Source organism: Rhodococcus sp. CH91, from assembly GCF_022554085.1.
GTDB lineage: Bacteria > Actinomycetota > Actinomycetes > Mycobacteriales > Mycobacteriaceae > Rhodococcus.
Map to the genome: position 1 here is coordinate 1 of NZ_JAKFYR010000008.1, position 57,671 is coordinate 57,671.

The 57,671-nt window shown below is 68.1% G+C and carries 43 protein-coding genes and 1 pseudogene; 12 read left to right on the top strand and 32 right to left on the bottom strand.

Features of this window, described 5'->3' with window-relative positions:
* From MOM01_RS15740 to mftE, 13 genes are all read right to left on the bottom strand, one after another.
* A partial coding sequence (locus MOM01_RS15740; protein ID WP_241386375.1) for a non-ribosomal peptide synthetase occupies positions 1-13,897 on the bottom strand: 13,897 nt, incomplete at its 3' end.
* A 298-nt stretch (positions 13,898-14,195) separates the two neighbouring features.
* The gene (locus MOM01_RS15745; protein ID WP_241386376.1) at positions 14,196-14,546 is read right to left on the bottom strand and encodes a hypothetical protein; all 351 of its coding nucleotides are present in this window, start codon (positions 14,544-14,546) and stop codon (positions 14,196-14,198) included.
* A gap of 65 nt (positions 14,547-14,611) precedes the next feature.
* The gene (locus MOM01_RS15750; protein ID WP_241386377.1) at positions 14,612-16,558 is read right to left on the bottom strand and encodes an acetoacetate--CoA ligase; all 1,947 of its coding nucleotides are present in this window, start codon (positions 16,556-16,558) and stop codon (positions 14,612-14,614) included.
* A 90-nt stretch (positions 16,559-16,648) separates the two neighbouring features.
* Positions 16,649-16,918 (bottom strand): GlsB/YeaQ/YmgE family stress response membrane protein, encoded by a 270-nt coding sequence (locus MOM01_RS15755; protein ID WP_241386378.1) that lies wholly within the window; start codon positions 16,916-16,918, stop codon positions 16,649-16,651.
* Positions 16,919-17,093: 175 nt separating this feature from the next.
* Positions 17,094-18,758 carry an AMP-binding protein gene (locus MOM01_RS15760; protein ID WP_241386379.1) on the bottom strand — a complete coding sequence of 555 codons (1,665 nt, stop codon included), beginning with the start codon at positions 18,756-18,758 and terminating at the stop codon, positions 17,094-17,096.
* 78 nt (positions 18,759-18,836) lie between these two features.
* Complete coding sequence (locus MOM01_RS15765; protein WP_374112314.1) at positions 18,837-20,279, bottom strand: MFS transporter; 1,443 nt, start codon at positions 20,277-20,279, stop codon at positions 18,837-18,839.
* 145 nt (positions 20,280-20,424) lie between these two features.
* Positions 20,425-20,973: a hypothetical protein gene (locus MOM01_RS15770; RefSeq protein WP_241386380.1), complete on the bottom strand. Its 549-nt coding sequence runs from the start codon at positions 20,971-20,973 to the stop codon at positions 20,425-20,427.
* Between the two features lie 100 nt (positions 20,974-21,073).
* A complete protein-coding gene (locus tag MOM01_RS15775) occupies positions 21,074-21,625 on the bottom strand; it encodes a DUF779 domain-containing protein (protein WP_241386381.1) in 552 nt (183 codons plus the stop codon).
* Positions 21,626-21,704: 79 nt separating this feature from the next.
* Entirely contained in the window at positions 21,705-23,228 is a 1,524-nt protein-coding gene (gene adh, locus MOM01_RS15780) for an aldehyde dehydrogenase (RefSeq protein WP_241386382.1), read from the bottom strand.
* A 66-nt stretch (positions 23,229-23,294) separates the two neighbouring features.
* Complete coding sequence (locus MOM01_RS15785; RefSeq protein WP_241386383.1) at positions 23,295-24,593, bottom strand: transcriptional regulator; 1,299 nt, start codon at positions 24,591-24,593, stop codon at positions 23,295-23,297.
* Between the two features lie 56 nt (positions 24,594-24,649).
* Entirely contained in the window at positions 24,650-26,095 is a 1,446-nt protein-coding gene (gene mftG, locus MOM01_RS15790) for a mycofactocin dehydrogenase MftG (protein WP_241386384.1), read from the bottom strand.
* 1 nt (position 26,096) lies between these two features.
* Positions 26,097-27,530 (bottom strand): mycofactocin biosynthesis glycosyltransferase MftF, encoded by a 1,434-nt coding sequence (mftF, locus tag MOM01_RS15795; protein WP_241386385.1) that lies wholly within the window; start codon positions 27,528-27,530, stop codon positions 26,097-26,099.
* Complete coding sequence (gene mftE / locus MOM01_RS15800; protein WP_241386583.1) at positions 27,527-28,210, bottom strand: mycofactocin biosynthesis peptidyl-dipeptidase MftE; 684 nt, start codon at positions 28,208-28,210, stop codon at positions 27,527-27,529. The genes mftF and mftE overlap by 4 nt, the downstream gene beginning before the upstream one ends.
* Positions 28,211-28,220: 10 nt before the next feature.
* On the opposite strand from mftE, the pseudogene MOM01_RS15805 reads away from it, so the two are divergent.
* Positions 28,221-29,123 (top strand): annotated as a pseudogene (locus tag MOM01_RS15805) (GNAT family N-acetyltransferase); the annotation flags it as partial.
* Between the two features lie 32 nt (positions 29,124-29,155).
* On the opposite strand, the gene MOM01_RS15810 reads toward MOM01_RS15805, so the two are convergent.
* The 7 genes from MOM01_RS15810 to mftA form a co-directional block, all read right to left on the bottom strand.
* Positions 29,156-31,273, bottom strand: a complete 2,118-nt coding sequence (locus MOM01_RS15810) for a mycofactocin system FadH/OYE family oxidoreductase 2 (RefSeq protein WP_241386386.1) — start codon at positions 31,271-31,273, stop codon at positions 29,156-29,158.
* 2 nt (positions 31,274-31,275) lie between these two features.
* On the bottom strand, positions 31,276-32,088 hold the full coding sequence (locus tag MOM01_RS15815) for a mycofactocin-coupled SDR family oxidoreductase (RefSeq protein ID WP_241386387.1): 813 nt from the start codon (positions 32,086-32,088) through the stop codon (positions 31,276-31,278).
* A 64-nt stretch (positions 32,089-32,152) separates the two neighbouring features.
* The gene (locus tag MOM01_RS15820) at positions 32,153-34,048 is read right to left on the bottom strand and encodes a mycofactocin system FadH/OYE family oxidoreductase 1 (RefSeq protein ID WP_241386388.1); all 1,896 of its coding nucleotides are present in this window, start codon (positions 34,046-34,048) and stop codon (positions 32,153-32,155) included.
* A 16-nt stretch (positions 34,049-34,064) separates the two neighbouring features.
* Positions 34,065-35,273, bottom strand: coding sequence for a pre-mycofactocin synthase MftD (mftD, locus tag MOM01_RS15825; protein ID WP_241386389.1), 1,209 nt, complete (start codon positions 35,271-35,273; stop codon positions 34,065-34,067).
* Between the two features lie 22 nt (positions 35,274-35,295).
* Complete coding sequence (gene mftC, locus MOM01_RS15830; protein ID WP_241386390.1) at positions 35,296-36,537, bottom strand: mycofactocin radical SAM maturase; 1,242 nt, start codon at positions 36,535-36,537, stop codon at positions 35,296-35,298.
* A gap of 17 nt (positions 36,538-36,554) precedes the next feature.
* A complete protein-coding gene (gene mftB / locus MOM01_RS15835; RefSeq protein WP_241386391.1) occupies positions 36,555-36,854 on the bottom strand; it encodes a mycofactocin biosynthesis chaperone MftB in 300 nt (99 codons plus the stop codon).
* A 1-nt stretch (position 36,855) separates the two neighbouring features.
* A complete protein-coding gene (gene mftA, locus MOM01_RS15840) occupies positions 36,856-36,951 on the bottom strand; it encodes a mycofactocin precursor MftA (protein ID WP_006553546.1) in 96 nt (31 codons plus the stop codon).
* Positions 36,952-37,070: 119 nt separating this feature from the next.
* On the opposite strand from mftA, the gene mftR reads away from it, so the two are divergent.
* The 3 genes from mftR (at position 37,071) to MOM01_RS15855 (ending at position 39,043) form a co-directional block, all read left to right on the top strand.
* Entirely contained in the window at positions 37,071-37,721 is a 651-nt protein-coding gene (gene mftR, locus MOM01_RS15845) for a mycofactocin system transcriptional regulator (protein ID WP_241386392.1), read from the top strand.
* Complete coding sequence (mftM, locus tag MOM01_RS15850; RefSeq protein WP_241386393.1) at positions 37,718-38,521, top strand: mycofactocin oligosaccharide methyltransferase MftM; 804 nt, start codon at positions 37,718-37,720, stop codon at positions 38,519-38,521. Before mftR ends, mftM begins: the two co-directional genes overlap by 4 nt.
* A gap of 75 nt (positions 38,522-38,596) precedes the next feature.
* Positions 38,597-39,043, top strand: a complete 447-nt coding sequence (locus tag MOM01_RS15855) for a hypothetical protein (RefSeq protein WP_241386394.1) — start codon at positions 38,597-38,599, stop codon at positions 39,041-39,043.
* On the opposite strand, the gene MOM01_RS15860 is transcribed toward MOM01_RS15855, so the two are convergent.
* A complete protein-coding gene (locus MOM01_RS15860; RefSeq protein WP_241386395.1) occupies positions 38,966-39,850 on the bottom strand; it encodes an NAD(P)H-dependent oxidoreductase in 885 nt (294 codons plus the stop codon). The genes MOM01_RS15855 and MOM01_RS15860 overlap by 78 nt on opposite strands.
* A gap of 98 nt (positions 39,851-39,948) precedes the next feature.
* On the opposite strand from MOM01_RS15860, the gene MOM01_RS15865 reads away from it, so the two are divergent.
* Positions 39,949-40,293: a winged helix-turn-helix transcriptional regulator gene (locus MOM01_RS15865; RefSeq protein WP_241386396.1), complete on the top strand. Its 345-nt coding sequence runs from the start codon at positions 39,949-39,951 to the stop codon at positions 40,291-40,293.
* Positions 40,294-40,363: 70 nt separating this feature from the next.
* On the opposite strand, the gene ggt is transcribed toward MOM01_RS15865, so the two are convergent.
* The gene (gene ggt / locus MOM01_RS15870; protein WP_241386397.1) at positions 40,364-42,343 is read right to left on the bottom strand and encodes a gamma-glutamyltransferase; all 1,980 of its coding nucleotides are present in this window, start codon (positions 42,341-42,343) and stop codon (positions 40,364-40,366) included.
* Between the two features lie 258 nt (positions 42,344-42,601).
* Between ggt and MOM01_RS15875 the strand changes: the two genes are divergently transcribed.
* Positions 42,602-43,657, top strand: a complete 1,056-nt coding sequence (locus tag MOM01_RS15875) for a ferredoxin--NADP reductase (RefSeq protein WP_241386398.1) — start codon at positions 42,602-42,604, stop codon at positions 43,655-43,657.
* 37 nt (positions 43,658-43,694) lie between these two features.
* Here the strand turns inward: MOM01_RS15875 and MOM01_RS15880 are convergent, their stop codons facing one another.
* The 3 genes from MOM01_RS15880 to MOM01_RS15890 form a co-directional block, all read right to left on the bottom strand.
* The gene (locus tag MOM01_RS15880; protein ID WP_241386399.1) at positions 43,695-44,945 is read right to left on the bottom strand and encodes an MFS transporter; all 1,251 of its coding nucleotides are present in this window, start codon (positions 44,943-44,945) and stop codon (positions 43,695-43,697) included.
* Positions 44,946-45,111: 166 nt separating this feature from the next.
* Entirely contained in the window at positions 45,112-45,915 is an 804-nt protein-coding gene (locus MOM01_RS15885) for a glutamate racemase (RefSeq protein ID WP_241386400.1), read from the bottom strand.
* A 68-nt stretch (positions 45,916-45,983) separates the two neighbouring features.
* Positions 45,984-47,189, bottom strand: coding sequence for an NAD(P)/FAD-dependent oxidoreductase (locus MOM01_RS15890; RefSeq protein WP_241386401.1), 1,206 nt, complete (start codon positions 47,187-47,189; stop codon positions 45,984-45,986).
* Between the two features lie 198 nt (positions 47,190-47,387).
* On the opposite strand from MOM01_RS15890, the gene MOM01_RS15895 reads away from it, so the two are divergent.
* Genes MOM01_RS15895 through MOM01_RS15915 form a run of 5 tightly spaced genes read left to right on the top strand, consistent with a single transcriptional unit; the run spans position 47,388 to position 49,896 of the window.
* Positions 47,388-47,849, top strand: a complete 462-nt coding sequence (locus MOM01_RS15895) for an Asp23/Gls24 family envelope stress response protein (protein WP_241386402.1) — start codon at positions 47,388-47,390, stop codon at positions 47,847-47,849.
* Positions 47,846-48,157: a hypothetical protein gene (locus MOM01_RS15900; RefSeq protein ID WP_241386403.1), complete on the top strand. Its 312-nt coding sequence runs from the start codon at positions 47,846-47,848 to the stop codon at positions 48,155-48,157. The genes MOM01_RS15895 and MOM01_RS15900 overlap by 4 nt, the downstream gene beginning before the upstream one ends.
* Complete coding sequence (locus tag MOM01_RS15905; RefSeq protein WP_241386404.1) at positions 48,154-48,348, top strand: DUF2273 domain-containing protein; 195 nt, start codon at positions 48,154-48,156, stop codon at positions 48,346-48,348. The genes MOM01_RS15900 and MOM01_RS15905 overlap by 4 nt, the downstream gene beginning before the upstream one ends.
* Positions 48,341-49,336: a DUF6286 domain-containing protein gene (locus MOM01_RS15910; RefSeq protein ID WP_241386405.1), complete on the top strand. Its 996-nt coding sequence runs from the start codon at positions 48,341-48,343 to the stop codon at positions 49,334-49,336. Before MOM01_RS15905 ends, MOM01_RS15910 begins: the two co-directional genes overlap by 8 nt.
* Entirely contained in the window at positions 49,333-49,896 is a 564-nt protein-coding gene (locus MOM01_RS15915; RefSeq protein ID WP_241386406.1) for an alkaline shock response membrane anchor protein AmaP, read from the top strand. Before MOM01_RS15910 ends, MOM01_RS15915 begins: the two co-directional genes overlap by 4 nt.
* 29 nt (positions 49,897-49,925) lie before the next feature.
* Here MOM01_RS15915 and MOM01_RS15920 read toward each other — a convergent pair whose 3' ends face one another.
* A complete protein-coding gene (locus MOM01_RS15920; RefSeq protein ID WP_241386407.1) occupies positions 49,926-51,101 on the bottom strand; it encodes an oxygenase MpaB family protein in 1,176 nt (391 codons plus the stop codon).
* A 45-nt stretch (positions 51,102-51,146) separates the two neighbouring features.
* Between MOM01_RS15920 and MOM01_RS15925 the strand changes: the two genes are divergently transcribed.
* Complete coding sequence (locus MOM01_RS15925) at positions 51,147-51,779, top strand: TetR/AcrR family transcriptional regulator (RefSeq protein ID WP_241386408.1); 633 nt, start codon at positions 51,147-51,149, stop codon at positions 51,777-51,779.
* A 92-nt stretch (positions 51,780-51,871) separates the two neighbouring features.
* On the opposite strand, the gene tuf is transcribed toward MOM01_RS15925, so the two are convergent.
* The 6 genes from tuf to MOM01_RS15955 form a co-directional block, all read right to left on the bottom strand.
* Positions 51,872-53,062 (bottom strand): elongation factor Tu, encoded by a 1,191-nt coding sequence (gene tuf / locus MOM01_RS15930; protein WP_064062558.1) that lies wholly within the window; start codon positions 53,060-53,062, stop codon positions 51,872-51,874.
* A gap of 92 nt (positions 53,063-53,154) precedes the next feature.
* Positions 53,155-55,257, bottom strand: coding sequence for an elongation factor G (gene fusA / locus MOM01_RS15935; RefSeq protein ID WP_241386409.1), 2,103 nt, complete (start codon positions 55,255-55,257; stop codon positions 53,155-53,157).
* A 143-nt stretch (positions 55,258-55,400) separates the two neighbouring features.
* Entirely contained in the window at positions 55,401-55,871 is a 471-nt protein-coding gene (gene rpsG, locus MOM01_RS15940; protein ID WP_241386410.1) for a 30S ribosomal protein S7, read from the bottom strand.
* Entirely contained in the window at positions 55,871-56,245 is a 375-nt protein-coding gene (gene rpsL, locus MOM01_RS15945) for a 30S ribosomal protein S12 (RefSeq protein ID WP_241386411.1), read from the bottom strand. The genes rpsG and rpsL overlap by 1 nt, the downstream gene beginning before the upstream one ends.
* A gap of 323 nt (positions 56,246-56,568) precedes the next feature.
* Positions 56,569-57,066, bottom strand: a complete 498-nt coding sequence (locus MOM01_RS15950) for a DUF3558 domain-containing protein (RefSeq protein ID WP_241386584.1) — start codon at positions 57,064-57,066, stop codon at positions 56,569-56,571.
* Between the two features lie 47 nt (positions 57,067-57,113).
* Complete coding sequence (locus MOM01_RS15955; protein ID WP_374112315.1) at positions 57,114-57,665, bottom strand: DUF3558 domain-containing protein; 552 nt, start codon at positions 57,663-57,665, stop codon at positions 57,114-57,116.
* Between the last annotated feature and the right edge of the window lie 6 nt (positions 57,666-57,671).

A 57,671-nucleotide genomic window follows, 5' to 3' on the forward strand; every position in this document is an offset into this window, starting at 1 on the left:
GGTTCTGGAAGGCGAGCATCACCTGGAACAGCGGATGCCGCGCCTGCGACCGCACCGGATCGAGGACCTCCACCAGCCGCTCGAAGGGCACATCCGAATGCCCGAACGCCGCCAGATCCTTCTCCGCGATCTGCCCCAGCAACTCCGTGAAGCCCACCCCCGGATCCACCTCGGTCCGCAACACCAACGTGTTGACGAACATGCCGATCAGATCGTCGAGAGCCTGCTCACCACGACCGGCGATCGGGGTACCGATCGCGATGTCCTCACTACCGGACAACCGCGACAACAACACCGCCAACGCCGCATGCATCACCATGAACGGCGTCGCACCCTCACGACGCGCCAACGCATCGACCCCCGCATGCAGACCCGCATCCACCTCGAAGGTGATGCGTCCGCCGGCGTACGACGACACCGCAGGCCTCGGCCGGTCGGTGGGGAGCCCGATCTCCTCCGGGAGATCGGCCAGAGCCTCCCGCCAGTACGCGAGTTGCCGGGAGATCAGCGAGTCCGGATCGTCCTCCGCACCGAGCACACGCCGCTGCCACAGGGCGTAATCGGCGTACTGCACCGGCAACGGCACCCACGAGGGCGCTTCCCATTCGGAGCGGGAGGCATACGCGATCATCACGTCCCGGGCGAGCGGTCCCATGGACCATCCGTCGGCGCTGATGTGGTGCACCACCATCACGAGCACGAACTCGGTGTCGGACAGCGCGAAAAGGCGTGCGTGAACGGGCACCTCGGTGGTGACGTCGAAGCCGGTGGACACCAGCTCGACGAAGGCCTCGTGCAGTTCGGTCTCGTTCACCCGGCGGGGACGCAGGTCCGGGACGACCGGAGCTGCCTCGCGCACGACCTGAACGGGCCCTGCGGGCGTGTCGGGGAAGACCGTCCGCAACGACTCGTGACGTTCGATGACATCCATGACGGCGACCTGCAGCGCAGCGACGTCCAGGCGTCCCGAGAGCCGGATGGCGACCGGAATGTTGTTGACACCCGATTCGTTGTCGAACCGGTTCAGGAACCACATGCGCTGCTGCGCCAGCGAGAGCGGGACACGGCTCGGACGCGGGCCCGCGGTGAGCGGTTCGCGTCCGCCGGCACCGGCGTACGACTCGACGCACGCCGCCAGCGCGCCCACCGTCGAGTTGTCGAAGACCGCCCGGACGGGGACGGACGCGTCGAGAGCAGCGCCGATGCGGGAGGCGACCTGGGTGGCGCTGAGCGAGTTGCCACCGAGTTCGAAGAAGTCGTCGTCGACACCGATGCGATCGATTCCGAGGATCTCCGCGAAGACACCGGCCACGATCTCCTCGAGAACCGACGCCGGAGCGCGGAACGCCCGCGTCTCGAAGACCGGTTCCGGCAGCGCACCGCGGTCGAGTTTGCCGGCCGGAGTCAACGGCACCTCGTCGATCACGACGACGGCACTCGGCATCATGTAGCGCGGCAGGAAGCCGGCCGCTGCTTCGCGCAGTTCCTCCGCCTCGGCGGTCGAGCCTTCGGCCAGCGTCACGTAGGTCACCAGTGCCGGGGCACCGCCGATTCCCTCCCGCCCGAGCGTCGCGACGAAATCGACATCGTCCATCGAGGAGAACACGGCATCGATCTCACCGAGCTCGATCCGGTGGCCGCGGATCTTGACCTGGAAGTCGGCACGGCCCACGAACTCGAGTGCGCGCGATCCGCCCGGCGCGGCGATCCAGCGGACGACATCGCCCGTGCGGTAGAGACGTCCACCCGTCGCGGAGTAGGGATCCGCCACGAATCGTTCTGCCGTGAGAGCGGGACGATTGCGGTACCCGCGGGCTACCGTCGCACCCCCGACGTACAGCTCACCGGCGACGCCCTGCGGCACCGGATGCAGTCGCTGATCCAGCACGTACAAGGGTGCGCCGGGCAGGGAGTCCCCGATCGGGACGATCGCCTCGGTCCCCGTCAGGGATCGGCTCGCGGCGGCGACGATGGTGGTCTCGGTCGGACCGTACAGATTGAAGAACCGGCGCCCGGGTGCCCACCGCGCGACGAGATCGCGTGTGCAGGCCTCGCCACCGACCATCACCGTCTCGAGATCGTCGAGGCCGGTGGGATCGATCGATGCGAGCGCGGCAGGCGTGACGAACGCGTGGTTCACGCGTTCCGTGCGGAGCAGATGGGCCAGTTCGTGACCACCCACGACGGTCGTCGGGGCCACCACCATGGTCGCGCTCGCACCCACGGCGAGCAGGAACTCGAGGATCGACGCATCGAAACTCGGCGACGCGAAGTGCAGAACACGGCTTCCCGGTTCGATCCCGAATCGCTCACGCTGGTCGGTGATCTCGGTCGCGAGCCCGCGGTGGGTGACGACCACGCCCTTCGGAAGCCCGGTCGATCCCGAGGTGTAGATGACGTAGGCCGGGTCGGCGAACCGGATCGGACGGACGAGGTCGCGCTCGGTGAGCGATTCCGGCGACCGTGCCTCGATCTCCTCGGTCACCGATGGTGCGTCGAGCGCCAGCCAATCGATACCGGCCGGCAGGTCCGCGGCGACCGCAGTGACGGTGACGCCCAGGACCGCACCGGAGTCGGTCACCATGTGCTCGACACGCTGGATCGGGTAGGAGGGGTCGACCGGCACGAAGGCCGCACCCGTCCGCGCGACCGCCCAGACGGCGGCCACGGATTCGATCGACCGAGGTATCGCGACGGCGACGATGTCGCCGGGGCCGACCCCGTAGTCGACGAGCAGACGTGCTGTCCGGTTCGAGAGCCGGTCGAGTTCGGCGTAGGTGAGGGCGCGTCCCGCACAGGTCACGGCCGGAGCGTCAGGAGCCCTCTGCACTGCTTCCGCCAGGAGGCCGGACAGGGAGATCGGGGCAGGCACAGACGAGTCGCTCTGCACGAGCGCGCGGCGCTCGTGCTCGTCGAGAATGCCGATGTCCCCGACCGCGATGTCGGGCGAGTCGACGACGGCCTCGAGCAGCCTGACGAGACGGTCGGCGAACGTCTTCACAGTGGAGGCCTCGAACAGATCCTCCGCGTAGACGAACTCGGCCGACAGCGGTCGGTGCGAGTCCTCACCTGCCGGTTCGACGACCGTCAGTTGCAGGTCGAACTTCGCGACGTCGACGACGACCTCTTCGGCGCGCACCGTCAGACCCGGCAACTCCACCGCAGTCGATCCCTCGGTCTGGAACGACAGGATGACCTGGAACAACGGGTGCCGCGACTGCGACCGCGCCGGGTTGAGCACCTCGACGAGGCGTTCGAACGGGATGTCGGCGTGGCCCATCGCCTGGAGATCGACGTCGCGGACCTCGTCGAGCAGTTGCGAGAACGACGAGGCTGCGTCCACCTCGGTCCGCAGGACCAAGGTGTTGACGAACATGCCGATCAGCCCGTCGATCTCGGATTCACCTCGCCCCGAGATCGGGGTTCCCACCGCGATGTCGCCGGTTCCCGACAAGCGGGCGAGCAGCACCGCGAAGGCGGCGTGCATCGCCATGAACGGGGTCATGTTGTGGACACGGGCGAGGTCCACGAGACGGCGGTACGACTCGGCCGGAATTTCGAAGGGCACGCGACCGCCGCGGAACGACTGCGTCGCAGGCCGAGGCCGGTCGGCAGGCAGGTCGAGCTGATCGGGCACTCCGGACAGCTTCGACTTCCAGTACGCGATCTGCTGGGCAGCAGTCGAATCGGCGTCCGATTCGACGCCGAGGACACTGCGCTGCCAGATGCTGTAGTCGGCGTACTGGACGGGCAGTTCCTCCCAGCGCGGCCGGTCGCCGGCCTTGCGGGCGGTGTAGGCGGAGATGACGTCCGAGGAGAGCGGCCCGAACGAGTAACCGTCCGCCGCGATGTGGTGCACGACGACCGCGACCGCGATGTCGTCGACGGCCTGCCGGAAGATCCGGGCACGGATCGGCACGTCCTTGGTGACGTCGAATCCGTTCTCCGCGAACTCGCGGAGCCGAGCCGGGAGGACGCTCTCGTCGACGTCTTCGACCCGCGCCTCGAATCCGAGGGAGTCCACCGGCAGAACGACCTGGTGAGGGATCCCCTGCGCACCCTCGGGGAAGACGGTCCGCAGCGCTTCGTGACGCTCGATGACGTCGATGAGGGCCTGTTCGACGACGTCGGTGTCGATCTCCCCCGTCATCCGGACCACGAACGGAAGGTTGTAGGTAGCGGCAGCGGGATCGAACTGGTTGAGGAACCACATCCGCTGCTGCGCCCAGGACAACGGGATCGGGCCGTTGCGCTTCTGCCGGACCAACGGCGTGCGCCCGGTTCCGGCGGACGACTCGACGACGCCGGCGAGACGCTCCACCGAGGATGCCTCGAAGAGTGTCCGCACCGGCACGGACGTGTCCAGGGCCGCACCGATCCGCGCCGCGACCTGCGTCGCCGACAGCGAATTACCACCCAATGCGAAGAAGTCGTCGTCCAATCCGACGCGTTCGACACCGAGAACCTCGGCGAACACCTGCGCGACCGTCTGCTCCCCCGGCGTGCGCGGAGCACGGAACTCGACCGCCTCGAAGACCGGTTCCGGCAGCGCCCGCCGGTCGAGCTTGCCCGAAGCGTTGAGCGGGAACTCGTCGAGCACGAGGATCTGCGAGGGCACCATGTACGACGGCAGCACCGACCGCACCGCGTCGCGGGTCGCCTCCGGGTCGGGCACCGCGTCGCCTGCCGCGACGACGTATCCGATGAGATGTTCGCCGGACTCGCCCTCGTGTACCGCGGCCGCGGCCTGCGCCACTCCGCCGGCGCCGAGCAACGCCGCTTCGATCTCGCCGAGTTCGATGCGCTGCCCCCGGAACTTCACCTGGAAGTCCGTGCGCCCGAGGTATTCGAGTCGACCCTCACGCGTCCACCGCACCAGGTCGCCCGTGCGGTACACCCGCTCGCCCGAACCGAACGGATCCGCGACGAACCGCTCGGTCGTCAGATCCGCCCGCCCGTGATAGCCCCGGGCCAGCTGGACACCCGACAGATACAGCTCGCCGGCGACACCGACCGGCACGAGGTTCAACCGCTCGTCGAGGACGACCGCCCGCGTGCCCCATACCGGGGACCCGATCGGTACCGCGTGACCCCGCATGGAAGCCGTGCAGGTGAACGAGGTGGCCTGGATCGTCGTCTCTGTCGGCCCGTAGAGATTGTGCACCCGGGCCGCACACCGCTGCCCCACCCGCGACACCGTTCGCGTCGACAGCGCTTCACCACCGGTGAACACCGCCGACAGCGACGCCCACATCCCCGCCGACACGTGATCGAGCACCGCTTCGAGGACCGACGGCACGAACTGCACCATGGTGACCTGCTGCTCGTCGATCACCCGCGCCAGATACTCCGGATCCCGATGCCCGTCCGCAGCCGCGACGACCAATCGCGCACCGGTCTGCAAGGGCAGCAACAACTCCCACACCGAAGCATCGAAAGTGAACGGAGTCTTGAACAGCACGACATCGTCCGCGCCCGGACCGAACCGCTCCTGCATCCACAGCAACTGGTTGACCACCGAACGATGCTCGACCGCCACACCCTTCGGCCGGCCCGTCGAGCCCGACGTGTAGATGACATAGGCGGTGTTCTCCGGGCGAAGCGCCGCACGGCGATCGGAACCGGACACCGGAGCATCCGACACCGTCGACAGATCCAGCTCGTCGACGACGACCACCGGCACCGAACCCGCATCGGAGAACGCATCCCGCGACGTCGTGAGCACCAGCACCGGCTGCGACGACGCGAGCACATATCCCGTCCGCTCGGCCGGATGATCCGGATCCACCGGAACGTAGGCACCACCGGCAGTGAGCACCGCATAGATCGCGGCGAGCATCTCCGGGCTACGGCGAATCGCCACCGCCACTCGCGACTCCGGACCCACACCCAACGAGATCAGATGACGGGCAAGACAGTTCACCCGCGACGCGAACTCGCCGTAGGTCCACACCAGATCGTCCGCGACGACCGCGACGGCATCGCGGTCGCGCGCGACCTGCTCGACGAAGCCGTCGAGCACCAGAGCGCCGCACGCGGCGGGTTCCGTCGACGTCGACACCTCGAGTACGCGCATCCGCTCGTCGGCATCGAGCAGATCCACATCACCGACCGGCACCGACGCCTCGGCCGTGACGGCCTCGACCAACCGCACGAACCGTTCCGCGAACGACGCCACCGTCGCCTCGTCGAACAGATCCGTCGCGTACGTCCACGCCACCGACATCCCCGCCGGCGCGCCCGCCTCGTCGAACTGCTCGGCCACCGTGACATCGAGATCGAACTTGGCCGAGACCGCATCGAGTTCGACCGGGGCCACCGACAGGCCCGCCAACTCCAAGCCGGCCCGCTCGAAGTTCTGGAACGACAACAGCACCTGGAACAGCGGGTGCCGAGCCTGCGAACGCTCCGGGTTCAACACCTCGACCAACCGCTCGAACGGCACATCCGCATGTCCGAACGCCGCCACATCGACCTCGCGTGCCTGCTCGAGCACCTGCTCGAACGACACGGACGGATCGATCCGCGTGCGCAACACCAACGTGTTGACGAACATGCCCACCAGATCGTCGAGCGCACGGTCACCACGACCGGCGATCGGCGTACCGATCGCAACATCGCCGGCGCCCGACAAGCGGGACAGCAGCACCGCCAAGGCGGCGTGCACCACCATGAAGACGGTCACCCCACGCTCGCGCGCCGCTCCCACCACTGCCGCATGCACCCGCGCGTCCACCGGGTGGACGAGCATCGCACCGCGATTCGACGCCACCGCCGGACGCGGACGATCCGTCGGCAACGTCAATTCGTCCGGTAGCCCCGCCAGGGCATCCGACCAGAACCCGACCTGACGTGCGATCAGCGAATCCGGATCGTCCTCGGAACCCAGAACCTGCCGCTGCCACAACGCGAAATCCGCATACTGCACCGGCAACGGAGCCCAGTCCGGCGCCTCACCACGGCACCGCGACTCGTAGGCCACCATCACGTCCCGCGCCAGCGGCCCCATCGACACGCCGTCACCGGCGATGTGATGCACCACGAACACCAACACGAACTCGTCCACCGCGTCGGCAACCTGCAGCAACCGCACCCGTACCGGCACCTCGACCGTCACGTCGAACCCGGAAGTGATCGATTCCGTTGCCAGTTCGGCGATTTCGGCGCTCGACACAGAGATCGGAGTCAGGTCGAATTCGATCTCCGGCGACGGCCGGACGTCCTGGTATCCGACACCGTCGATCTCGGGGTAGACGGTCCGCAACGACTCGTGCCGCTCGAGCACGTCCGAGATCGCGGCGGCCAGCGCCGCAGTGTCGAGATCGCCCGACATCCGCAGCGCGATGCCGACGTTGTTGGTACCCGAGGACGTATCGAACCTGTTCAGGAACCACATGCGGGTCTGGGCCAACGACAGCGGCACCCGATCCGGACGTTCCTGCGCCACCAACGGCACGCGTCCGGAGCCCACATGTGATTGCACACGTTCCGCGACGCCCTCCACCGAGGACGCCTCGAACAGCACACGCACCGGGACGTCTGTATCGAGCGCAGCGCCGATCCTCGAGACCACTCGCGTCGCCACCAGGGAGTTGCCGCCGAGGGCGAAGAAGTCGTCGTCGAGACCGACTCGCTGCACGCCGAGCACCTCGGCGAAGACGGACGCCACGGTCTGCTGCACCGGCGTCTCCGGCGCCCGGAACTCACCGGCTTCGAAGACCGGCGCAGGCAGCGCCCGGCGGTCCAGCTTGCCGTTGACCGTCAGCGGCAGCCTGTCGAGAACCACGAAGGCCGACGGCACCATGTAGTCGGGAACGAGATCATCGACACCCGAACGGAGTCGGGCGATGTCGAGCGAATCCGTCTCCTCCCCCACGACGTAGGCGACGATCCGAGAATCGCCAGGGGTGTCCTCGCGCACCACGACGGCGGCGTGGGAGACGCCGGGCTGCGCCGTCACCGCGGCTTCGATCTCTCCGAGTTCGATACGGAAACCACGGATCTTGACCTGGTCGTCGGCGCGGCCGAGATATTCGAGCTCGCCCGCGGAACTCCAGCGGGCCACGTCACCCGTCCGGTACAGCCGTCCACCCGTACACGAGAACGGATCGGCGACGAACCTCGACGACGTCAGTTCTCGTCGCCCGAGATAACCGCGCGCGAGCTGCCCACCGGCGACGTAGATCTCACCGGGCACACCGACAGGGACCGGGCGGAGCCGGTCGTCGAGAACGAAGACACTCAGGCCGGCGATGGGGCTTCCCACCACGCTCGGCGCACCGGAGACCGCCAGCTCCGGCCCGATCGGCCGGTACGAGACGTGCACGGTGGTCTCGGTGATCCCGTACATGTTGACGAGCCGGACCTTGTCGGCGTCGTGCCGGGAGAACCAGCCACCGAGGCGGCGCGGCTCGAGAGCCTCGCCACCGAAGACGACGTAGCGCAGAGCGAGCCCGTCACCGCCGGCGCGCCTGTCGGCCTCGTCGAGCTGGTAGAAGGCGGACGGCGTCTGGTTGAGGACGGTGACGCCCTCCCGCACGAGCAGTTCGCGGAACTGGTCGGGCGAACGCGAGGTGAGGTAGTCGACGACGACGAGAGTGCCGCCGTACAGGAGCGGGCCCCACAGTTCCCACACCGAGAAGTCGAAAGCGTAGGAGTGGAACATCGTCCACACGTCCGAGGATCCGAACCCGTAGAGATCCTCGGTGTTGACCATCAGACGAACCACGTTGCGGTGCGGGACGAGGACGCCCTTGGGGCGGCCGGTCGAACCGGACGTGTAGATGACGTAAGCGGTGTTCGCCGGCGACAGCCGTCCCCGTCGCTCGTCCGCGCCGATCGGGGACTCGTCGACGTCCGACAGGTCGTCCACGTCGAGGAGGATCGTCGCGATGCCGGGGGTCTCCGGCAGGCCGGAACCGCTGCGGGTGACGAGCACCGCGGGCGATGCGTCCTCGAGCAGGAAGGCGATGCGCTCGTCCGGATAGTTCGGATCCACCGGCACATATGCGCCCCCGGCCTCGACGACGGCCACCAGGGCGACGACGAGATCGAGGGACCGTGGCAGCGCCACGGCCACCAGGGACTCGGGGCCCACCCCGAGTTCGATCAGCCGGCGCGCGAGCCGGCGCGACTTCGAGGCGAGTTCGGCGTAGGTCAGCGAGTCGTCGCCGAATCGGACGGCCACGCCACCGGGCGTCGAGGCAACCGCACGATCGAACAGGTCGGCGAGGTTCTCGTCTCCCGAGGTCCGGTCGCTTCCGACCGAATTCCATTCGGACAGAAGACGAGTGCGCTCGGCGTCGTCGAGCAGCTCGATGTCGCCGACCGGCGTGTCCGGGAACTGCACGCCGCGCCCGAGCACTCGAAGGAAACATTCGGCGAAGGACTCGACGGTGCCGGCGTCGAAAAGGCCGGTCGCGTACTCGAAGGATGCCTCGAGTCCGGTCTCCCCGGACGCATCCGCCACCGTGAGCTGAAGATCGAATTTCGCAGTGCCGACCTCGATCTCGGATACTGCGGCCTGCAGTCCCCGGATCTCGACACCTGCGGCGGCCGGCGCTCCCACGTCCATGGAGAGTGCGACCTGGAAGAGCGGGTGGCGCCCCGCCACGCGCGCGGGGTCGACGACCTCGACGAGCCGCTCGAAGGGCACGTTCGCGTGCGCGAGTGCAGCGGTGTCGACGGAACGAACCTGCCGGACGAAATCCGCGAACGGGGCGGACGGCTCCACCGGTGTGCGCAGGGCGAGCGTGTTGACGAACATGCCCACGAGGTCGTCCAGTTCGGGCAGATCCCGGCCGGATACCGGTGTGCCCACGACGATGTCGCGCGTGCCGGACAGGCGTGCCAGAAGCACCGCCAGTGCGGCGTGCAACACCATGAACCGGGTGACCCCCAGCTCGGACGCCAGCGCCGACATTTCCTCGACGATCTCGGCGGGGATGCGGAATCGGATCCGCGCCCCGTCGCTCGTACCGTCCTCCGGACGCGAGCGGTCTGCAGGGAGGTCGAGCTGGTCCGGAACACCGTCGAGTGCGTCCGTCCAGTACCTCAGTTCGCGCGAGACCAGAGAGTCGGGGTCGTCCTCGGAACCGAGGAGTTCGCGCTGCCACAGCGTGTAATCGGCGTACTGGACCTCGAGCGGGGGCCAACCCGGCTCCCGCTCGTCGGCCCGGTCGGAGTAGGCGCCGAGGATGTCGCGAGCGAGCGGAGCGAACGACAGGCCGTCCGCGGCGATGTGGTGCAAGCAGACCGCGACGACGTGGTCGGCCGGTCCGAGACGGAATATCGCTGCTCGATAAGGTGTTTCCGATACCAGATCGAAACCCGCCCCGGCGAAACGCCGCAGTTCGTCGTCGAGTGCGTCGGCGGGGATGTCGACGAGTGCCGGCTCGATGCGGACCTCGTCCGCAGACAGGATCTTCTGGTACGGCGATCCGTCGACGTCGGGGAAGACCGTACGCAATGTCTCGTGACGGGAGACGATGTCGGACAGCGCCTCGAACATGGCGTCGACGTCGAGATCCCCTTGCAGCCGTACCCCGAACGGCAGGTTGTAGAGCGCGGACTCGGGTTCGAGCCTGTTCAGGAACCACAGGCGACGCTGCGCTGTCGACAGGGGAAGCATCTCGGGCCGCTCGGTGCGCCGGAGCGCGGGCAGCGGCAGTTCTCCGGCGACGATCGACACGCGCTCTGCGAGAGCGGCCACGGTGGACGAATCGAAGAGGAGACGGACCGGGATCTGGACACCCAGATCCGCACCGATCAGGTGTGCGAGTTTGGTTGCGACGAGCGAGTTTCCGCCCAGTTCGAAGAAGTCGTGGTCCAGCCCCACACGGTCGATGCCGAGCGTCTGCGCGAAGGCGTCGGCAACCACGCGCTCGACGTGGTTACGGGGCGCACGGTACTCGCGGACACCGGCAGCGGCCGGCTGAGGCAGAGCCTTGCGGTCGAGCTTGCCGCTCGTGTTCAGTGGAAGCTCGTCGAGCACCATCACGAACGACGGAACCATGTACGAGGGGAGCCGCAGGGCGACCTCGCGACGCAGGACATCCGGATCGACCGATGCCCCGGCCGCCGGAACGACATATCCGACGAGCTGATCCCCGGCCGGACCTGCGACGAGTTGCGCCACCGCTCGCGAAACGCGCGGGTTCTCCAGGAATGCAGCTTCGATGTCACCGAGTTCGAGTCGCTGACCGCGCAGCTTGACCTGGAAGTCGCTGCGTCCGACGTATTCGAGCTCTCCCTCGTCGGTCCAGAAGACCAGGTCGCCGGTTCGGTAGAGACGCGAGCCCGGCACTCCGAACGCGCTCGCCACGAACCTGTCGGCTGTCAGATTCGGCTGCGAGGCGTAACCCCGCGCGAGCTGGACACCTGCGAGATAGAGCTCACCCGTCACGCCTCGCGGAACCGGTCGCAGATTCGGATCGAGGACGTAGACCTGGGTGTTCCACACCGGGCGTCCGATGGGTACCGACGAGCGGTCGGCTCGTTCGTCGGTCTCCGTGAACTCGTGGAAGGTCACATCGACGGCGGCCTCGGTCGGGCCGTACAGATTGTGGACGCGCACCTCGGGCAACAACTCCACGAGCCGGCGCGCGGAATGAACCGGCAACGCTTCGCCCGAGGCGAAGACGTTGCGCAGCGAACGGCACCGTGCGGCGCCGTCGGTGGTGAACACCGCGAGCATCGAGGGAACGAAGTGCATCGCGGTGATGTTCTCGTCCACGACCAGTTGCTGCAGATAAGCCGGATCGCGGTGCCCGTCCGGCGCAGCTACGACCAGACGCGCACCCACGGCCAGCGGCCAGAACAACTCCCATACCGAGACGTCGAAGGTGACAGGCGTCTTCTGCATCACGGAATCGTCTGCGGTCAGAGGATATTCCGATTGCATCCACACCAGCCGGTTGACGATCGCATCGTGCGTCACGGCGACGCCCTTGGGCCGCCCCGTCGATCCGGAGGTGAACAGCACGTACGCGGTGTTGCCGGGCCGGAGCGGGGTGAGCCGCTCGGAGTCGCGAATCGGACCGCCGGTGAAGGATCCGAGGTCGAGCTCGGCAACCGGATGCACCGGACGGCCCGCGAAGACGGTCGTGTCGGTATCGGAGTCGGCGAGCACGACGACCGGGGCCGCAGTGTCGAGGATGTGGCGGATGCGCTCGCCCGGTTGGTCGACGTCCACCGGGACGTACGCGCCACCGGCACGCACGACGGCGTGGATCGCCACCAGCATGTCGATCGAGCGCCGCATCGCCACCGCGACATGACGCTCCGGACCGACGCCTTCCCCGATCAGGAAACGGGCGAGGCGGCCGACCCTGTCGTCGAACTCGGCGAAGGAGACAGTTCGCCCCTCGAAAGTGACCGCGGGAGCGTCGGGGGTCGATCCGGCCTGGTCGTCGAGCATCGCTGCGAGCGTGGCCCGTCGGTCGACCACATGGTCCGTCCGGTTGGGCTCGACGACGACTGCCGTGAACTCGTCGCTGTCCATGACGTCCACCGAGCGCGCGATCCGCTCGGCAGGTGCTTCGAGGAAACGTTCGAAGAATTCGAGGAACCGCCGGTGATGCGCCCGGGACTCCGAGCCGGTGTAGATGTTGGGGTTCGTCTCGAAGTCGACGTGGGTCCGGGAGCCGGCGACACTCTGATAGACGTTGACACTGAGATCTTCGACCGTGCCGGTGGACAGCACGTGCAGATGCCCCGTGCTGTCGCCGATCGCGAGCTCGTTGTGGAAGAGCATCAGGTTGATCAGCGGGCCGAAGAACTCCCGCTGGGTCCGGCCGGCCGCCGAGTCCCGACGGATGTCCTCGTGCCGGTAACGCTGGTGCCGCAGTGCACCGGTGACCTCGATGCGTACCTGGGTCAGCAAGGTGCCGATATCGATGCCGGGGCCGACGTTCAGGCGCAGCGGCACGATGTTGGACACCATGCCGCCGGAGTTCTTCATGAACTTGGTGATACGGGCCGTGACAGGGAGGCTGAGGATGACCTCGTCGCTTCCGGTCATCCGGCCCAGATACGTTGCGAAGGCCGCGATCACGAGGTTGGCGAGGGAGGTCTCGTGCCGTTCCGCCGCCTCGGCGACCAGCCGGTCGATCCGTTCGGACAGCCGAGCACTCGACACCTGGTTCACCGGCGCGGGAGGGCCGGTGCGGCGGCTGAGACTGATTCCTTCTTCCAACCCGGCGACACGCGCGAGCCAGTACTCGCGATCGGTGCCGAACCGGGCCGACTGCCGGTAGGCGATCTCGTACTCGCTCAGCCGGCGGAGGTCCCCGTCCGGGGCGGGCGGTTCCTGGGCGCCCGTGGACCAGGCGGTGTACAACTCGGCGCACCGGCTGACGAGTGTCGTCGCAGAGTAGCCGTCGAGCGCGATGTGGTGGACCCGCGCGTACCAGAAGTACCTGCGGTCGTCGATCCGGAGGAGCGCCGACCGGACGAGCCGATCGTTCAGCAGATCGAAGGGAGCCCCGTACTCGGCCCGCATCCATTCGTGGGCGGCGGCGACGGAATCCTCGTGCTCACGCAGATCGACGAGTGGGACGGAGCCGTCCTGATCGTGATCGATCACCTGGAAGGGCTGGGCATCGACTTCGATCAGCCGGACGAATCCCGATCCGAGTTCCCGGGCCGCCTGGTTCAGAGCGATTTCGAGTCGCGCGGCATCGACATCCCCTTCGATGTCCACGTACTGCGCAATGGTGATCGGTACGTCAGGATCGAGATGTTGAGCGAACCAGATACCCATCTGGGCCGGAGAGAGGGGGAAGGCCTCATGGGGAAGAGATTCGGGCGCGGCTCCCTCGGCGCCTGCAGCGCCGGATGCGTGTGCCGGAGCCCCCGCAGTCCCGAACTCCGATGCGCCGAAACCCAGCGAATCCAAACCCCAACCTTCCTCTCACCTGCGGACAGCGGCCGCCACGACTACACCACCGTACCGGGGCGTTTATCTGCCGATCAGGTGTAGAACGTTACGGTGCCGAGGCGCGGTGAATGCCTGATCGACCGCGGCCCAGCACCCGGCTCCGTCCTGCCGGCAGGTATCGCCCGGCGTAGCCTACCCACCGGTATCCAGTGCGTTCGCCTCGACCGCACCGAGCCAACCTACACGGCTGTACCGACCCGCTCACGCGTGGTCGGTACAGCCGAACGGCCCGCTCGGGCGAGGAACTGGGAGGTCGTCACCACATCACGGCGATGATCACGTTGAGAATGCCCAGACCACCGGCGACATGTGCGAGTGTTGCGGACGAGCCGGGATTCTGCTTCTCCTTCTTCAACCCGATGATCGCGACGACGAGCACGGCGAGAGCGACCAGCAGCTTGATGCCGATCTTCATGTGGTTCACCTCGACGACGTCCTCGGCTTCACGGAGGCCGACCAGGGCGATACCGGTCACGAGCTGAAGGATCGCGCCGTGCAGCATGCCCACCACGACGCGCGGTTGCTTGATGACCGCGAGCCACGAGCCGATGATTGCGGCGAGACCGATGAAGTGCAGGATCAGAAGGATCTTGATGGCGATATCCATGGTCGCAATCCGACCATTCCGGGCGGGGGCTGTCCAGTTAGGCGACGCTCACCGAGTGACCGGTGTCACGGCCGGTCGCGATACCAGTCCAGCAGTTCCGGAACATCGATGGCAGCGCGGTCCACGACCCGGTCGGGGTCCGCTCCCTGCAGGATCCGTTTGAGCGGCACTTCGAGTTTCTTGCCGGTGCGCGTGTGGGGCACACCGGGGGCCACGACGATCTCGTCGGGCACGTGCCGCGGAGAGGCGTGTTCGCGAACGGCCGTCCGTATTCTCCGCTTCAGTTCGTCGTCCAGGATCGCCCCCTCGGCGAGGACGACGAACAGAGGCATCCGGTACGTGCCGTCGGGTAATTCGATTCCGAGGACGAGCGCCTCGACGATCTCGGGCAGACCTTCCACGGCCTGATAGATGTCGGCGCTGCCCATCCGCACTCCGTGGCGGTTGAGTGTGGAATCGGACCGGCCGTGCATCTCGAAGGTGCCGCGCTCGGTGATCGTGATCCAGTCGCCGTGACGCCACACGCCGGGATAGGCGGAGAAATAGGACTCCCGGTAGCGACTGCCGTCCGGATCGTCCCAGAACCGCACGGGCATCGACGGCATGGGGGCGGTCACGACGAGTTCACCGACCTCGCCGCGCACGGGGCGGCCCTTCTCGTCGTAGGCCTCGACGGCCACCCCGAGACAGGGCACCGAGATCTCCCCCGGCCACACCGGCACCGTGGGCACGGCACCGACGAACGCGGAGACGACGTCCGTGCCGCCGGAGATCGACATCACCTGCACGTGCTCCCCCGCAGTGTCCGACAACCACGACGACGACGAGGCCGGGAGCGTCGAGCCGGTGACGCCGACGCCGCGCAGCGCCGACAGGTCGTGATCCGCACGCGGGACGATCCCGGCCTTGATGCACGCCAGCACGTAACCCGGGCTCGTCCCGAGCACCGTGACGTGTTCGTCCGCGGCGATCCGCCACAATCGGTCCACCTCGGGATACGACGGTGCACCGTCGTAGGTGACGACGGTGCAGCCCACCAGCAGACCCGACAGCAGGAAGTTCCACATCATCCAGCTCGGGCTGGTGTACCAGAGGAAGCGGTCGCCGGGGCGCAGATCGAGGTGCAGCGACAGCGCCTTGAGGTGCTCGAGCAGCACACCCCCGTGACCGTGCACCAGACCCTTGGGTGGGCCGGTGGTGCCGGACGAGAAGACCACCCACAGCGGATGGTCGAAGGGAACGGGCAGGGGTTCGAGCGGGTGGTCGCCGGAGACGGCGTCCTGCCAGTCGAGGATCTCCCCGGTGCGGCCGGCCCCCTCGAACGGCTCCGCGCCGGTCGGCACGACGATCGTCAGGGCGAGACCGGGCATCGCAGCGCGGAGCCGGTCCACCTCATCGACGCGGTCGTGCCACCGGCCCGCATATCGATAGCCGGTCGCGGTGACGAGGACGCGGGGTTCGAGCCGCCCCAGGCGATCGACCGCCGCGGGCACGGCGTAGTCCTGTCCGCAGCCGGCCCAGACCGCGCCGATGCTCGCCGTGGCGAGCAGGGCGACGACGGCTTCGGGAATGTTCGGCAGATAGCCGACGACACGGTCGCCCTCTCCGACCCCGTGGGCGCGCAGCGTCGCGGCGAGCGCCGCCGTGCGGCGCTCGAGTTCGGACCAGACGATCTCGCGTCTGTTTCCCTCCTCGTCGAGGTGGACGACGGCGGGCTCGTCGGCCGGACGTTCACGGAAGACGTACTCGGCGAAGTTCAGTTCCGCCCCGGGGAACCAGATGGCACCGGGCATCGACTCGTCTGCGAGGGCCGGGCCGGGGTCGGTGTGGGAGACGACGTCGTAGGCGTCCCACACGGCCTGCCAGAAATCGCCGGGTTCGTCCACCGACCACTGCCACAGCGCGCGGTAGTCGGGCAGGTCGAGCCCGTGTCGCTCCTCGACGAAGCGGGTGAAGCCGGTGACGTTCGCTTCCTCGATATCCACATCGGTCGGGGTCCATTGCGGCTCCACGACAGTTCACCTTCCGGTCCGGGGCGGCATCTGCGCATCGGCGGAGGCCCCGCCCGACGATCCGGGCGGGGCCTCGCTCGGGACGCTCGGCTATCTCCTGTCGCGGGTTGCGGACGTGTAGATCAGAGTGAGGACCACTGCCACGACGATCGAGATGATCCAGCGGATCCAGTCGATACCGGACGTGTTCTCGTTGCCCTCGGATGCGATGAGCCCCCAGAGCCAGTAACCGATCAGCGCACCGATGATGCCGATGACGATGGTGATGAGCATCCCCATCGCCTGCTTACCCGGAATCACCAGCCTGGCGAGGATTCCGATCACTGCGCCGAAGATGATCGTGCCGATGATCTGTCCCATGGTGAGCCTCTCTGTTCGGCGCCGCGCGTGCGGCGGCGCAACTCGACGACCCTGTACCCACCCAGTGTCGATCATGAACACCTCACTCGGAGGCCGATTCGGTACCGGTTCGGCGAATCCGTCCGTCAGGCACCATCGGTTGCAGTAGCGCGTACCTGTCGTCGCTCGTCCGCGCTCACCCCTCGCCCGCCCGCACCGCCTCGAGCAGTTCGCGGGCCCGCTCGCGCATCTCCACCTTGCGGACCTTGCCGGTGACCGTCATCGGGAACTCGTCGACCACGTGCACGTAGCGCGGGATCTTGTAGTGGGCGAGTTTGCCGGTGCAGTATTCCCGCAGGGATTCCGCGTCGAGAGGGTCGGTTCCCTCGCGCATGCGGATCCAGGCCATGAGTTCCTCGCCGTATTTGGCGTCGGGCACTCCCACGACCTGGGCGTCGAGCACATCCGGGTGGGTATAGAGGAACTCCTCGATCTCGCGGGGATAGATGTTCTCCCCACCCCGGATGACCATGTCCTTGATCCGCCCGGTCACCGAGATGTACCCGTCTTCGTCCATGACGCCGATGTCGCCGGTGTGCATCCACCGCGCCGCGTCGATCGCCTCGGCCGTCTTGTCGGGCTGGTTCCAGTAGCCGAGCATGACGGAGTACCCCCGGGTGCACAGCTCACCGGGTTCACCTCGCGGAACCGTCAGCCCGGTGTCCGGATCGACGATCTTGACCTCGAGGTGCGGGCCGACGCGCCCGACGGTGCTCACACGCCGTTCGACGCTGTCGTCGCTGCGAGTCTGGGTCGACACCGGGGAGGTCTCGGTCATGCCGTAACAGATCGAGACCTCGCTCATCCCCATCCGGTCGATGACCTGCTTCATGACCTCCACCGGGCACGGCGAGCCCGCCATGATCCCGGTGCGCAGCGTCGACAGGTCGTAGTCGCCGAAACCGGGGTCGGCCAGCTCGGCGATGAACATGGTGGGGACGCCGTACAGCGACGTGCACTTCTCCTCCGCCGCCGCGGTGAGCGTGGCGGCGGGATCGAACGCCGGAGCCGGCAGCACGATGGTCGCGCCGTGACTGGTGCAGGCGAGGTTGCCCATCGTCATTCCGAAGCAGTGATACAGCGGAACGGGGATGCAGACCCGGTCCTGCTCGGTGTAGTGGCACAGTTCGCCGACGAAGAACCCGTTGTTGAGAACGTTGTGGTGACTGAGGGTGGCGCCCTTGGGGAAACCGGTGGTCCCCGAGGTGTACTGGATGTTGATGGGGTCGTCGGGCGACAGCGATGCCTGGGCCGCGTCGAGCGGCGCCCGGTCGTCCGCGAGTGCGGCGCGTCCGGTCGCTACCAACTCGTCCCAGCGGGGCGATCCGAGCAGTACGACGTCCTCGAGGTCGGGGCAGTTCGGCCGCACCGTCTCGATCATCCCGGCGTAGTCGGAGGTCTTGAAGGTCGCGGCGGAGACCAGCATCCGCACTCCGGCCTGCTCGAGGACGTACTGCAGTTCGTGCGACCGGTAGGCGGGGTTGATGTTGACGAGGATCGCTCCGATCTTCGCCGTCGCGTACTGCACCAGGACCCACTGCCAGCAGTTGGGTGCCCAGATGCCGACGCGGTCGCCCTTCACGATTCCCGACCGCACCATGCCCATCGCCAGGGTGTCGACATCGGCGACGAATTCGCTGTATTTCCAGCGCTTCCCGGCGGCGGAATCGACGAGCGCCTCACGCTCGCCGAAACGGGCAGCGGTGCGGTCGAGGTTGTCGCCGATGGTGTCGCCGAGCAGCGGGACTTCCCAGGCACCCTGGGTGTAGCTCGGCAGACGGTCGACGTCGAGGCCGGACATCGCATTCTCCTTTTCGAGTCGGATACGTCGGCGGGCGGCCACCCGGCCGTTGCCGGGTGACCGCCGCCCGAAGGTGGATCAGAGTTCCCGGCCGCGGGTTTCGACGAGCGCCGCGGTGCAGATCAGGCTCACGAGGCCGATCCCGGCCAGCATGATTCCGATCGCCATGCTCCCGTAGGAGGCGGCGAGCGGCGCTGCGATCATCGGCGGGATGGCTCCGCCGAGGACTCCGGCGAAGTTGTAGCCGAGGCCGGCACCCGTGTAGCGGTAGCGGGTCGCGAACATCTCGGGGAGCAATGCGCCGCACGGCCCGTACGCGATTCCGAAGATGGCCAGCGTGATCATCATTCCGAGCACGAACGCGATGGGTGAGCCGGTGTCGAGGATCGGGAACAACACCAGCGCCCAGAGCACGGAGAACGCGCACGAGACCATGATGACCTTCCTGCGGCCGACGCGGTCGGAATACAGGGCCGACAGCACGATGGCGAGACCGAAGACGAGCGACGAGGCGATACCCACCGTCAGGACGAAGGGCCTGCCGAACCCGAGCGTGGTGGTCGCGTAGCTGGTCAGGTAGGCCGTACCCATGTAGAAGAAGGCGAACATGATCGCCAGCGCACCGCCCGCGAGGAGGATCTCCTTGGCCTGGTGGCGCAGCGCGTCGAGGAAGGGCAGCCGGCGCGGGGCTTCGGCGACCGGTGCGTTGCGGAGAGCCTCCTGATCTGCACGGAGGCGAGCCTCCTGATCTGCACGGAGGCGGGCCTCCTGATCTGCACGGAAGACCGGGGTCTCTTCGATGGCGAGGCGCATGTAGAGACCGATGCCGACGAGAACGATGCTCAGCAGGAACGGGATCCGCCAGCCGTAGGTGAGGAACGCCTCGTTGGTGTCGCCGAGGGCAAGACCGGTGAACAGGAAGGTTCCGCTCGACAGAGCGAAGGCGATGGCGGGACCGAGCTGGGGGAACATCGCGTACAGACCGCGCTGTCCCGGCGGCGCGTACTCGGCTGTGAGCAGCGTGGCACCGGCCCACTCGCCTCCCACCGCGAATCCCTGCCCGAATCGCAGGAGCACCAGGATGATCGGGGCTGCGATACCGATCGTGTCGGCGCCGGGAAGCAGGCCGATGAGCAAGGTGGAGATGCCCATGAGCAGCAGGGTCGAGATGAGCGTCTTCTTGCGGCCGATGCGATCACCGAAGTGCCCGAACAGCATCGCCCCGACGGGGCGGGCGATGAACGCGACGGCGAAGGTCGCGAAGGAGGCGACGGTTCCCGCGGTGGATCCGAGGGCCGGGAAGAACACCGTCGGAAACACGAGTGCCGCTGCGGTGCCGTAGATGAAGAAGTCGTAGAACTCGATCGTCGTGCCGATGCAACTGGCGACGGCGACACGCCGGATGCCGGGGCCCTTCTTCGAAGGCCCCGCCGGGTGGGGCACGGTGTCGCCGGGACGGGAACGTCCCACCGGTCCGGCGACGGGGGGTTCGGCTGCCCCCGGGGTCGACACACTGGTCACGTGAGTCCTCCGTTGTCCGTTCGAACCGCGGGCGTGATCGCCTCCGCGGATGAACGAAAGGTAGTGATCCGGCTCACCCCCTCACCACCCCCGAAAGGGGGAGGCGGTGACGGGGGTCACACAGTGTGCCGAACGGGGCGGGAACTCAGCGTCCGGCCGCGCCCGCGATCTCCTGCCGCATCTCCGCCCACACCGACGCGTAGGAGTCGATGTTGGCCGCGGTGGCCCAGGCGAGCGCACCGCCCTTGATCTTCTGGAGCGCCTCGGCGAACAGATCCTGATAGCGCGACAGGCGCGGCACGAAGGCCGACACGTCGTCGAACAGGCTCTGCGCCCGCCGATCGAGGTCGAGGAGGCCGTCGATGAATCCTTCGGCGTCCGCGTCCTCGAGCAGCGTGGTCAGCTCCTCGTCGAGGGGAAGGAACCGGTCGTAGAGCTCGGAGATGGAATCCTCGTCGATGGAGACGCGCTCGGCATCGAGCTGGTCGCTCAGCTCGGCGGTGCCCTTGTCGGTCAGGCTGATACCGCCGTCGTTCTCCGCGGCCTTCCCCTGCTCGAGCAGTGCGGCGGCTGCCGCCTGGCCGGCCGCGACCGACACCCCGAGATGCGCGGCGATCACCTCGGCCGTGACCTGCTTCTTCAGCCGTACGGTCTGCAACAGCGCCAGCTCGTCGACATTGCCCGCGAAGGCCATCGCCCACTCCTCGTCGCGCCCGCCGGGCGCCTGTGTCGGGTACGGAATCCAGACGGATTCCGGCCCCGATTCTGACGCACGAGGCGATCGCGCGGGTTCGCTACCCTCCCTCACCGGAATCGGATACTCCGGCGGCGCGGGGAACCGGACACGCCTCGGCCGCCTCGGTGACGATCGTCGGCACATCGGACGCATCCGGGCGTGCGCCGCTCTCCCACTCCCTGCCCACCAGCGGACGGGTCGTGTCGAGCCGGGCCGGCTCGTCGGCTGTGAACGCGCGGCCCCTGCTGAGGAAGCGCACTCCCTCCGGGCTCTCGACGCTGAAACCCGAACCGCGCCCGGGCACGACATCGAGGACGAGGCAGGTGTGTCGCCAGGTCTCGAACTGCGCTCCCGAGATCCACACCGGCACAGCGTCCCCACCGGACGGTGCGTCGGAGCGCACCTGGTGGGCCTCGAGTCGCAGATCGAGAACTCCGAGCAGGACATCGCGGTCACCGACGACGAAATCCCCGTCGGGATAACACATCGGTGCGGAGCCGTCGCAGCATCCGCCGGACTGGTGCATCATGAGCGGTCCGTTGCGCTGCACGAGACGGCGCAGCAATGCGACGGCGGCGACGGTCGCCACGAGGCGCGGTGGGACGGTCATCGGGGTGACCTTTCGGTGGCAGGAACACGACAGCGGCGCCTGCCACGCCGCGGGGACATGACAGGCGCCGGACCGAGGATCAGAAGAAGCCTTGCGCCTTGGGGGCGTAGGACACCAACAGGTTCTTCGTCTGCTGGTAGTGATCGAGCATCATGTGGTGGTTCTCGCGGCCGATGCCCGACTGCTTGTACCCGCCGAAGGCCGCGTGCGCGGGGTACTGGTGGTAGGTGTTCGTCCACACCCGTCCTGCCTGGATGGCGCGACCCGCACGGTAGGCCACTCCCCCGTCGCGCGACCACACACCCGCTCCGAGGCCGTAGAGGGTGTCGTTGGCGATCGAGATCGCGTCGTCGAAGTCGCGGAACGAGGTGACGGACACGACCGGGCCGAAGATCTCCTCCTGGAAGATGCGCATCCGGTTGTCGCCGTGGAAGATCGTCGGCTGCACGTAGTAGCCGCCCGACAGGTCGCCGCCGAGATCGGCGCGCTCACCACCGGTGACGACCTTGGCGCCTTCGCTCTTGCCGATCTCGATGTAGGACAGGATCTTCTCGAGTTGATCGTTCGAGGCCTGCGCGCCGATCATCGTCTCGGTGTCGAGCGGATCGCCCTGGCGAACGGCCTTGGTGCGCACGGCGGCGAGCGAGAGGAAGTCGTCGAAGATGTCCTGCTGGATCAGCGCCCGCGACGGGCAGGTGCACACCTCGCCCTGGTTGAGAGCGAACATCGTGAAACCTTCGAGCGCCTTGTCCTGGTAGTCGTCGTTCGCCGACAGCACGTCGGAGAAGAAGATGTTCGGGCTCTTGCCGCCGAGTTCGAGGGTCACGGGGATCAGATTCTGCGAGGCGTACTGCATGATCAGACGCCCCGTCGTGGTCTCACCCGTGAAGGCGATCTTGCGGATGCGCGGGCTCGAGGCGAGCGGCTTGCCGGCCTCGACGCCGAAGCCGTTGACGATGTTGACCACGCCGGGCGGGAGCAGGTCGCCGATGATCGAGATCAGGTGCAGGATCGACGCCGGGGTCTGCTCGGCGGGCTTGAGGACGACCGCGTTGCCGGCGGCCAGCGCGGGGGCGAGTTTCCACACGGCCATCAGGATCGGGAAGTTCCAGGGGATGATCTGGCCGACGACGCCGAGTGGCTCGTGGAAATGGTAGGCGACGGTGTCGGAGTCGATCTCCGAGATCGAGCCTTCCTGCGCCCGAATGGCTCCCGCGAAGTAACGGAAATGGTCGATGGCGAGGGGGATGTCGGCGTGGAGTGTCTCGCGGATCGGCTTGCCGTTGTCCCACGACTCGGCGAGTGCGATCTGCTCGAGGTTCTCCTCGATACGGTCGGCGATCTTGTTGAGGATCACCGCTCGCTCGGCCGGCGACGTCCTGCCCCACGCGGGGGCTGCCGCATGTGCGGCATCGAGGGCGAGTTCGATGTCCCCCTCGGTGCCGCGGGCGATCTCGGTGAAGACCTGCCCGGTGACGGGGGTGACGTTCTCGAAGTACTCCCCTTTCACCGGCGGCACCCATCCGCCACCGATCCAGTTGTCGTAGCGCGGACGGAACGACATGAGGGCATCGGGGGAGCCGGGTCGGGCGTACACGGTCATGGGCATCTCCTGCAGCGTCGAGCGATCGGTATGTGATCCCGGACACTACGGAGGCGAGGGTTGCAACTACGTTGCGAGTTGCCTGTCCAGTCGGGCCAGCGTCGCTTCGACCTGCGCGAAGCGGGGCGAGCGGGGATCGAGCGAAGCGCGATAGGCCGACCACGCCGTGAGGTCCTCGCGGCCGTGGACGGACGACGTCCACCGTGCGAGCAGGTGTTCGTCGCCGCTGCGCACCAGCGCGGCCCGTACACCCGAGCGGAGTTCGTCGCGGATCTCCTCGATGCCCGGTGCCACCGAACCCGGCAGGACCTCGCCGGTGTAGAGACGAACCGCCGAGGCCACGTCGCCGCGGTCGAGAGCGCGCCGCACGTCCGCCACGTCCGTCTCGAGCTCGGTGAGCAACCGGTAGGGGCGCGAGGCGAGGTGCTCCGAACCGAGCACCTTGCGCAGCCGCGACATCTCGGCTCGGACGGTCACGGAGTCGAGCTCGGCTTCGTCGAGCAGGACAGCGAGCCGATCCGAGCTCAGTCCTTCCGGACGATCGGCGAGGATCAGCAGGATCTCGGCGTGCCGCCGGGACATGCCGAGACGTTCGCCTGCCCGGCGGAGGGCCGGGCGCCCGGACCCGATCGTCTCGAGCCGGATCGGCCGCGCGGGAGCCAGCGGACGCCCGTTCAGGGCGTGGAGTCGCAGTTCGGATTCCGCCGCCGCGACTGTCGCGCGTACGAGCTGGAGTACCTCGGGAGCAGCGACCCGGTGCCCTCCCGTGATGTCGATGGCACCGAGAATCCGGCCGCTGGTGGGGTCGTGCACCGGCGCGGCCGAGCAACTCCATTCGTGCACCCTCCGGTTGAAATGTTCGGCACCGAAGATCTGCATCGAATGGCCCACCGCGAGAGCGGTTCCCGGAGCGTTGGTGCCTACCCGGTCCTCACTCCAGTCCGCTCCCTCGACGAAGCTCATCGACAGGGCACGATCGCGGGCGGCGTGATCGCCTTCGACCCACAGCAGCCGCCCCTGCCCGTCGGTGATCGCGACGAGCAGCCCGCTGTCCGCCGCGTCCTCGACCAGCAGTTTGCGCACCACCGGGCGGACGAGCGACATGGGATGCCCGGCCCGGTAGTCCTCGAGCTCGCGTCCGGCGAGCAGCGCGGGTTGCTCGACGACGTCGGGATCGACACCGCCTTCCAGACTGCGGCTCCACGAATCGTGGACGACCGGACGCACTCCCTCGAGCCGGCCGCTGCCGCGTGCCGAGACGAACGTGCCGTGTGCCTGCAGGACGGCACGCGCGTGGGCGGCCACGTCCACCTCCGGGCGCAGTGCCACCCCCGGGTTCGTCGTCGCGATTCCACGATCCGTCATGTACGGGCGCCTCCTCATCGACACTGTAGTCCGGATCACATATCCGGCGGCAAGACCTACAGCGCGTCCCCGAGCAGCGCGACCCGGTGCGCGAGCATGACGGCGGTGGCATGCGGGCCTCGGCTCGGCACCCGGGGGAAGACCGAGGTGTCCACGATGTTCAGTCCCTCGATCCCCCGCACACCGCACCACTCGTCGACGACAGCTCGGTCGTCGTCACCCATCCGGCATGTTCCGGACAGGTGCAAGGACGTCCCGAGCCGGCTGCGGCCGACCTCCACGCTGCCGGCTTCGACGACATCGTCCATCCCGGCGAGCAGATCGGCCGCGAGGCGGACGCCCTCGTCGAGCGCTTCCCGGTCGGCCGGGTCCGTCAGATAGCGGTAGTCGAGCAGGGGTGCGGCTGCCGGATCCCTCTCGTCGAACACGATCCGCCCGCGGCTGCGCGGTCGCGTCAGGACGACACCGAGGACCGGGTCGGCGACGCCGCTGCCGGGGATCACGGATCCGAATGCGGTTGTGTACGGGCGCAGTTCGAGATTCTCCGTGTGCAGCGCGACCTCCAGCAGCACCGAGTGTGCGGGCACCTCCGGGCGGAATCGATACGGGATCAGCGCCTCCGGGTGGTCGGAGTATCCGTGACCGACTCCCGGGAGATCGAGCACGGGTTCGATGCCGAGTCGGCGGAGTTCGCCGACCGGCCCGATCCCGGAGAGCATCAGCAACCGGGGGGACTGCACGGCACCGGCCGAGACGATCACCCGACCGGACGAGATCCGCCGCGGTCCGTCGGCCCCGGTGATCTCGACCCCGACGGCTCGACCGTTCGACACGACGATACGGTCCACGCGAGTACCACCGCCGACCGTGAGGTTGGGCCTGTGCAGGACGGGTAGCAGGTGAGCGAGCAACGGGCTCGTTCTGACTCCCCCACGCACGTTCAGCGGGACGGGACCGACCCCCTCCGGCCCGGGCGCGTTGAGGTCGGCGACGGGAACGAATCCCGCGGTGTCGGCCGCGTCGGTGAATGCCCGGGAGACGGGATGCATCCGTTCACGGGCGACCCGCCCGACCGGTATCGGGCCGGACTCACCGTGCAGTTCGCCGGTGAAGTCGATGTCGTTCTCGATCTCGCGGAAGGACGGAAGGACTTCCGCGTAGGACCACGCGGCCGGCCAGTGCCGGAAGTCCTCCGGTCTCGCACGCACGAAGTAGGCACCGTTGACCGCCCCGGATCCGCCGAGCACCCGGCCTCGCGTGACGGTCGCGTCGACGGCGGCGGTGAGCCGCCCCGGATAGTGCGTCACCCACGGGCTTTCCGGTCCGACGGGAAGTGTCGCAACGTCGCGGATCTCCCGCGGGACGGCAGACGGCGAACCGAACGCCGCTCCTTCCTCGAGCAACAGCACGGTGCGCGCCGGGTCGTCGCTGAGCCTCGCGGCGAGAACGCACCCGCAACTCCCGCCGCCGACGATCACGACATCGGCGTGCTCCGGGAGCATGTCAGTTCCGGATGTCGGGTACGAGCGCCGCCGCGTTCCGGGCATCGATCGCACCCTTCCACAGCCCCGCTCCGTATGCGAGGTCGTCGAGCCTCTTGTAGAGCAGGTACCGGACCGGGTCGAGCCCGCCACTCTCCCGGTGCATTCTCCAGTCCCAGATCCCTTCGGCGACAGCGAAAGTCAGCAGTACCCGGCGAAGCCTCCGGGAGAACAGCGCCGCCAGGGCCGTGACCGGCCAGTAGTGCCGGCACGCCGCCGACGCCAGCTGCCACAGACCACCCGCGAAGCCCTGTGCGGTGAGGACCGCCGCGAGGCGGGTGCGCTCGTCGATGTCGGCGAAGGTGCGCCGCAACCGGGCGAAGGTGACGGCCTGCGTCGCCACCGCCGCCACCGGCCCGATGCGCGTGCCACTCGCGATCGCGATGCATGCGAGCAGAGTCCAGATCGACATCGCCATCGGCGGTACGGAACCCGGATGCCGATCCGCGAGCGGAGCCGCACCGGTTCCGTAGAACGCCTTGCGGGTCAGCCAGCTACGGAAACGGGTGCGGTGATCGTGCGCGACTCGCGAGATCGGCTCGTAGCGCAACCGTCCACCGGAGGCCTGCAGTCGGCGGCACAGATCGACGTCCTCGGCGACGTGCATCGACTCGTCGAAACCACCGCACGCGACGAGCGCCTCGCGCCGCACGAGCAGTGCGGCGCTCGGCACGTAGGAGACCGGACCACCTGCGACCACCGCCGACTCGCGGCCTCCGAGATCGAGGGACGACCGCGCGTGCTCGTATCGGGCGAGCGCGCTGCTGTCGGGTTCGAGCGCGACGATGCGAGGGGCGACGAGCGCGACCGCAGGGTCGGTGAAATGCCCCAGTGCACGTTCGAGCCAGCCGAGTTGCGGCACCACGTCGGAGTCGAGGAAGGCGACGAATTCGGTTGCGGCCTGGCACATGCCGGTGTTCCGGGCCGCAGCCGGGCCGCGGGAGACCTCGTGCCGGACGACCCGGACTCGACCCGTCCCGGGGGGTTCGATCGGGACGGTGGAGCCGTCGTCGACGATGACGACCTCGTGTCCCTCGACGGCGGCCAGGAGCCGGGTCAGCCCGGAGGAGTTGTCCTTCACCGGGACCACGATGGTGACGTCCGAACTGGGCGGCAGTTTCGTCGGCCGCGGGTGTCCGATGCCCGAATCGAGCAGACGCCGGGCCACCGCTGCGCTCTGCGCGTCGACCACTTCGAGGAAGTCCTCGTCGATCATCGCCGCGGCGGCGGGTGCGAGTTTCAGCATGCGTGTGGGGGATCCGCCGACGAGGATCCGGCCGCCGGCGAAGCTGCGCACGCGCGCATCGATGCGGACTCCGAAACCGTCGGGAAGCCTGGCTGGTCGAGGCTGCTCCACCCGAGGGGAAGTCGCCTGTGGAGAAGTCGCCCGACTCACCGAAGCCTTCCTTCCGTTCCCGGCTGCCACCGGGCGACCTGTGCGCTCGCCCGTTCGACCAGATTCGCGAACAGGCGCGCACCGTGGTCTGCAGTGGCCCCGGTGGGATCTCCCAGGATCCCGTTCGCGGACACCGAAACGATACCGGCTTCACGCAGGCGGGGCATCAGACTGCCGATCGGTTCCGTGGCGCCCGCTGCGGCCCTGGTCATGTCGACCGTCTCGGGCGCGAGGTGCAGCAGCAGGCTGGTTTCGGTGATCCCGGCATGAGCGTCCGCTCGGGGCACCGCACACGGGAGCCAGGCGGCGTCGCGTCCCTCGTACCGCAGCAGCGTCACCGCTTCGGCCAGCGGATGCGCGTTTCCTCCGTGACCGTTGACGAAGAGCACGCGCCGCGCCCACCTGCAGACCGACCGCCCGTACTCGACGAGCAGCGCTCGCGTCACCTCCGCCCCGATCGACACGGTGCCGGCGAACGCCTCGTGTTCCCCGCTCGCGCCGTACGCCAGGGGCGGCGCCACCGTGACGTCGGGCAGTGCGGCGGCGACGGCAGCTGCGATGCGGGTGTCGGTGTCGAGGGGGAGGTGCGGGCCGTGCTGTTCGCATGCGCCGACGGGGACGGCCACCGTCACCCGGCCGGGTTCGATGTCCGTCCAGTAGGCGTCGGAGAGCTCCCGCATCACCGGTCCGATGCTAAGGGGTTCGCGGGTGTCCACGAAACCCGGAGGTCCTGACGGGCCGAAGCGGGCGGGAAGACCGGATCTGTACGCTTTTCGGGTGCTGATCGAACCTCGTCCCCTCGACGATCCGGACGTGCAGGCCCTCATCGAAGAGGTCCAGCTCGAATACGTTCGCAGATACGGCGGGCCCGATCACACGGAATTGCATCCCGAGGAGTTCGCGCCTCCACGCGGCGTGTTCCTGCTCGCTTCGGGTGAGGGCGTTCCGGTGGGAATCGGCGGCTGGCGAGCCCGGGACTCCCGGCATCGCGGACTACGGGACGGGGACGCCGAGATCAAGCGGATGTACGTGCGCTCCGACATGCGGCGACGGGGAGTGGCCCGGCGGGTGCTCGACGCGCTCGAACGAACCGCGGCCGATGCCGGCCGGCGCCGCATGGTTCTCGAGACGGGTACCGAACAGCCGGAGGCGATCGCGATGTACGCCCGCGCCGGATACCGGCCGATGGCCGACCGATTCGGGCTCTGGGCGGAATCGGAGACGTCGCTGTACTTCTGCAAGGACCTGCCACCGATCCGTCTCGCGACGGAGGAGGATCTGCCCGTCCTGCAGGAGATCGAGCGCGCGGCGGGCAGACCGTTCGCCGAAGTGGGCATGGGATTCGTGGCCGACGACGAGCCCCCCTCCCTCGACACCTTGCGCTCGTACCGCCGGGCCGGGCGGTGCTGGGTGTATTCGGACGACCACCTGCATCCGATCGGATATCTCGTGGCGGACCTCGTCGACGACGGGGTGCACATCGAACAGGCCTCGGTCCGTCCTGATCACGCCCGTCGCGGCATCGGGCGTCTCCTGCTCGAACATGTCGCGGGGTGGGCACGGGACGCGGGATTCCGGACGATGACGCTGACGACCTTCCGCGACGTGCCGTGGAACGCTCCCTATTACGAGCGCCTCGGCTTCCGGATCGTGCCGGACGAGTCGCTCTCCCCCGAACTCGCCGACGTGCGCGCGGCGGAGCGCGAACGCGGGCTCGACGAATGGCCGCGGGTCGCCATGCGCCGCGATCTCCACGCCTCCGGTTCGGCGCCCTGATCTCCCGTGCCCCCCAGTTCCGTGCCGGCGCGGTCCCCGTCCAGGATCGCCGCATCCAGGCGGCGGGGCGTCACCGCGTCACCCACGCGGATCACTCGCACTCCGCATCCGGCGAGTTCCCGCCACAGCTCGTCCACGGGTTCCTGATGTGTTGCGACGACGACCGTGTCCACCCTGAGCGCCCGCCGATCGCCAGTGGGGTGATGCACGAGGGTGACATCGGCTCCGTCCGTGTGGTCGACGATGCCGGTGACGACGACGTCCGTGATCTGCTCGATCCGCTTGTCGTGGGCGCGCCGTAGCCAGCCGTCCGCGTCGAGCGTCAACCCGAGATCCTGGCCGACGATCATCCCCGGAGTACACACCGTCACGGCGCAACCCCGATCCGCCAGTAGTTCGGCGACCGAGGTGCCCTGATGGAATCCGAGATCGTCGACGACGAGTACGCGTCCCGACGGAACCGCACGACCTGTCAGGACGTCGCGCACGTCCGCCACCCGCGCCGACGAACCCGCCCATGCGGGTCGTCGCGGGCGGGCGCCCGTGGCCACGACGACCACATCGGGCCGGAGCGAACGGATCGTTCCGGCGTCGACGTCGATCCCGGTGCGGATGTCCACTCCCCTCCGGCGGCATTCGGCGTCGAGATGGGTCACCGCGCCGAGCAGTTCACCCCGGTGAGGCGCGATGGCCGCCTCGCGGATCTGACCACCGGTTCGCCGGTTCCGCTCGAGTACGACGACCGAATGTCCCTGTGCCGCAGCCGTGGCCGCGGCCCGGAGACCTGCCGGTCCGGCACCGGCGACGACGACGCGGCGCGGCGGAAGGGAAGGCGGCAGATGCGATTCGTGACCTGCCCGGGGGTTGACGGCGCAGCCTATCCCTCGGCCCAGCCCGACCCGCCCGATGCACTCCTGGTTGCAGCCGATGCAGGGTCGGATCTCGTCGTCGCGGCCGGAGAGGGTCTTGCTCGCGAAGTGGGGGTCGGCGATCTGTGCGCGTACTGCGCCCACGAGGTCGCACACACCGCGGGCGAGTGCCGCCCTCACCTGGTCCGGGCGGGTGAAGCGCCCGACTCCGATCACGGGCAGCGATACCGCCGCGCGGATCGCATCGGGCACGAACAGGGAGTAACCATGCGGCGTCGACATCGGCGCCTCGACGAGATGCAGCGTCTCGGTCGCGACTCCGACGGAGGTGTTCAGGTAATCGACGTCGCCGCTCGCCTCGAGCATGCCGGCGACCTGCACGGCGTCCTCGGTGCACACTCCCCCGGCCGTTCCGTCGTGACCGGTCAGCCGCACCCCGACGACAGCATCGCGTCCGACCGCGCCGCGCACGGCTGTCACCACCTCGAGGAGCAGCCGGGCCCGACTCCGGGAATCGCCACCGTATTCGTCGGTGCGGTGGTTGGTTCCGGCAGCGAGGAAGGCCCGCAGGATCGAGGCCTGCGAGCACTGGATCTCGACCCCGTCGAATCCCCCGTCGACGCATCGGCGCGCCACCGCGGCGTACGCGGCGACGAGGTCGGCGATCTCGGCCGGCGCGATCTGTCGTGGCACCTCCCGGAAGAGGGGGTCCGGCTCGGGACTCGGCGCCCACAGCGGCAGTTCCGTGTACACGGAACTGCCCTGTGCACCGTTGTGGTTGAGCTGCGCGACGATTCGCGTTCCGTGCCGATGCACGGCCGCGGTGAGCCGCCGGTAACCGCCCAGCACCCCGGGATCCCACCCGCGGATCAGCTTCTCGTAGGGCCGGTCCGAAGGATGCACGGTGTGTTCCTCGGTGACGATCAGCGCCGCACCGCCACGCGCGCGCGCCTCGTAGTACGTGATGTGCCGGTCCGTGACGGTGCCGTCGACCGAGAAGTTGGTCAGGTGCGCAGGGAAGACGATGCGGTTGCGCAGCTCCACGGGGCCGATCCGCAGACGTGCTCGCGGGTCGGCCCCGGTGGACGCGTGCGGCATCGTCAGACCTTCGAGTTGCCCTGGTCGATGGCCATCTGGCTGCCGGTGATCGTGGACGCCCGATCGCTCGCGAGGAACAGCACGGTCTCGGAGATGTCGTCGGGGTCGGCCGCCGGCTTCTCGGTGAGGATCGGAACGAAGTTCGGGCCCCAGGAGGGATTCTTCTCGAACAACTTCAGGACACTGACGTCGGTCCCCATCGGGGTGTTGACCCCGTAGGGGTGGATGGAGTTGACACGGATGCGGTACGGACCGAGTTCCTTGGCTGCCGCCTGCGTGATTCCGACGAGACCGAATTTCGCTGCAGCATAGTTCATCTGGCCGGGCATCGCCTTGAGACCGGCGACCGAGCTGACGACGATGATCGACCCGCCGTTACCGGCTTCGATCATGGCGGGCGCGGCGGCCTTGAGAGTCTTGAACACTCCCGTGAGATTGATGTCGATCAGCTCTTCGAACTGGTCGTCGGGCATCTCCCAGAACTTGTTCCACGTGCAGATGCCCGCGTTGGCGACCACGACGTCGAGGCGCCCGAACTGACCGACTCCCTCCTCGACCACGGCCCGCAGCGCGGCACTGTCGCGGACGTCGGCGACGCGAGCGAGGATCTTCCCGCCCGCCTCCTCGACGAGGCGCACGGTCTCGCGCAGATCGTCCTCGGTGGCCTGTTCGTAGGTGATGTACTCCGAGACCGGCCCCGCGACGTCGACGCCGATGACCGACGCCCCCTCGCGCGCGAATCGCACCGCGTGGTTACGCCCCTGTCCGCGAGCGATTCCCGTGATGAAGACGACCTTGCCGTCGAACTCTCCCATATCGATCCTCTCCGTCGAACCAGGACTCCACCTGGATCTGGAACGCGTTCCAGTGTGCCCCACGTTACAGCGCGTGAGCCACCTCGTTGCCTTCGCGAATCGCCTCCCGAACCGACCTCGGTGCGACGCAGTCACCGGCGGTACGAGCCCCGGGCACCTCCCGCCCCGGCAGCCGCGGCGAACAGTCGACCAGCGCGGCATCGACGACGGCGACCACCTCCCCCGAGACGCGCTGTACGAGACGGACCGCCCCCGCATCCACGGCTGCGACCGACACACCGAGATGCCGCCTCACCCCGGCCCGGTGCATCCGGACGTTCGCGGGCACGAGATCGCCGGTCGGCGCCAGTCGCGACCCGGCGAGGGCGTCACCGGTCGCATAGTGCACCTCGGCGCCCCGGCTCGCCAGGTGATCGGTGACGGCGACGGCGACGGGTCCACCCAGCGGGTCCCACACCACCACCCGCGGCGAATCCGGGCAGGTACCCGAGAGCACGTCGGCGGCGGTCGCGTAACGGCTCGGTGCGGTCACCGGGAAGCCCGGGGGTCGCGGCACGCCACCACTCGCCTGGATCACCTCGGTGCCGGAGGCGAGCGCAGCAGCGATCTCGGCGGGGGTCGCCGCCCTGCCCAGGCGGATGTCGACCCCGAGCTCACGGCAGCGCCCCTCCAGCCAGCGAGTGAGCGCGCCGAAGTCCACGCAGCGCCTGCCGGCCGCGGCGCGAGCCGCACCGCCGGTCGACGGTTCGCGTTCGACGAGGACGACACGATGCCCACGCTCGGCGGCCACCCGCGCCGCTTCGAGTCCGGCCGGGCCGCCGCCGACCACGAGCACCTCGCGTGACCGGCCCGCCGGGTTCCGGCCGTTCCGGTTCTCGCGCCCGGCCTCGGCGTTGCCGATACATCCCACGACGGGGTTGCGGAAGTCCTCGACCAGGCACGCCTGGTTGCACCGCACGCACGGGCGCGGCTGCGCACCGCGCCCGACGGATGCGACGAGGTCGGGGTCGGCGATCTGGGCCCGCGTCATCTCGACCAGGTCGCACACGCCCTCCTCGAGCACGCGCCGGGCGTGACCGGCGTCGACCACACCACCCTGCAGGACGACCGGCACCGCCCCGTCGACGGCCACGCGGATGCTCCGGCACAGGTCGTCGTTGAAACCTCGGGGCGTGTGCGCGTCGGGCCGATAGGTCTCCGGTGAGAACAGCCCGCCGCGCACCACCGTCAGCAGGTCGATCACCGGCGCGAGCTCGCGGGCGTGGGAGCCCGTGACGTCGGGGGTGAGACCTGCCCACGGTGCGTTCTCGTCGCAGGTGAGGCGCACCGCGAGAATCCGGTTCGCGCCGAGTCTTTCGCGGACCGCTCCGACGACCTCGCGGAGAAGGAGAGCCCGGTCGATACCGTATTCGTCGTCGCGGTGGTTGGTCAGACCCGAAAGGAATTGCCGCAACAGGGACGTCGGCCCGACGTCGAGTTCGACACCGTCGAGATCCGCCGCGGCGGCGATGCCGGCGCCGCGCGCGAAACCGTCCACGATGTCGTCGATGTCGTCCCGGGTCATCTCCGCGGGCAGTTCGCGTGTGACGGGATCGGGGATGCGCGAGGGTGCCCACAGGGGTGATCGGGTCCAGGCGCTCGTCCCCTGGAGACCACGATGCCCGAGGCCCGCGAGCACGAGCGTGCCGTACGGCCGGCAGGCTTCGACGATGCGCGTGTAGCCCGCGCCGCTGCATGCGGCGAGCGGCGCCCGCTCGTAGGGATGATCGAGCGGGTGGATCGACGCCGTTTCGGTCACGACGATGCCGGCACCGCCCCGGGCCCGACGCTCGTAATAAGCGACGTGCCCGTCGGAGAATGCGCGTCCCTCACCGAGATTCGTCACGTGCGGGCCGAAGATCACCCTCGCCGGGGCGGTGCGCCCGGCGAGGGTGATCGGGTCCGTGAGCGCTGGGCTCATCCGTACGGAGCGGCGGTCAGATCCCGAGGTCGCGACGGAAGTCGTCGGGCACGAACACATCGTCCGGGGTCAGCTCGTGGATCGAGTTCTTGCCCAGGCCCATCAGCGCCGACCCGATGCCGCCACTGAGGATGTCGAGGACGTTCTCCACTCCGGCCTGACCGTTGGCGGCCAGCCCCCACAGGTAGGCACGGCCGATCAGTACCGCCTTGGCACCGAGGGCGATCGCCTTGACGACATCACTGCCGCGGCGGATCCCCCCGTCGAGCAGCACCTCGACGTCCTTGCCCACCGCTTCGGCGATCGCCGGCAATGCCCGGATCGGTGCGGGAGTGCCGTCGAGGTTGTTGCCCCCGTGATTGGACACCGAGATGGCGGTGGCCCCGGCGTCGACGGCACGCTTGGCGTCGTCGACCCGCATGACGCCTTTGAGCATGAACGGTGCGTCACCCCACTGCTCGCGCAGCCACGCCACGTCCTCCCAGGTGGGCAACGGTGTGGTCATCCACTCACCGTAGGCACCGAAGAAGGTGGGTGCCTCGCCCCCGGGGAGGGTCAGATTCGGCGTGGTCAGATCCGGCACACCACCGGTCCTGGCCCATTCGAGCAGCCACTTGGGACGGATGATGCCCTCGGGGGCGAACTTGATCATCGCGTCGAGGCTCATGCGTTCGGGGATGGCGGGGCTGCCCCAGTCGCGGCCGTTGGAGAACGACCAGTCCAGCGTCATGATCAGGCCCTTGGCGCCGGCGGCGCGGGCACGTTCCATACGCTGGACGAGCACGTCGCGACTGCCCACCCAGTACATCTGGAAGAAGGTCTTCTCGTTGACCGCGGTGACCTCTTCGATGGACTTGCTCGCGAACGAGCTCAAACCCATTGCGGTGCCGCGGGCGGCGGCGGCGCGGGCCACGGCGACCTCACCGTCGGGATGCACGGCCTGCACACCCGTGGGCGAGATGAGGACCGGCAGGGCGACGTCCTGCCCCATGATCCGCGTACCCATCTCCCGCTTGTCGGACAGGCCCGCCACGTGCGGCGCGAAGCCCAGCTGACGGAAAGCGGCGGTGTTGTCGTCGACGGTGATGCCGGCTTCGGAGCCGGCGACCAGGGCGCCGTAGACGGACTTGGGCAGGCGCCTGCGGGCGCGTTGCTGCGCGATCGCGACGGTCTCGAACCACGGGTCCTGTGCCCAGGGGTTCTTCAACCAGGAAGGCTTGGCCATCTCGGGTCGTCTCCTCGAAGATCTACAGGCCTGCGAGCGGGTTCTCGTCGCAGAACTTGGCGGGGGGCTTGGTGAGCAGTGTCAGCGGCACGGGCGCGGCAGGGGTGCGGCGTTCGGCACGCTTACCGGTGCGGGAGTGGTCGACACTGGACTGCGGCACGGTGCGCTCGCCCTCGAGTGCCGCCTGCCCGTATCCCTGCACGCATTCGGGATCGGGGCCGTCCATCGGCAGGCCGGTGAAGAATTTCGCGGCCATGCATCCGCCGCGGCACGAATCGAAGAAGGTGCACGAGGCGCAGGCCCCCGCGGATTGGGGTTCGCGCAGTTCGCGGAACAGGTCCGAGTTCTTCCACACGCTCGCGAAACCGCCGTCGGTGAGGATGTTCCCGGCGTGGAAGTTGTCGTGGATGGCGAAGGGGCAGGCGTAGACATCGCCCACCGGGTCGATCAGGCACACGACGCGGCCCGCTCCGCACAGATTCAGGCCGGGCAGCGACCCGCCGCCCTCACCACCGAAGGCCGACAGGTGGAAGAACGAATCACCTGTCAGGACACCTTCACCGTGCGCGACGAGCCAGTCGTAGAGCTGTCGCTGCTGCTCGTGGGTGGGGTGCAGATCGTCCCATACGTCCACTGCGCGACCGGAAGGGCGCAGGCGGGTGATGCGCAGCGTGGCGCCGTAGCGGTCGGCGAGAGCTTTGAATTCGTCGAGCTGGTCGACGTTCTGGCGGGTGACGACCACGGAGATCTTCGCGTCGCGGAAACCGGCCTCGGCCAGGTTCTCGAGCGCACGCACGGCCATGGCGAACGAGCCCGGGCCGCGCACGGCGTCGTTGACCTCGGCGGTGGCGCCGTCGAGGGAGATCTGCACGTCGACATAGTCCGAGGCGGCGAGTCGTTCGGCGACCTTCTTGTCGATGCGCACACCGTTGGTGGAGAACTTCACGCCCACCTGGTGTTCGGTGGCGTAGTCGACGAGTTCCCAGAAGTCCGAGCGCACCGTGGGTTCGCCGCCACCGATGTTGACGTAGAAGACCTGCATGCGCTGCAGTTCGTCGATGATCGCCTTGCACTGCTCGGTGGTCAGCTCGCGCGGGTCGCGTTTGCCGGACGAGGACAGGCAGTGCACGCACGACAGGTTGCAGGCGTAGGTCAGTTCCCAGGTCAGGCAGATCGGGGCGTCGAGGCCCTTCTCGAACTGATCGACGAGGCGCCCGACCTTCACCGGTGCGGTGGGGGCGGGCGGTTCGAGCAGAGACGTCATGGATGGTCCTTCGGGGCTCAGGCGGGGACGATCATGTGCGAGTCGGCCAGTGTGCCGAGGGCACGCAGATAGGGCCGCTCGGTGCTCTCGTCGATCCCGTGCGCTCGCAACGCTTCTCGCACCGACGCGTGATCGCCCAGGGACCGGACGACGTCGACCACGACAGTGTTCTTCAGGAACGACAACTTGCGGGTGCCGAAGTGGTAGAGCAACGCCCCGAAAGGCTCGGGGCGAAGCGCTACCTGCGGATGGAGCCGCCAGCGGGCACCCGGATCGAACTGTGCAGATGCCACGGCGGTGGCTCCGGGTGCGGACATGTCAGTACACGCCGCACATACCGTCGATCGAGACCTCTTCGACGAGGGACTCCTCGATCAGATCGGATTCGATCACCGCGTTGTCACGATCGGACATGATTCCTCCTCGGGGTTTGTCTCCTGACACGGAGTCGGGCATCACGGCAGGCTTGCATTGTGAGCCTCTTCACCACTGTAATGGCATCGAGTGCAGAATGTAACCCCGGGAGACACACGATGACGCGCAGCCGACGGGAACCGTCCGCTCGGGTAGGTCGACGCCCGTCCACCTCGAAGGAGGAACTCGCCGCCATCGGCATCGAGTTGTTCATGGACGTCGGATTCGACGAGACGAGCATCGACGACATCGCCGAGGCGGCCGGTATCGCGCGACGCACCTTCTTCCGGTACTTCCCCTCGAAGAACGAGCTGGCGTGGGGAGACTTCGACAAGCACCTGGCCGATATGCGTGCGAGTCTCGAATCCATACCAGAGAACGTGCCCCTGTCCGAAGCGCTGACCACGGCTCTGCACGATTTCAACAGATTCCCCGAGAGCGAGGCCGAACGGCACCGCGCGCGGATGCAGCTCATCCTGCACACACCTGCCCTCCAAGGTTATTCGTCGGTGATGTACCGCGGCTGGCGACAGGTCGTCGCGGACTTCGTCGCCCGGCGCATCGGAGCCGGGCCGGACGACCCCGTCCCCCGGACGTGCGGCTATCTGCTGCTCGGCGTCGCGATCGCCGCCTACGAGTCGTGGCTCGACGAACCCGCCTCGGATCTGCACGACTACCTCGCCGCAGGAATGCGAACTCTGACCTCGGGCCTGGACTACAGTGACCCGACCTCCCCGTCCGAGCTCTCGAACAAGGGTGATTCGCCATGACCGTGCTCGATTCGCTCGCACCCTGCCCGCCGGGCCGCTGGACCCACGGCCACGTGAGCGTCGAACGTGTGCCGGCCGGTCCGCTGACCCTGCGGCGCGACGCCGATCGCCTCCACGTCTCCCACTCCCTCGGCCCGGACCAGCTCAGTGAGCGCCTCGTCGCCGAGGTGACCGCATCGATCCAGGATGCGGCCTTCGGGCAGAACGAGTTCGAACTCACCATGGTGGGGATCGTCCGTTCCACGGTTGCCGGCGCCCTCGAATCCTGGATCACCTACTATCGCAATTCGCTCGGCGAACTCCTCGACGGCACAGCAGATTTCGCACCGATCCACGACAAGGCGGCAGAGCTGGTGCGTGGTGACGTGCTCGATCTCGGCTCGTGCTTCGGCTTTCTGCCACTACGACTCGCCGCAGCCGGTACGGCGGTCACGGCCACCGACATCCTGCCGGGCACCATGCGCCTGCTCGACGCGGTCGCGCCGCATCTCGGGCTTCGGGTCGACACGCTGGTATGCGACGCCGCGCACGTACCGGTCCCCGACGACAGTGCCGACACGGTGACCGCGATCCATCTGCTCGAGCACGTCGACGACCCCGTCGGGACCGCGATTCTCGACGAGGCGCTGCGCATCGCGAGAAAACGAGTGGTCGTGGCGGTACCCTTCGAAGACGAGGCAACGGCGTGCCACGGGCACATCCGCACCTTCGATGCCACCGCCCTCGAGGAACTCGGACGCAGCACCGGCCGAGAGTTCGACGTCTTCGAACACCACGGCGGGTGGCTCGTGATCGAGTGATATCGCAGGAGTATCCGACCCATCCGGAGGTCGCCCGGTGACGAATGCCGGGTGTATCCGGAAGGAGGCCGCACGATGGACGAGAACGCAGAGAGCTTCTTCAGCTGGACCTCGCGCCGTATCGTTCTGCCGCACGGCGCCACGGACGAAGAAGCCTCGCGACCGCCCGGGCTGGTGATGGACTGCCGTCCGATTCCCGAACGGCCGGATGTGCGACTGCTCGTCTATCACGACGACACGAACGACGCCGACTACGACGCCGTCGTCATCGGGAGGACCGACGGCGCGAACGACATCCCGGTCATCACGACACCGGAGGAGTGCCTTCTCGTCGCAGCGGCGCGGGCCGAGACCGGCCCCGCGATCGTGCTCGCCGCACCGACGGGTGACGACCTCGGCAAGCGGGTACGGGAGGTCACCAACCAGATCCTCCGAGGCGGACCGCTACTGTGCCTGATCCTGTGCACCGGAGCATTGTCCGTGCTGCTGCCGTTGCACTCCTCGACTCCGGACACACGCTGACGCCGGACCGGTGGCGGTAGTCCGGATCGCACCCTGGGCGACGGCGTGGACATCCGGCCCGTACTCACCGGGGCGGACGTGGTCGAGCAGCACGTGCTCCCCGTCGTAGTCCCCTCCGCGGAGCGGCCGGTACGCGATCGCCGTCTCCGAGTTCATACGGTCCAGGCGATCGCGCAACCGCTTCTCCTCGTCCGGGAAGGTCGCTCGATCGAGGAGATCGGCACTCGCGACGAGATGCGGTCGCAGTACCCGCATTCCGGTGTAGAAGGCCGTGCCGTGCAGCAGCGGCCACAGCACGTGGTCGATCGCACCGCTGATACCTCGCGGCCCGAGCGCCGTAGCCCGATCCCCCGCGGTGACGACGACGAGCATGGTCCTGCCGGCCAGCCCACCGTCACCGTATCTCCGGACGCGCCCCTGCTCGTCGCGGACGCCGAATGCGAAACCGGCGGTGAACACCCGGTCGAACCAGCCCTTCAGGATCGCGGGCATGCCGTACCACCACAGCGGAAACGACACGACGAGGTGTCGCGCGGCGCGCAGCGCGTCCTGTTCGCGCCGGATGTCCTCGGCGAGGCGACCCGTCGTCGCGGCGTGTTTCTGCCGCTCGGACAACGTACCTCCCGTCGCCGTGCCGAAGTCGGCGTCCGACAGTACCGGATTCCAGTTCATCGCGTAGAGATCCGAGACCGCGACCCGAGTGCCCGCCTCGCGCAACCGCGACACCCCTGATCGCACCAGGGCGTGACCCAGCGAGGTCTCGTCCGGATGAGCATGCACCCACAGAACACTGTCTCTCTCCGTCATACATCCATGGTCTGTTTCTGGGAACATGATGTGAAGTACGCACTTTCGATGCACATACTGACCGTCGTGTAAGCATCGTCGCCGAGCAGGGGGTTCCGATGACGCGGAAGGCCGTCGAGACGGCAATGCAGGTGTGCCCGGTCGAGATCGCGGTGGTGGTCCTCGGCGGCGCCTGGAAACTCACGATCGTCAAGAACCTGATCGGTGGGCCCTGCCGGTTCGGCGAACTGGGGCGGAGGGTCGGGCCGATCAGCGCCCGGGTGCTCACCCGGCAGCTTAGGGAGCTGGAGACCGACGGCATCGTCTCGCGCACCGTCTTCGCCGAAGTGCCTCCTCGGGTGGAATACGAGTTGACCGAACTGGGCCGGACCCTCGAGGTCGCGGTCGCATGGCTCGACGAGTGGGGCAAGGCCTACAGCAGCAAGGTCGTCTCGCGCACGTGATGCCGGGGCGAGATCCTGTTCGCGGCCGAATGCACCGCTGCGACCCGCGACACGGATCGGGCAGGTCGGGTCACGGCCCGGTATCCCCCATGACCGCCCCCTCGCGGCGCGGGTCGGCTCCTCCGATCCACCCACCGTCCCCTCGCACCAGCGCGCTCAGACCACTGGACCTGGGAGCGACCGACACTTCGTGACCCTTCTCGCGGAGTTGTCGTACGAGCGGGTCGTTCGCTCCGTCGTCGGCTCCGTCGACGGCCGGATGTTCGCCGCCGATACCGGTCACCGGGGTGTTCGCGGCGCCGAACGACACCGCGGAGACCGCTTGCTGTGGATCGAGTCCCCAATCGAGTGTGCCGACGAGTGTCTGGACGACGAACTGGATGATCACCGAACCACCGGGGGACCCCACCACCATGTACACGCTGCCGCGTTCCCCCTCCGGGCTTCGTTCGAAGACGAGTGTCGGAGCCATCGAACTGCGGGGACGTTTGCCGGGCTCCACGCGGTTGGCGACGGGCAGACCTTCCTCGTCGACCGGTTCGGCGGCGAAGTCCGTGAGTTGGTTGTTGAGCAGGAAGCCGTCGACCATGTGGAAGGAACCGAATGCCGACTCGACGGTCGTCGTCATGGATGCGACGTTGCCGTAACTGTCGGCGACCGAGATGTGGCTGGTGCCGTGTTCGGGACTCTGCGGTGGCATGCCGAGAGGCACGGGACCGAAGTCGCCCGGCTCCGCCTCGCCCATGCTCTTGCCCGGATCGATCAGTCCGGCACGTTCGGACAGATATCCGGGATTCACCAGGGTGTCGAGCGAACCACCGGGCAGCGGAACGAAATCGGCGTCGGCGACGTACTTGTCGCGGTCGGCGTAGGCGAGCCGCTCGGCTTCGGCGATCAGATGGACCGCCTCCGCGTCGGGCACACCTCCGTCGGCATCCACCTCGGTGGGCGGTAGTGCGGCGAGATCGAAGTTCTCGAGGATGCCGAGAGTCGCGGCGACCGCCGTGCCTCCCGAGGACGGAGTGGGCATCCCGCAGATCTCGTACTCCCGATAGGGAGTACACAGCGGCGTGCGTTCCTTCGCCTCGTAGGCGGCGAGATCGTCGAGGGTCATGGTGCCCGGCGTGCGCCCGCCCGAATCGGTGCCCGTGGCGTCGACGATCCCCTGTGCGATGTCGCCGCTGTAGAAGGCGTCGGCACCACCGGTGGCTATCGCGGACAGTGTCTTCGCCATCGCCGGATTGGTGAGCGTCTCCCCGGCCGATCTGGGCGAGCCGTCGGGACGCAGGAAGTAGGCGCGAGCCTCGTCGTCGAGCGCGAGCTGTGCGGCGGAATCGGCGATCGACTGCGCCATGCGGTCGCTGATCACGACGCCGTCGTCCGCGAGATCGATCGCCGGCCCGAACAGCTCGCTCCAGTCGCTGCGGCCGTGCTCGCCGTGGACCTTCTCCAGCATGCGGACCACACCGGGCACCCCGATGGACCGGCCGCTGGCACGTGCGTCCGGACGCGGCTCCGTGCGCTCGGTGTCGCTGATCCAGCGCAGGTAGTTCTCGGTCGCGGACATCGGTGCCGTCTCGCGGCCGTCGTATGCCCGCACCTGCCCGGACGCGGCGTCGTAGTACACGAGGAAGGCCCCGCCGCCGATGCCCGACGACTGGGGTTCGACGAGGCCGAGAACCATCTGTGCCGCGACGAGCGCGTCGGCTGCGGTCCCGCCCTCACGCAGGACCTCGCAGGCCGCTTCGGTGGAGACCGGATTGGCCGTGGACACGGCGTACGAGGACGTGGTCACCGCCGTCATACCGCTGCGATATCCCGTGGCGACCTCGGGATTCGTGGAGATGTCGCGGTCTCCGGACTCGGGTGGCCGAGATGTGCCGGCGAGCGGTGTGCCGTTCGGTTCTGCGGTGCACGTCGCGGCGCCCGCGCTTTCCTGCCTGCCGGAGGTGTCGGCCGATACCGAGGTGCACGCGCCGAGGAGTGCGATCGCGACGGTCGCGGCGAACGCGGTGCGGATATCGGACCGGATGCTCGCAGGCGAAAACATTCATAGACGGTAACGGGGCGAAGCCCTTCACGTGAGGACTTCGACGAGCACCTGTCCTCGTCGAATCGATCCACCTCGGCAGAGGCGTGACATCGGCCGGGCAGGCAGGTCGTTTTCCCGCTGACCGGGTGGGCCCGTCACCCACCGGAACGGTCCCGGTACCGTTTTCCTCATCCGATGCGCGCTGGTAGCCTGACTAGAACACGTTCTAGATTCTGGCCCTGCGCGGCCGTATTGCAGGAGAGGACGAGAACACCCATGACGACTGTCGAGGTGCCCCACGGCTCACGATCGGTGATGCTCACCGTGTCCGCCGTCGTCGAGGAGACCGCCGATACGCGGTCGATCGTGTTCGCCGTCCCCGACGACCTGCGCGACAAGTTCGCTTACCGGCCCGGCCAGTTCCTCACGTTGCGCATCCCGAGCGAGCGGACGGGCTCGGTGGCACGCTGCTACTCGCTCGCCAGTTCGCCGTTCAGCGACGACGCTCCCAAGGTGACCGTCAAGCGCACCTCCGACGGTTACGGATCGAACTGGCTGTGCGACAACGTCGCGGCGGGCCAGACCATCGAGGTCCTTCCCCCGGCCGGGGTCTTCACCCCGAAGTCGCTCGATCACGACTTCCTGCTCTTCGGTGGCGGCAGCGGCATCACCCCGGTGATCTCGATCCTCAAGTCCGCACTCACCCAGGGCGGCGGCAAGGTGGTGCTCGTCTACGCCAACCGCGACGAGAAGTCGGTCATCTTCGCGGAGGAGCTGCGCGCCCTCGCGGAGAAGTACCCGACCCGCCTCACGGTCGTCCACTGGCTCGAATCCGTTCAGGGACTGCCCACCGCCGAGCAGCTCGCGGCGCTCGTGGCGCCCTACGAGTCGTACGAGGCGTTCATGTGCGGCCCCGGACCGTTCATGGACACGGTCCACCGGGCCCTGAACACCGTGGGAATGCCCCGCGCCCGCGTGCACGCCGAGGTCTTCAACTCCCTCTCGGGCGATCCGTTCGCCGACCAGGCGCCGGTCGAGGTCAGCGAGGAGGACGCCGCCGACGCGGCTACCGTCGAGGTGGAGCTCGACGGCGAGGTCCACACGCTCTCGTGGCCGCGGAAGCAGACCCTCGTCGACATCATGCTCGCGAAGGGCATCGACGTGCCGTATTCGTGCCAGGAAGGCGAATGCGGGTCGTGTGCGTGCACCGTGCTCGAAGGCAAGGTCGAGATGGAGCACTGCGACGTGCTCGACCCCGAGGACATCGAGGCCGGCTACATCCTGGGCTGCCAGGCGCGACCGGTGACCGACCACCTCAAGATCGAGTTCTGATTCCGCGGAGTTCCGACCCCGCGGGAAGAGCCGGCGCCTACGAACGAACGGGCGCCGGCTCTTCCCGCATCCGGGCCGGATCGGCCTTCGGCGTACGCACCAGCACGCCGGCACCGGCCACGAGAGCCAGTATCGCGACGACCACCCCGTAGCCGACGGCCGTGGACGTCAGACCGAACGATCCGGCGGCGACTCCGGCGGCCATCGCCGGCACGGAGAAGGCGAAATAGCAGACCACGAAGGTGGTCGCGAAGATCCGGCCACGTTCGTGCGCGCGTCCCAGGGAACCCACCACGCTCATCGCCCCGACGAAGGTCGATCCCCACCCGAAACCGGCAACCGCCGTACCCGCGTAGTAGACCGCGACCCACCCGGTGAGCAAGGCGGTGATCACCACGGCCAGTCCGGACGCGAGCAGCGCGGCACCGACGACCACGATGCGATGCGGGTCGCGGCGGGCCATCGTGGTGGCCGCGAGCGTTCCCGAGGTGAACAGGGTGGCGATCGCCAGCCCCGCGGCGAGCCGGTTGTGGACGTCGAACACCGAGTCGACGATGGACGGTCCCAGCGACATGTACAACCCACCGAGTGCCCAGGCCGACATCAGGCTGGGGAGGATGAGCAGATACCGGCCACGGACCTCCCGCGGCACCGAGGCGCTCGGCACCAAGCTGCGCAGGGCGGCTCGTCGCGAGGGGAAACCCACCGACGGGGAGGTCTCCGGAACGAAGATCAGCGCCGCCGCCAGCGCCGCCGCCAGGACCGCGACGACCACATAGCTCAGCACCGTCGGAAACGGCGCGAACTGCACGAGCACACCCGCTCCCGCCGCACCGAGCGCGAGTCCGAGCGAGGGCGCCGCCGTGTTGATCAACGGCCCGATGTGCGCGTTCGGCTGCATCTCGATCACCGCGGCAGCGAGGGCACTCGTCGCCGCACCCACCGCCAGACCCTGCAGAATCCTCGCGACGATCAGCCCTTCGACACCCGGGGACAGGACGAAGACGATCATGCTCACGGCGAGCAGCAGCAGCGCCGCCACGATCACCGGCCGGCGGCCGATGTGATCGGACAGCGATCCCACGGTCACCAGGGCAGCGAGCAGGGCGAGCACGTAGACCGCGAACACCACCGTGAGGGTCGCCGCGGAGAAGCCCCACATCTGCTGATAGACGGGATACAGCGGCGACGGCGCGGACGACGACGCGGTGAGAGTGAACGCTCCCAGCCCTGCCACGGCGAAACCGAACGTGCGGATCCGGCCACGGGGTCGTACGGGAGCAGTCATCGAACCTCCTGAGTCGCACAGGAGCGTGCCGCGCGGACATCGAACGGGCACGTTCCGTGAGTGCATCGAACGGCCCGTTCGGTGCGACGAACGTCGCGGGCGGGCAGGTGAACGTCTCTTCACCCAACGTCATTCGCCCCGCGAAGTATTCCTCGCGTCGACGGCCTCAGCGGGAGGGTGCGTCTTCCGCGTCCGCGTCCCCTGCCCGGCCGGGAGCGACCAGCAGTTCACGGCCGGCCCGGAAGACCGTGGCCGCACGCGGCAATTCGCCGGGCGCACCACTGCGGAAGACCTCGATGCTCCCCGAACCCGTGACGGGCCGGCCGAGCGCGTCGATCCGCCGCAGGGTCTGGCGTGCCACCGCCTCGGCACTGTCGAACAGTCGCACTCCGGGCGGCAGATGGGCGGCGATGGTGTCGGCCACCAGCGGATAGTGGGTGCACCCGAGCACCACACCCTGGACGTCGCCGGGGGTGCGTTCGGCTGCGGAGGCGACCGCGGCGACGACGGCGTCCCGGTCCCCCGCGTCGATCGCGTCGGCGAGTCCGTGACACGCGACCCCCACCACGTCGGCACCGTTCGCGAACTGCTCGATCAGATTCGCCTGATACCGGCTCGCGGTGGTCGCGGCGGTTGCCCAGATCGCCACCGAGTCGCACGCCGCAGCGGCCGGCTTGACGGCCGGTACGGTCCCCACGACCGGCACGGACGGCCCGAGATCTGCACGGACGTGCTCGAGTGCCGTCACCGAGGCGGTGTTGCACGGCAGCACCACCACGTCGGCGCCCCGATCGACGGCGCGGCGGGCGGTGGTGACGACCCGGTCGATCACCCACTCCGAAGGCTTGGGGCCCCACGGGGCTCCCTCGGGGTCCATCGACAGCACCAGATCGAGATCGGGACGCAACCGTCGCAGCCACGCGGACGTCGGCAGCAGCCCGAGACCCGAGTCGATGAGCGCAACGATCACCCTACGAATCTAGCCGGTCGCGCACAGCCGGTCCGATGCCGGTCGCCGGCGCCCGCACGCGTGCGGGGTCAGACCGCGGCGGCGAGCAGCTCCTCGATCGGCGCACCCGCGGCGATCTTCGCGCGCGATTTCATCACCATCGCGGGCAGGCCCCCGCCGACCACGCCGGCGAGCTTGCCGTCGCGCTCGTAGTAGGCGAGGAACTTGCGTCCGTCGTCACGCACGACGTGCACCCGGTCGTCGGCCGTCACCGCGCCCAGGCCCTGGATCTTGACGTCGTACTGGTCGCTCCAGAAGTAGGGCACCTGCGCGGCGGCACCGGCCTCTGCGCCCATGAGCGTCTTCGCGAGTACGGACGCCTGTTCCCCGGCGTTCGTCCAGTGCTCGATGCGCCTGCGTCCACCTGCCGGTACCTGCCACGACGCGACGTCGCCGACCGCCCACACGTGCGGAGTGGAGGTTCGTCCGGTTCCGTCGCACACGACCCCGTTGTCCACCTCGATGCCCGAGCCGTCGAGCCACTCGGTGGCCGGGATCGACCCGATACCGAGCACCACGAGATCGACGTCGATCTCGCTGCCGTCGCCGAGCACCGCGGAGGTGACCCGCTCGGCGCCGCGGATCTCCGACAGTCCGACTCCGGCGCGCACGTCGACACCCTCGGCGGTGTGCAGTCGTGCGACGAGCGCTCCGACCTCGGCGCCGAGCACCGACGCCAGCGGTGTGGGTTGCGGCTCGACCAGCACGACCTCGACCTCGCGGCCACGCAGGCTCGCAGCGACCTCGCACCCGATGAAACCCGCTCCGACGACGAGGGCACGGGCACCGGGGGCGATCGACTCGCGCAACGCGCGGCTGTCCTCGAGCGACCGCAGCACGTGCACTCCGGTCAGTTCCGGCAGACCCGGGATGCGACGGGGGCGCAGTCCGGTGGCGACGACGAGCTCGTCGTATCCGATCTCGGTTCCGTCGGCGAGGGTCAGCGTGCGCGCCGCGGGGTCCACCGAACGCGCCGCCGTGCCGAGCCGGAGTTCGATCCGGTTCTCGTCGAAGAACTCACGAGGACGAAGGGTGGTGTCGTCGCGATCGCCGCGCAGAACCTCCTTCGACAACGGCGGGCGGTCGTACGGCAGGTGCGTCTCGTCGCCGACCAGCACGAGCTCGCCCTCGTATCCGGCGCGTCGCAGTTCCTCGGCGGTACGTACCGCCGCCAGGCCCGCGCCCACGACGACGACGCGCTCCGGCGTATTCTCGGTCTCCCGCTCGTTCGACACCTTCGGCCATCCTTCGAATCGTCTGTGACACGAATACACGTGCCGCTCTGTAGTGACGTGTCCCACCTGTGCGTCCCATGTTCTTACCAAACGGCTACCGCAGGCGACAGACCCACATCGGCCACTAGAGTTCGAGACACCGTGAGGACAATGGGATCGAGCACGGAACACGACCGGTACATCTGACTTGGAGCGCTCATGACCAGCGACAGCGGTGCAGGAATCAGCCGCATACAGTTCGGCGCCGGAACGTCCTCGGGTTTCGTCGACCCTCAGGGCCGCACGATCATCGCCGACGCGGTGGTCGCCAAGATCGCGGGCCTCGCGACCCGGGAGATCAGCGGCGTGATCGAGGTGGGCGCCGGCACCGCCCGCGTGGTGGGAGCGCTGCGCGACCGGATACCCGGCGCGCGCATCAACCACGGTCAGGGCGTGGCCGTCGAGGTGGGCGAACGACAAGCCGCGATCGACATCGGCATCGTCGCCGAATACGGAGTGGCACTGCACGAACTCGCCGTCGCCATCCGCCAGAACGTCATCGCCGCGGTCGAGCGGATGACCGGTCTCGAGGTCACCGAAGTCAACATCACGGTCTTCGACGTCATGCTCCACGAGGAGGCCGCGGCCCTCACCGACGACGTCAAACCCCGCGTGCAGTGACCTCCGGGGCCGCAGACTCGGTGGAGACGGCCGATCTGGTCGCGCACGCCGCACTGGCCGTTTCCGGCGTCGTGAGTCTGCACGGCGGTGCGTTCGGCGAGGTGGCCACCTACCTCCCGGGCCGGCGTGTCGACGGCATACGGCTGACCGACCGGATCTGCGAAGTGCACATCGTCGTGCGGATCCCGGCGGATCTGCCGGCCGTCGCCCAGGCCGTCCGCGCTCGGGTCGCCCCGCTGGTGACCGTGCCCGTCCAGGTGACGATCGAAGACGTCCACGTCGGGGAACGAGAAGGAGCACAATCGTGAACCACACACCCGTCAGCAACACCGCCGTCGGACTCCTCGCGGGACTGCTGCTCGCCCTCGCCGGGATCATCGGCGGTTTCAGCGGACTGTTGTTCGGCGTGCTGCTCGGGGCCCTCGGGGCCGCGATCGGCGCCCACCGCGACGGCCACCTCGACCTCGGCGCCCTCCTGCGGAGCCGCGGCCGTGGCTGATCAGGCCCTGCCCGAGATCGACACACCCGACGACCCCGTCTGCCCGGGCGAACGCGGCAGGCTCGTCGTCAAGGACCGGGCCATCGAGCGGATCGCCGCTGCGGCCGCACTCGGCGTCCCCGGAGTCGTTCGGCACAGCGGAGGCGGCATCCTCCGTCTCACCGGCCGCGATCTGCCCCGCGCCGACATCACCACCGGCACGAATGCCGTAGCGGTCAACCTCTACATCGCAGCCGAATGGCCGTACGACGCCGCGATGCTCACCCGCCGGGTCCACGATGCAGTCGAACGCCGGCTGCGTGAGCTGACGGGACTGCGCGTCCACGAACTCAACGTGCTCGTCGTCGCGACGGCTCCCGTCGAGGACGGCGAAGAGGACGACTCGCAACCGCCCGTCGAGTACCTGGAGTCGGACATCGTCGCCGCGCGGACCACCCCGCACCCCGACATCCCGACGGTCGCTCCCCTGCCCCCGCTCGCCTCACCTGCGGCGGCGCCCGCCGCCGCGCTCGTCGCCGTCGCGGCACTCGTGATGGCCTTCACCGCCGCCCGGGAGCTGCTCATCGTCAACGGCACGTACGCCGGTGCACCCTGGCTGCGCAACTCCTTCGAGTGGTTCGGCCGTCTCCACTGGCACACCTGGCTCGCTCCCGTCGCAGGGATATGCCTCGTGCTGGGGATCGCCCTGATCGCGGTCGCTCTCAAACCCCGACGCCGCACCCACGTGCCCTTGCAGGTCGCCGGGCCGGTGCCGACGGTGTGGATGCGCCGCACCGACGTGGCACGCATGTGCAGCGCCCACGCCTCGGCGCTGACCGGCGTGCGGACCGCCCGCACCGTCGTCGATCGTCGACGCGCCGTGGTGCGTGTCTCCGTCGAGCAGGACACCCCCGTCGACGAGGTCACCGCCTCGGTGTGTGCCGCGGTCGCCCCGAACCTCGCGGCGCTCGCGGATCCGGTCGAACTCGTCGTGGAGGTGACGCGGTGAAACTCCGAACCGTACTGGCGAACCGGCTCGTCACCCTCATGGCCGGGCTCACGCTCGCCGGCCTCGGGGCATTCGCGCTCGCGTGGGTGTGGAAGGTGCCGTTCGCGCGCGAACAACTCACCCGTCTCGACCGTCCCCGCGTGACCGACGTCCCGGACCAGTCGTGGTGGACACCGGCGCTGTGGTCGGTCTTCGCGGGTGGTCTGGTGCTCGGCATCGCACTGCTCGCGGTCAATCTGTCACGGCGTCGCACCTCGACCGTGCAACTCTACGATCAGGTCACCGACGCCACTCTCGGCGTCGAACTCGGCCCGGTGGCGGACGGCGTGGCAGCGGAACTCTCCGCCCTGCCGGGGGTGCGGTCGGCGCGTGGGCGGGCGGTCGTGGAAAGACACCTACCGACACTCTCCGTGGTCGTGAACGCCGATCCGGCCGTGGACGTGGCCGAGTTGACGCAGGCGGCCGAGGATGCGGCCCAGCGCGTCGCACGGGCGCTCGGTGGAGCGCACGTGGCGACGCAGGTCCTGCTGCACCTCGATCCGGCGGTGGACGTCCACTAGCACGACGCCCGCCGGCACCGAATCGGCGATCACGCCGTGGCTGTATCCACGAGGTCGTGTTCGACGCGGTAGTCCACCCGCATCCGGTCCATCGCCACATCGCGCACCTTGTAGGCGCGCAGGGTGGTGCGCTCCCGGTCCGGATAACGGATCTCCTGGACGCGGTTGACGAGGGCGAGCACCGGCCCGATACGTCCGAGCACGTATTTGAGCGGGCCGTCGGGGATGTGCAGGGCGTCGGCATCCTCGTCGCCGATGAACACCCTCTGCAAGGAGTGCGTCACCGTGCGGGCGATCGTCGTGCGCACCGGGGCCCTGCCCGGCAGCAGATTCGCGAGTTCCGGGACGAGATACTGCTCGGTCAGCGCTGTGACGAACTGCCGATCCTCGTCGCTCGGCCCCGGAGAGGTGAGACGGTACAACTCCTCGATCGCGATGTGGTCGCGTTCGGTGCGCAGGCTCAACTCCTCGCCCATTCCGATCACGTGTCCGACATAGCGCCACAGGTGGTAGATGTCGTCGAGCTCGCGATCGGTGAAGCGGACACCGAGGGTGTGCATCGCCTCGACCGCCATGTGCCCGAATTCGGCCATCGTGAGCGCCATGTACGACTGCGGGATCGGTACTCCCCATGCGTCCTCGTCCCACATCCCGCTCGCGCGGATCCCTTTACGCACGTGGGCGTGGATGAGCCGTACCCGCACGGTGAACGCGAATCCTCCGCCCTCACGCCGCATCCCGCCGCGCGCGAGAACGTGCCGGAGCCACTCCCCCACTTCCACCGACCGCACCGCCGGTTGCCCCACATACCGGCCGGTGAGCGCGAGCGGCTTGCCCGCGACGAAGTTTCCGGCGCCGCGCAACAGCGATGCCGCACCGAGCACCATCCCGAGGATCGGGGTGTGGCGCACGAGAGCGTCGGCCGCATTGTCGAGGCGGTCGTGATCGACCCATGCCGGCTCGTCGTCGAGGAAGGCGAACAGCTCGCGCAGTGAATCCGGTGCGTCCGGGACGGCGCCGATCCCGTCGGCGAGCGCGATCCGCACCGCAGCGGTCGCCGATGTCGTTCCGAAGTCGTCGTTCACCACCGCGTCGGCCAGAGGGTCCGCCTGCCACATCCCGTCGAGCCAGCGCTCACCGAGATCGGCATATCGGCGCACCGCCAGGTCGGCGTTGCGGAGATCACCAGGGATACGTCGCTCCATGCATTCATGGAAACACGAGGAATACTCACTTACTATTCACTTTTCATGAGCGCTCCGTACGGCCCGAAAAGCACAGGCAAACGCCCACGACGACGACCCGTCCAGCAGCGCAGCCACGACACCCGCAAGCTGCTCCTCACGTCTGCCTACGAGTTGCTCGAACGCCACCCGGCCCGGCGGATCAGCACCACGGCGCTGGCCGAGCACGCCCACGTGAGCATCGGGACCGTCTACCGGTACTTCCCGGACGTCGACGCCGTGCTGGACGAATTGCGCATGACCGCGGTGCACGCCATCACCACCTCGCTGTCGACAGCGATCGGGCATGCCATGGACCAGAAGCCCGGCGACGCCATGGTGACGGTCGTCGAGAGCCTGACCTCCGCCTTCGAGAAACACGCCGCGGTGCTGCGGGTCTCGTACACCTCGGAGGAGATCGAGTTCGGCCTCGCCTGGGCCGAGATCGAAGGGCCGCTACGACCACTGGGACGCATCATTCCCGCACGGCTCCGGCCGGACCTCGACGATGCCGCTCTGGACGATCTGGTGTTCATCGTGATGGGGGCGACGGCGAGCCTCTGCTCCCGGATCGCTCTGCTGCGGCCTCGCAGATCCGACCGGGACAGGATGATCGAGGTGACCTCCCGGATGCTTCTGGCTGCCGTCGAAGCGGCCTGAGCACGTCCGGAAACGCCGAACGGCGCCCACCCCTCGGGGTGGACGCCGTTCGAGCGTCAGCGGGCACTACCCCGCTTCAGTGAGGTATCAGCTCACTTGATGATCTTCGTGACGCGACCGGCGCCGACGGTGCGGCCACCCTCGCGGATCGCGAAGCGGAGGCCCTCGTCCATGGCGACCGGCTGGATCAGCTTGACGGACATCTCGGTGTTGTCACCGGGCATGACCATCTCGGTGCCCTCGGGGAGGGTAACAACGCCCGTCACGTCCGTGGTACGGAAGTAGAACTGCGGACGGTAGTTGTTGAAGAACGGCGTGTGGCGGCCGCCCTCCTCCTTGTTGAGGATGTAGGCCTGGCCCTCGAACTCCGTGTGGGGAGTCGTGGTGCCGGGCTTGACGACGACCTGGCCGCGCTCGACGTCCTCGCGCTTGATGCCGCGGACGAGGAGACCGACGTTGTCGCCGGCCTGGCCCTGGTCGAGCAGCTTGCGGAACATCTCGATGCCGGTGACCGTGGTCTTGGTCGAATCGGGGCGGATGCCGACGATCTCGACCTCTTCGTTGACGTTGATCACGCCGCGCTCGATACGACCGGTGACGACGGTGCCACGACCGGTGATCGTGAAGACGTCCTCGACGGGCATGAGGAACGGCTTGTCGGTCTCACGGACCGGATCCGGGATGGAGTCGTCGACGGCCTGCATGAGGTCGACGATCGACTGGACCCACTTCTCGTCACCCTCGAGAGCCTTGAGAGCCGAGATCGGGACGACCGGAGCGTTCTCGTCGAACTCCTGCGAAGCGAGGAGCTCACGCACCTCCATCTCGACGAGCTCGAGGATTTCCTCGTCGTCGACCATGTCGGCCTTGTTCAGGGCGACGAGGATGTAGGGAACGCCGACCTGACGGGCGAGCAGCACGTGCTCACGCGTCTGCGGCATCGGGCCGTCGGTGGCGGCCACGACCAGGATCGCGCCGTCCATCTGGGCGGCACCGGTGATCATGTTCTTGATGTAGTCGGCGTGACCCGGAGCGTCGACGTGCGCGTAGTGGCGCTTCTCGGTCTGGTACTCGACGTGGGAGATGTTGATCGTGATACCACGAGCCTTCTCCTCGGGAGCCTTGTCGATCTGGTCGAACGCGAAGCTCTCGTTCAGGTCCGGGTACTTGTCGGCCAGCACCTTGGTGATCGCAGCCGTGGTGGTGGTCTTGCCATGGTCGACGTGACCGATGGTGCCGATGTTCACGTGCGGCTTGGTCCGCTCGAACTTCGCCTTCGCCACTGGAATGTCCTCCTGGACTGTTGTTGCTTGCTGTATGCAGCAGTGCGGTTTGTATTACTTGGTCGTGCAGGCGACCGGGAGTTACCCGAAGACTACTCGCCGGTTGCCTTGGCGATGATTTCCTTCGAGACGTTCGAGGGAACCTCTGCGTAGGAATCGAACACCATGGAGAAGTTCGCACGACCCTGGGTCTTCGACCGCAGATCGCCGATGTAACCGAACATCTCCGAGAGCGGAACCAGCGCCTTCACGACACGGGCACCACTGCGTTCCTCCATGGCCTGGATCTGGCCACGGCGGGAGTTCAGGTCGCCGATCACTTCACCCATGTAGTCCTCGGGGGTGGTGACCTCGACCGCCATCAGCGGCTCCAGGATCACCGGGGCAGCCTTGCGGGCCGCTTCCTTCAGTGCCTGCGAGCCGGCGATCTTGAACGCCATTTCGGACGAGTCGACGTCGTGGTACGCACCGTCGATGAGGGTGACCTTGATGTTCACCAGCGGGTAGCCGGCGAGCACGCCGTACTGCATGGCGTCCTGGGCACCCGCGTCGACCGACGGGATGTACTCGCGCGGGATGCGACCGCCGGTGACCTTGTTCTGGAACTCGTAGGTGGCACCGTCCTCGCCGACGAAAGGCTCGAGGCCGATGATGACCTTCGCGAACTGGCCCGAACCACCGGTCTGCTTCTTGTGCGTGAACTCGAGCTTCTCGACCGGCTTGGTGATCGTCTCGCGGTACGCGACCTGCGGCTTACCGACGTTGGCCTCGACCTTGAACTCGCGACGCATGCGGTCGACGAGGATGTCGAGGTGGAGCTCGCCCATGCCGCCGATGACGGTCTGGCCGGTCTCCTCGTCGAGCTCGACCGAGAAGGTGGGATCCTCTTCGGCGAGCTTCTGGATGGCCGTCGACAGCTTCTCCTGGTCGGCCTTGGACTTCGGCTCGATGGAGACCTGGATGACCGGGTCCGGGAAGGTCATGGACTCGAGGACGATCGGGGCGTCCTGCGCGCACAGGGTGTCACCGGTCGTGGTGTCCTTCAGGCCGATCATCGCGTAGATGTGGCCGGCCACGGCCTCGTCGACCGGGTTCTCCTTGTTGGCGTGCATCTGGAACAGCTTGCCGACGCGTTCCTTCTTGCCCTTGGTCGAGTTGAGCACCTGGGTGCCCGAATCGATCCGGCCGGAGTACACGCGGACGAAGGTCAGCTTGCCGAAGAAGGGGTGCGCAGCGATCTTGAAGGCGAGCGCGGAGAACGGCTCGTCCTTGGACGGCTTACGGCGCAGCTCTTCCTCTTCGTTACCGACTGCGTGGCCGATGACGTCGCCGATGTCGAGCGGGTTCGGCAGGTAGTCGATGACCGCGTCGAGCATGGGCTGGATGCCCTTGTTCTTGAACGCGGAGCCGCACAGCACCGGGTACAGCTCGGAGTTGACGGTCATCTTGCGGATGGCCGCCTTGATCTCGGCGACGGTGAGTTCCTCGCCACCGAAGTACTTCTCCATGAGCTCTTCGTCGGACTCGGCAACCGTCTCGAGCAGCTTCTCGCGGTACTCGGCAGCCTTGTCGGCGAGGTCGGCCGGGATCTCCTCGACCGTGGCCTCGGTGCCGATCTCGGTGGTGCCACGCCAGGTGAGCGCCTTCATCTCGACGAGGTCGACGACACCGTCGAAGTTGTCCTCGGCACCGATCGGGAGCTGGAGGACCAGCGGCTTCGCGCCGAGGCGATCGATGATGGTCTGCACGGTGAAGTAGAAGTCCGCGCCCATCTTGTCCATCTTGTTGACGAAGCAGATGCGCGGGACGTCGTACTTGGCAGCCTGGCGCCAGACCTGCTCCGACTGGGGCTCGACGCCCTCCTTGCCGTCGAAGACGGCGACTGCGCCGTCGAGGACGCGCAGCGACCGCTCGACCTCGACCGTGAAGTCGACGTGGCCGGGGGTGTCGATGATGTTGATCTGGTTCTTGTTCCAGAAGCAGGTCACGGCTGCGGAGGTGATGGTGATACCCCGCTCCTTCTCCTGCTCCATCCAGTCGGTGGTCGAGGCACCGTCGTGCGTCTCACCGATCTTGTAGTTGACGCCGGTGTAGAAGAGGATGCGCTCGGTGGTGGTGGTCTTGCCGGCATCGATGTGCGCCATGATGCCGATGTTGCGGACCTTGTTCAGGTCGGTCAGCACTTCCTGTGCCACAGGTAACCCCGCTCGTAGCTCGTGTCGGTCCTTGGGTGCGGACCACATGTTCTTGTGTTGTCAGCCGGCCTTTACGGGACCGACACAGTTGTGCGAGCAGCCGGCCGGGGTCCGTGATCACGGGTCTCCCGGCCGGCGTCGACTCACCAGCGGTAGTGCGCGAACGCCTTGTTGGCTTCAGCCATCTTGTGCGTGTCCTCGCGGCGCTTCACGGATGCGCCGAGGCCGTTGCTCGCGTCGAGGAGCTCGTTGGCGAGCCGCTCGACCATCGTCTTCTCGCGACGCTGACGCGCGAAGGTGACCAGCCAGCGCAGCGCGAGGGTGGTGGACCGACCGGGGCGAACCTCGACCGGAACCTGGTAGGTGGCGCCACCGACACGGCGGCTGCGGACCTCGAGAGCGGGCTTGACGTTGTCGAGCGCGCGCTTGAGGGTGACGACCGGATCGGTGCCGGTCTTCTCGCGTGCCTGCTCGAGCGCCTGGTAGACGATGCGCTCGGCGGTGGACTTCTTGCCGTCCATGAGAATCTTGTTGACCAGCTGAGTGACCAGCGGCGATCCGTAGACCGGATCGGCGATCAGCGGGCGCTTGGGAGCGGGACCCTTACGTGGCATCAGCCCTTCTCCTTCTTCGCTCCGTAGCGGCTGCGGGCCTGCTTGCGGTTCTTGACACCCTGGGTGTCGAGCGAGCCGCGGATGATCTTGTAGCGAACACCGGGGAGGTCCTTCACACGACCACCGCGCACGAGCACCATCGAGTGCTCCTGGAGGTTGTGGCCCTCACCGGGGATGTAGGCGGTGACCTCGACCTGGGAGGTCAGACGCACACGCGCGACCTTCCGGAGAGCCGAGTTCGGCTTCTTCGGGGTGGTGGTGTACACGCGAGTGCACACGCCGCGACGCTGGGGGCTGCCCTTGAGCGCCGCGCTCTTGACCTTGGTGGCCTTGTCGCGGCGGCCCTTGCGGACCAGCTGATTGATGGTTGGCATTAACCGGCTTTCTTCGTTGTCTGGAGCTGCTCCCACGAGCAACCTGGGCTGTTCTGAAATTAGGGATCCATCGGTTGGGGCAAGAAAGCTGCTGCCCCGCACTCGCCCCCCGTGTGCACACGAGGTCGGGTGTGTCGCGTACCCCCACACAGGCAGCCGGGAACTCGTACCTGCAGATTTCTACAGACCACGCGCACGGCACTACCTCGCATAGGCACACAGACCGGCCCGGGCATGCCGGACACGACCCACAACGATACCCGGCGGGCGCGCATGAGGTCAAAGTGAGGACCGCGCTCTCCTCCGAGGATCCGCACACACCGTCAACTGCTGAGGTTCAGGGTGAGCCGAGCCAACGTAGCAGCCGCTTCGCAGGGGTCGGCACCTCCCGAGGTGTACTGCACCCACCAGCCGAAGATGCCGGTCGTCGACGCGCCCGAACTGACCCCGCACGACAACGGATCTCCCGGTCGGCGCATCTGCAGCGCCCGCCTTCCCTCGATCGTCGTGTTCTCGATCTCGTAGCCGAGTTCCTCGGCGGCAGCCCGCTCGTGATCGAGGGATCCGGTCTCGAACCAGTTGAACGTGATCTTCACTACTCCCGAGGGTCCTTCGCCGTCCCACCGGCAGATCGCGCCGAAGAATCCGCGGTAGACGTAGTCCGCACCCACGGCTTCGGCGATCTTCTCGTCGGCCACCGCGTCGCACTCGGTGAGCAGGCGTGTGAATTCGGGGCCGGGACCGTCGCCACCACCGGCCCCCTCCGGCACCGCACTCCCTTCGATCGTGCGCGTGCACCCCGTGAGCAGGGCCGGCACCATCAGCAGGCCGGCCAGGGCTGCGGCCCACCTGCGCCCACGCCCGCGGTTCACTTCTGCACCCTCTCGACGCTCGCGGTGGCCAGATTCCGCGCGACCTCGCACGCGTCCGCGGCGGGGGTGAAGTTCGAATAGGAGACCGACCAGTGGATGAAGTCGCCACCGAAATCGACGCCGATCTCGCACAGGACGGTCTGCCCGACGTCGTTCTGGGACGAGCCGACGAATCCGGTTCTCCCCCCGATCTCGACGTCCGCGGCAGGTCTGCCGATGAGGTCGGAGCCGGCCCGTTCGCGACCGATCGGGCTCCCCCGGTACCACGAGAAGCTCACACTGGGGCCTCCGACGAAACTCTCCCATTCGCATCCGACGGAATTACGGGTGATCGTCGCGAACGTCCCGAGACCGAAAGCGGCCGCGACCTCGTCGTCGGAGACCGACCCGCATTCGCCGAACAGGGGGCCCGGTTCGGTCACGGACGGGGTGGTCGATGCCGCGGGTTGCCCGGCGTCGTCGGATCCCCCGCATGCCACCGCACCGAGACCGACGAGACCGGCCGTCGCCAGGACGGACATCGTCCGTCCGATCCGCGGGAGAGACATGGCCGA

Excerpts from the sequence above, each read along its gene's own strand:
- MOM01_RS15745 (WP_241386376.1), bottom strand. The coding sequence starts at position 14,546 with ATGGATATCGCCATCAAGATCCTTCTGATCCTGCACTTCATCGGTCTC.
- MOM01_RS15755 (WP_241386378.1), bottom strand. The coding sequence starts at position 16,918 with ATGGGACAGATCATCGGCACGATCATCTTCGGCGCAGTGATCGGAATC.
- MOM01_RS15760 (WP_241386379.1), bottom strand. The coding sequence starts at position 18,758 with ATGTCCGGCCTCGACGTCGACCGTCTGCCGAGCTACACCCAGGGTGCC.
- MOM01_RS15770 (WP_241386380.1), bottom strand. The coding sequence starts at position 20,973 with ATGGCCTTCGCGGGCAATGTCGACGAGCTGGCGCTGTTGCAGACCGTA.
- MOM01_RS15775 (WP_241386381.1), bottom strand. The coding sequence starts at position 21,625 with ATGACCGTCCCACCGCGCCTCGTGGCGACCGTCGCCGCCGTCGCATTG.
- adh (WP_241386382.1), bottom strand. The coding sequence starts at position 23,228 with ATGACCGTGTACGCCCGACCCGGCTCCCCCGATGCCCTCATGTCGTTC.
- MOM01_RS15785 (WP_241386383.1), bottom strand. The coding sequence starts at position 24,593 with ATGACGGATCGTGGAATCGCGACGACGAACCCGGGGGTGGCACTGCGC.
- mftG (WP_241386384.1), bottom strand. The coding sequence starts at position 26,095 with ATGCTCCCGGAGCACGCCGATGTCGTGATCGTCGGCGGCGGGAGTTGC.
- mftE (WP_241386583.1), bottom strand. The coding sequence starts at position 28,210 with ATGCGGGAGCTCTCCGACGCCTACTGGACGGACATCGAACCCGGCCGG.
- MOM01_RS15810 (WP_241386386.1), bottom strand. The coding sequence starts at position 31,273 with ATGCCGCACGCGTCCACCGGGGCCGACCCGCGAGCACGTCTGCGGATC.
- MOM01_RS15815 (WP_241386387.1), bottom strand. The coding sequence starts at position 32,088 with ATGGGAGAGTTCGACGGCAAGGTCGTCTTCATCACGGGAATCGCTCGC.
- MOM01_RS15820 (WP_241386388.1), bottom strand. The coding sequence starts at position 34,048 with ATGAGCCCAGCGCTCACGGACCCGATCACCCTCGCCGGGCGCACCGCC.
- mftD (WP_241386389.1), bottom strand. The coding sequence starts at position 35,273 with ATGGCCAAGCCTTCCTGGTTGAAGAACCCCTGGGCACAGGACCCGTGG.
- mftC (WP_241386390.1), bottom strand. The coding sequence starts at position 36,537 with ATGACGTCTCTGCTCGAACCGCCCGCCCCCACCGCACCGGTGAAGGTC.
- mftB (WP_241386391.1), bottom strand. The coding sequence starts at position 36,854 with ATGTCCGCACCCGGAGCCACCGCCGTGGCATCTGCACAGTTCGATCCG.
- mftA (WP_006553546.1), bottom strand. The coding sequence starts at position 36,951 with ATGTCCGATCGTGACAACGCGGTGATCGAATCCGATCTGATCGAGGAG.
- mftR (WP_241386392.1), top strand. The coding sequence starts at position 37,071 with ATGACGCGCAGCCGACGGGAACCGTCCGCTCGGGTAGGTCGACGCCCG.
- mftM (WP_241386393.1), top strand. The coding sequence starts at position 37,718 with ATGACCGTGCTCGATTCGCTCGCACCCTGCCCGCCGGGCCGCTGGACC.
- MOM01_RS15855 (WP_241386394.1), top strand. The coding sequence starts at position 38,597 with ATGGACGAGAACGCAGAGAGCTTCTTCAGCTGGACCTCGCGCCGTATC.
- MOM01_RS15860 (WP_241386395.1), bottom strand. The coding sequence starts at position 39,850 with ATGACGGAGAGAGACAGTGTTCTGTGGGTGCATGCTCATCCGGACGAG.
- MOM01_RS15865 (WP_241386396.1), top strand. The coding sequence starts at position 39,949 with ATGACGCGGAAGGCCGTCGAGACGGCAATGCAGGTGTGCCCGGTCGAG.
- ggt (WP_241386397.1), bottom strand. The coding sequence starts at position 42,343 with ATGTTTTCGCCTGCGAGCATCCGGTCCGATATCCGCACCGCGTTCGCC.
- MOM01_RS15875 (WP_241386398.1), top strand. The coding sequence starts at position 42,602 with ATGACGACTGTCGAGGTGCCCCACGGCTCACGATCGGTGATGCTCACC.
- MOM01_RS15880 (WP_241386399.1), bottom strand. The coding sequence starts at position 44,945 with ATGACTGCTCCCGTACGACCCCGTGGCCGGATCCGCACGTTCGGTTTC.
- MOM01_RS15895 (WP_241386402.1), top strand. The coding sequence starts at position 47,388 with ATGACCAGCGACAGCGGTGCAGGAATCAGCCGCATACAGTTCGGCGCC.
- MOM01_RS15920 (WP_241386407.1), bottom strand. The coding sequence starts at position 51,101 with ATGGAGCGACGTATCCCTGGTGATCTCCGCAACGCCGACCTGGCGGTG.
- MOM01_RS15925 (WP_241386408.1), top strand. The coding sequence starts at position 51,147 with ATGAGCGCTCCGTACGGCCCGAAAAGCACAGGCAAACGCCCACGACGA.
- rpsG (WP_241386410.1), bottom strand. The coding sequence starts at position 55,871 with ATGCCACGTAAGGGTCCCGCTCCCAAGCGCCCGCTGATCGCCGATCCG.
- rpsL (WP_241386411.1), bottom strand. The coding sequence starts at position 56,245 with ATGCCAACCATCAATCAGCTGGTCCGCAAGGGCCGCCGCGACAAGGCC.
- MOM01_RS15950 (WP_241386584.1), bottom strand. The coding sequence starts at position 57,066 with ATGGTGCCGGCCCTGCTCACGGGGTGCACGCGCACGATCGAAGGGAGT.
- MOM01_RS15955 (WP_374112315.1), bottom strand. The coding sequence starts at position 57,665 with ATGTCTCTCCCGCGGATCGGACGGACGATGTCCGTCCTGGCGACGGCC.